Here is a 57,671-nt window from a genome sequence, read left to right as displayed (position 1 = left end):
TGTTGACGGGCGTTATATCCCCATAGCCGATCGTGGTGAGCGTGGTGGTCACCCAGTAGAGAGCCCGGACGTAGTTTCGGAGATTGTCCGTCGGAGCGTAGTCGGTGTTCGTATTGACGGCGTTTCCCGAGCCGAAGTAGATCCAGAGGCAGGCCACGAAGTGGGACGTCATCAGGATCCAAAACACGAGATAAAACATTCGAAGAATGGCGGGGTTGATCGAACTCCCCCGGCCCCATTTGCTTAGAAAGGCCGCCAGCCGTGTCAGCCGAAGCAGACGGGTGATGCGGAGGAGACGCAGGATTCGATTGGAACCCGCGGCCGCGACACCGGAAAACAGAAGGTCGAATGGTACGGCAGAAAGGAAATCAACCACAAACCACCCGCGCAGGTAGCGCCCGGCGATCACCTTGGGATCGGAAATGAGTTTCTTCTTGTCGTACTGCTGAGTCAGAAAGTTGACAACGACGTCTGCCAAGAAGATGAGCGTGACGACGTAGTCGTAGGGAACCAACCAGCCCTTGAGGGGATAGTTCAGCGTGATCCGCAAGGGGATTTCAACCGAGGAGACGACGGTGGCGACAATCACGACGAAGTCCCACCGCTGCCTGAATTTTCCGTCGGGGTGTATCAGCGCCATCGGTGTGGGACTCCCATGCCGGACCGATTCTAGCCGAGTGGCCAAGCGCTGCAAGGGATTTGTGATATCCTGCCACCCAGTCATGGGCACCCCCTTCGGCCGCTCCCTCCGGCCCCGGTTGCACCGTGTCATTCTCGCCACCGGCTGGGTGAGTCTTTTCACGGACCTGGGCAGCGAAATGATCTACCCCATCCTTCCTCTGTTCATCACGGTCCATCTCGGCGCCGGAAAACTCGTGGTGGGGATCATCGAAGGGCTGGCCGAGGGCATTCCGCTCATGGTCCGCTATTTCGCCGGCCACCTCTCGGATCGCGTTCGCAGCCGCGTCCCCATCATCCTCGGTGGCTATGGCGTTTCCTCGGTTGCCAAGCCGCTGATCGGTCTGGCTGCGACCGTGCCCCAGGTGCTGGGACTCCGACTGATCGACAAAATCGGAAAGGGATTTCGGGGGGCGCCTCGGGATGCACTGGTGTCCGATCTGGCGGACGCGGATTCCCGCGGGCGGGCCTTCGGCTACACGCGGGCCATGGACCACTTGGGCGCCGTGGGTGGCGGTCTTCTGGCCTTTCTGCTGTTGAGCATTCTGAAAATGGACGTGGCCGGTGTGATCAAGGCGTCCGCGATCCCCGGAGTGCTCGCGCTGTTTATCATCCTGCTATTTGTCCGGGAAAATTCGGACCGCCTGCGCAGGGGCGACGCATCCGTAGAGCACCCCCCATCCCTACCTTCCCCCTCAAGCGGGGAAGGGAAAGGAGAATCGCACCGTCTCCCTGTATTCCCCCCAGGCCGTCCTCGGCCAGGGGGCGCGGGTGGGGGTGAGAAAGCGGCTTGGCGATTCCCCGATCCTCTGAAGTGGTACGTTCCATGCCTTTTCTTCTTCGCGCTCGCGGGATCGACCGATGCCTTCCTGCTGCTTCGCGCCCGAGAGCTGGGTTTCAAGGATGCGCACCTTCCGCTCCTCTGGGCGGGCCTGCACCTTGTCAAGGCCGCCACGAACCTTTGGGGCGGCCGTCTGTCCGACCGATGGGGCCGTCGCCGACTTCTCGTGGTGGGGTGGTTCCTCTACGGATCCGTGTACGCGGGGTTCGCCGTGGCGGATGGTCCCGGTGCTGTACTGGGTCTTCTTGTGCTGTACGGTTTCTTCTTCGGACTGACGGAAGGAGCGAGCCGTGCCGTTGTGGCGGATTGGGTCCCGCCGAACCATCGGGGCCGTGCCTTCGGCTGGATCGGCGCCGTGGAGGGAGCGGGTCTGATCCTGGCGAGTCTTCTTGGGGGGTACCTTTGGGACACGACTCAAACTGCCCGTTGGACTTTTGCCGTCGGTTCCTTTTTCAGCCTGGTGGCGGCGCTCGGCTGGGTGGCCACACTGCGAATCAAGGGGAGGCCGACCTGATTCCCGTGGAGCGGATGTTTCTGTGGTTTTCCGGCCTCACGGCGATGGTCGGGATCACGGCGGGGGCCCTCGCGCTCCTCGGCTGGATCCTCGATTCCGAAATTCTCAAGAGCGTCGTCCCCGGATTCGTGGCCATGAATCCGATGACGGCGGTGGCCTTCGGACTTGTCGGGACTGCGCTTCTCCTTGCCGGCGCGGAATCTTGCACCGGCCGCCGGCGGAGCTTCGTCGCCATCCTTGCCGGCGGAACGATTCTAATCGCGGTCATGAAGGTCATGAATCTCCTGGGGATGGATTTTGGGATCGATCAGGTTCTGTTCACGGACAAACTGGCGGCCTACACCCTGCCGAACCGGATGGCTCCGAACACCGCCATGAACTTCCTTCTCCAGGGGATGGCCTTGCTCTTCATCGACATTGAAACGCGGCGCGGCCGGAGGCCGGCCCAGGCGCTGCCTCTGCTCTCCGGGCTTGTTTCCACTCTGGCCGTGGTGGGATACGCATACGGCGTTCGTGGGATGTACGGGATTACTTCCTACATTCCGATGGCCCTGAACACGGCGGTGGCCTTTCTGCTCTTGGATGCGGGAATCCTATGCGCCAGGCCGAATCGCGGGATCATGAGAAGAATTTCGAGCTCCTCCGAGGAGGGGGTGATGGCCCGACGTCTCCTTATCGGGTCCTTTCTCGTTCCCCTCCTTCTGGGACGGGCGGTTCGGACCGGCGCGAGGGCCGGCTGGTACGACTGGCATTTCGGACTCGGTCTGGTGGTGGTGGCGAGTGTCATTGTGCTTGGGGCGTTAGTGTGGTGGACAGCCGGTACGGTCAGGCGTCTCCGATTGGAGCGCGAGAAAGTCGCGGAGGACCTGATCCGGAAATCGCGCGAGTTGGAGGCGGTGAACGCCGAACTGGAGAGTTTCAGCTACTCCGTTTCCCACGACCTCCAAGCGCCGCTACGTCACGTGCGGGAATTCGTAAGCCTCCTGCAGGAGGCATTGCCCGAAGAATCGACGCCCGACACCCGGCGGTATATGAGGGTCATTGCCGAAGGGGCCGATCGCATGAAGCAGCTCATTGCCGACCTGCTTGAGTTCTCCCGGATGGGACGAACGGAGATGAGGAGGGCAGGTGTTCGGCTGGATGCGCTTGCACGAGAGGTCATCGGTGAATTGAGCGCCGGCGCCCTGAATCGCTCGATCGAATGGAAGGTGGATGCCGTGCCGATGGTGGAGGCGGATGCTGAAATGATTCGGGTGGTCCTGACGAACTTGCTGGGGAACGCCGTGAAATTCACCGCCGCGAAGGAGCGTGCCGTCGTAGAGTTGGGATGTCGGGCAGGGCAAGCTGAGCTTGTCTTCCATGTGCGCGACAACGGCGCCGGCTTCGACATGAAGTACGCGGACCGACTTTTCGGGGTGTTTCAGAGACTCCACAAGGTGGAGGAATTTCCCGGGTTGGGGATCGGATTGGCGCTTGTGCGAAGAATCATCCATCGGCATGGCGGGCGGGTGTGGACTGAGGGAACGGTGGGTGAGGGGGCGACGTTCTACTTCACGCTGCCGCGGAGGCCCGATCACGCGGACGCAGGCATAAAGCCTGCGCCTACCGGGGATTCACGTTCTTGGTAGCCGCGGGCCATGTTACATGCCGCACCATCCGTGGTGCGGCGACATATCATGGTCCCATACCCTCCGTGGCATGGGGCTTCAGCCCGCGTCCCTACATCCGATCTCCCCTACTCCGTGTCCGTCGCGATCGCGTACTTCTTCATCTTGTTGTGGAGGCTCTTGCGCGAGATGCCGAGTTCGTCCGCTGTGCGGGTGCGGCTCCAGCGGTTGCGTTCCAGGGCCTGAAGGATCATCTCTTTCTCAGCGTCCCCGGTGATGCCGTCCAATTTCTCGAACAGCGTTCGCCCCTCCGGTTTCTTCTCCGAGGGCGGGGCGAGGAAAGGCTGGACGTCTCTCGGCTGAATTTCGTTTCGATCCGTCAACACCACGAGCTTCTGGATCACATTCTCGAGTTCGCGGACATTCCCCGGCCATAGGTGGGCGAGGAGCAGGTCCATCGCCGACGGTGTGATCCTCTCGATGGACTCGCGCGCGAGCCGGACCCTGTAGAGGGACAGGAAGTGATTGACGATGTCCGGGATGTCCTCCGTGCGATCCCGGAGGGGCGGAAGATGAATGGCAATGACGTTCAGGCGCCAGTAGAGGTCATCGCGGAATTCGCCCTCTTGGACCCGTTTTCGAAGATCCTGATTGGTGGCGGCGACGACACGGACGTCCGCCCGGATGGGGTCGACGCCGCCGATCCGTTCGAACTCCCGTTCCTGCAGGAAACGGAGGAGCTTGGCCTGCATGGCCGGGCCCATGTCTCCGATTTCGTCGAGGAACAGCGTGCCTCCAGAGGCATGTTCAATCTTTCCTTTTTTCTGTTGTAACGCGCCGGTGAACGAGCCTTTTTCATGACCGAAGAGCTCTTCCTCCAGAAGATTCTCGGGGATGGCGGCGCAGTTGACGGCTGCGAAGGGGCGCGACCGCCGGAGTCCGGATTCGTGGATGATCCGCGCGACCAGCTCCTTCCCCGTGCCGGACTCCCCGGTGACGAGCACGGTCACGTCGTTGTCGCTCACGCGCTTGACGAGATCCATGACGTCCCGCACCTTCGGGCTCGTCCCAATCAGCCGCGTCTGCCCCTTGAAGGCTTCCACTTCCTTCTTGTACAGCTCCATGTCCTTTCGAAGCCGGATCCGCTCCGCGGCCCGTCCCACCACGATCCGCATCTCGTTGAGGTCGAAGGGTTTGGTGAAATAGTCGTAGGCCCCGCGCCGGATGGACTCCATGGCGATGTCCCGCGAATCGTAAGCGGTCATCAGGATGACGACGAGTTCAGGATCGATCTCCTTCGCCTTCTTGAGTACGTCGAGCCCGCTGATCTGCGGCATTCGGACGTCCAACAGCGCGATGCCGAATCCGCCGTTCCCGCTCAGCTTGCGGAGAGCCTCCTCGCCGTTCACCGCCACGTCGTAGGGATATCCATCCTTCGACAGCGCCTCGGCGATAAAGAACCGCATGCTCTCGTCATCGTCGATGACCAGAATTCTGGGCCGGTCCGTTTCCGAGCGCTCAACCATGAGTGTCCATCCTGGTGTGTCCGCCTTCTTGTCTAACTCTTTGAGGCCGGAAGCTCAACGACAAAACCGGTCTCCCGGTTCTCACTATAGGCCCGGAGGCTCCCGCGGTTCTCTTGAATGATGTGGTGGGTGACGGACAGGCCGAGTCCCGTACCGTTCTCCTTGGTGGTGAAGAACGGGTCGAAAATGTGTTCGAGCTGATCGGGAGAGATATGGGAATTGGTGTTGACGATGCTCACCCGGACGAATTCTCCATTGCCGCGGCCGGGTTCGGGGGTCAGCGTGGTGACGCGGATTTCACCCTCTCCCTCGATGGCTTGGCATGCATTGAGAAGAATGTTGAGGAACGCCTGGACCAGGCGGTCGGAATCGACGGAAACCGGCGGTAGGTCGGCGGCCAGGTCCTCGACCATGCGGATATTTTTCTTGAGACGCTCGAATTCGCACAGTTGAAGGGCGCGTCGAAGCAGGGTGTTGACATCCACGTCCGTCCGGAGGGAATCCGAGGGCCGCGCAAAACTCAGGAGGCTTTCCACCACGCGGTTCAAGCGGTCCGTTTCCTGGGCGATGACTTCCGCGTACCGTTTTTGCGAGGAGCCCTCGAGACTCTCGCGGAGAAGCTGGGCCAGCCCACGAATGGACCCCAAGGGATTCCGGATCTCATGCGCCACGCCCGCGGCCAGGGTACCGAGCGACGCGAGCTTCTCCGTCCGCCGGAGGTGTTCATGGAAGTCGCGGATCTCCGAGAGGTTCTTGATCGCGGCCATCACACCGATCTGGATGCCGTTTTGGTCGCGGAGAAGAGAGGTGGAAAGGTTCAGCGTGACCTGGCGCCCGTCCGGCCTGGCGACGATGACCTCCTGCTCTCCATGGGGCGTTTTGGACTGGATGGCCCCGCGGATGACTTTGACCAGTTCGCGATAGTTCCCGAGCGGCCGAAAGGCCTCCTCGATGGCATGGCCGACGAGATCCTCCGCCTTCATGCCGAGGATGATTTCCATGGCCGGGTTGGAGGTGGTGACCACGCCTTCGCTGTTCACCACGAACACGCCGCCCCGGCTGCTTTCGAGAATGTAGCGGTTGAGGGAGAGGATCATCCGGTCGAAACTGGCCCCGAGTCCGCCCAACTCGTCGGACCGGTCCATACCGGCCTCGACCGTGAGATCGCCCAGCGCCACCTTCCGCAGATTCTCCATCATCCGGCGTATGGGTTTCACGACATAGAAGGCCAGCAGGGGAATGGAAATCAGGGCCACGACGGCGCCGGAGAGCATGAGGAATCGGAGCATCTTGAGAAGTTCCACGATCTGATCCACGCGCGGGGCGGAGTAGATCTCGTCCACCCGGGTGGGGATGAAACTGACCAACCAGTTATAGACGATGATCGTGGGAGCCACGGTCACGAGAGCCAGGAAAATGGGCGCAAAGACCAGAAGGCTGAGCTGCACCTTACGGGTGGAGAACTCCCGGATGAACCGAAACGTTTCGGCGGCGCGGGTCACCATCTTGTGTACTCCTCGGTAGTGGTATAAAGCCGGCCCGATTCCGGATCAAAAACGTAGGGGTTTCCGAAGGGGTCGAGGATATTCCCCGCCTCGTCAATTCCCATTTCCTGAATCACGTCGAGGGAAATGAGGCTTCTCAGCCTCAGTCGGGCCGGCTCGGCCGTGACGGCGCCCAGCCGCACATCCCGCCGGAACGGCTCGACAAATCCTCTTTCATGAACCTCTCGGAGAGACAACGGAACCCGGCTGTTCATGAAAGAAAAAAGAGAGATGGCGGCCCTCAGGTTGCGCAGTTCCCATTTCAAGGCCGTTTCACGAACCCGCCGGTCGACCCGCTGGATCTCGAATCCCGTGCCGCCCATCAGAAGGCTGATGAGGGTGACGACCAGCAGGCTTTCGAAGATCGTCCGACCGGACGTGGAGCCCAACGTCACGCTCATGGCCCTCTTCTCGGATCGCGGTCTTCGTGACCGCCGTCAAATGTCGTGAGGGCCGTTCGCTTCACGCTCACGGCCCTTTCCGCCCATCGCGGTCTTCGTGACCGCCGTCAAATGTCGTGAGGGCCGTTCGCTTCACGCTCACGGCCCTTTCCGCCCATCGCGGTCTTCGTGACCGCCGCAAAATGTCGAAAGGGCCATTCGCATCACGCTCATGGAACACCCGGCGCTCCTCCGCCCGTATTCACAAACGATATCATCTGCCACATGGGAAGGAACATGGCCAGGGCCAGGAATCCGACGATGGCGAAGAGTCCGAGCAGGAGAGCGGGCTCCAAAAGCGTCGTCAGCGTTCGGATCGAATGGTCGATCTCGCTGTCGTAGTAGTCCGCGGCCTTCTGAAGCATTCGGTCCAGGGTCCCGGCTTCCTCACCCACCCCGATCATCTGCTGGATCATCGGTGTGAACCCCTTGGCTCTTTCGATGGATTCCAGCAGCGTTTTCCCTTCGATGAGGGACTGCCGCGTATGGAGAACTTCTCGAGCGATGAAAGCGTTGCCCAACGCCCGTGATGAGATCTCCAGGGCCTGCAGGATCGGCATGCCGCTCCGGTAAAGACTGCCGAAGATCCGGCTGAATCGCGCCATGGCCACCCTTTCGAAAATCGATCCGAAGATCCAAACCTTCAACCGGAGTCGGTCCACGAGGTAACGCCCCGCCGGCAGCGTGAGAAGGATCCGCCAGGAAGCGTAGGCCGAACCCAACACCACGGCGGCGAGGTACCAGTAAGCAATGAAGGCGTCCGAGATTCCCACCAAGATGCGAGTGGGCAGGGGAAGGACCGCGTTCGCGCCTCCCAGTTGGCGGTACAGGGCCTGCAACTTGGGTATCAGGAAGTACACGACCACCCCGCCGCCGAGGATGGCCGCCACCAGAACCATCTTGGGGTAGAGCGTCGCCGAGCGAACCTTGCTGTCCAGATCGAGCTCCCGCTCGGCCATCTGGCCGATTCGGTCGAGCACTTCCTCCAGGACACCGCCGGCCTCACCGGCCGAGACCATGTTGATGACCACCTCGTTAAAGACGCCGGGGTGACGGGCGAGAGCGTTGGCGAAGCTCATGCCCTCCTGAATGTCTTTCCCGACCTGGACCAGGACCTTCTGGAGTCGGGGATTCTCTGTTTGCTTCTTCGCGGTCTCCAACATGCGTGTGAACGAGACCCCGGCGCCATACATGGCGGCCAGCTGGCGGTAGAGAACGATCCGGTCCCGGGGTTTGATGCGCTTGAAGACCCGATCCAGAAACGCGTCCAGTTTCTTCGGCCTTCGCTCCTCGATGCGAACGGGAATGAGGTTGTCTCTGGCCAGTCGGGCCTCGACTTGATCCTGGGTGTCGGCCTCGAGCGTACCGATAATGAGCTCGCCGACGCGGCTGCGTGCCCGATACGCATAGGTGGACACCCTCAGATCTCCACGTCCCGGGTCACGCGGACGATTTCTTCCAACGTGGTCCTGCCCGCCACCACGAGCTCCAGACCGTTCTGGCGCAGGGATCGGAAGCCTTCCGTCTGGGCGGCGGCGGCAATTTGTTCAAGGTCTTCTCGATGCAAAATGCTCTTCCGAACGGCGGGCCCCATACGCATCAATTCAAATACGGCCAACCGGCCGCGATAGCCCGTTCCACGGCAATTGGAGCAACCGGCGCCGCGGAAGAAGTGCGATGCGTTCTCGGGCATCCATTCGAAATTCGCCAGAACCGCCGGCTCCGGCGCATGCGGCTGCTTGCAGTCCGGGCAGACCTGGCGCACAAGCCTTTGGCCTAGAACGCCGAGGAGGGAGGATGAAATCAGGTACGGCTCGACGCCCATTTCGACGAGGCGGCTGACCGCGCCGGGGGCGGAATTGGTGTGGAGCGTGGTGAGGACCAAGTGCCCCGTAAGAGCCGCCTGGATGGAAATCTCCGCCGTTTCACGGTCGCGGATCTCGCCGACCATGATGACATCCGGATCCTGCCGGAGAATGGAGCGCAGTGCAGTGGCGAACGTCAGATTCGCGCGAGGATTGATGGGGATTTGGTTGACGTTCGGGAGCTGATACTCCACGGGATCTTCCACCGTCACGATGTTCTTTTCCGCGGCGTTCATGCAGTTGAGCACGGCGTACAAGGTGGTGGTTTTTCCGGAGCCCGTCGGGCCCGAAACGACGAACAGGCCGTAGGGGTTCTGAATGGCTTTCTCAACCTGGGCGCGCGTGTCGCCTTCCATGGGAAGGTCTTCGAGCTGTATCCTCCGCCGGCTTTTCTCCAGAATCCTCAGTTCGGCCTTCTCCCCGTGCAGGAGGGGAATGGAAGAGACACGCACGTCGATCTGGTGATCCCCGATCTTCGCCTCGAACCGCCCGTCCTGGGGAACGCGTTTTTCGGCGATGTCCATCCCGCCCATGATCTTGATGCGCGAGACCACACCCATATGGACCTTGAGGGGAAGCTGGTACAGCTTGTAGAGAACTCCATCGATTCGCATCCGAACGAGGAAGGCTTCGGATTGCGGTTCCAGATGGATGTCGCTCGCCCGCTGCTGGACGGCGACGTATAGGATCGTATTGACCAGTTTGACAATGGAAGTGTCCGAAGCCACCTTTTCCAACGTGGCCGGGCTCTCCGATTCCTGGGCGAGAAGTTCCAGACCGGCCAGGTCGATCTCGTCCAGGACGCTCTTCACCGACTGCTCGGCGGCGTATACCCGGTCCAACACCCGCAGGATCTCCGCCTTGGAACAGACGACCGGCTGCACCTTGTGGCGGGTGATCATCTTGACCTGGTCCAGGGCAAAGATGTTCAGGGGATCGGCCATTCCGAGCATCAGGTCCTGCGGGCCGCTCTCGACGGGCACGATCGTGTGTCGGCGAGCCACGGCTTCGGGAATGAGTTTGACCGTTTCCGAAGCGATGTCTTTGCCTTCCAGCCGGACGTACGTCATGGTGAATTGCCGGGCGAGGGCTTGCGCGATCTGTTCCTCGCTGACCAGCCCCTTTCGGAGGAGGATTTCTCCCACGCGGACGTTCTGCTTCCGACTCTCCTCGAGCGCATGATCGAGATCCCTTCTGGACACGAGGCCCATGTCCACGATGATGTCGCTCAAGAGTTGCCGGGAGGGACGGCGCGTCGTGGTGGGCGGCATGGCGATGCTTCTATTATACGTTTGCGCCGATGAACGCGTCAATTTCACGAAACGCCCTATGGAGGCTAAACCTCGATAGCGGCTATCGAGGTTTAGCCTCGGGACCTGCGTGTTGAGTTGCACAACGGGTGCCGCTAAGATCGTCCCCCATGGGAATTTCCATTTTGCGGAAGGTGGTGGCCGACGGGCTCCGGCTCGTGAAGAAGGAGAAGGGCCTGGTTGCCGGAGAAGTGTTTGCCTCGGAAAATCTCGCCCACACGGCCCGGCTGCACTACGCCTCGCACCTCCCGTGCAATGGCGTGGAGGAGCCCAAGACGTACGAGTTCCGCGGGTTGGCGGTAAGGATCCTTTTCGAAGAGGGGGGCGTCCGCAAGATCGGCTTCGGCTCCGAGGCGTCCGATTTCACTCAGCGCGGGGTGAAGAGGGCTTTGGAAAAAGCCCGGCGCAATGCCGTAGCCGATCCGGCCTTCCACGGATTTCCAGCGTGGGCGAAGAAAAGGTCTGCGAAGGCCCGCTACCACGACCCGGCACTGTCGCGCCTATCGGACAAGACCCTCGTCGACCTCGGCTGGAAGGTGGTGCGAGGCGGGATCGAGGGGTTCTCCCGTTCCGAGGCGCTGAAAGCCCGGTCCGGCGTGATGCCGGCCGCACTTTCGACCGGTTCGGAGGACAGGCCATGGTCCATGCCGTGCCGTCCATGGCACGGCGACATATCATGGCCCCATACCGTCCTCGGCAAGGGGACGTCCGCGATCGTGGGGAAAGTGCGAGCCGGGAGTATCCGGGACGTGCGGGATCTGGGGCTGATCCTCAGTGGAGATGTTTCGGCGGTGACCGAGCGGATGGCGTTGGCCCGCACCGACGCGACGGGGATTCTCTCCGATGAAACCACGTTGCTCATGGCCTACGTGACCGCCATGGTCGAATCGGACAACGCGAAAGGCACGTGCACCTTTGCCGGCCCGGAGCTGCGCGGATTCTCCGGCCGTGTTGGATTTCAAGCCGCGGAGAACGCCATCCGGTGCATGGGGGGGGAGCGGATTTCGTCGGGGGAGTACCGCGTGATCTTGGGCCCGCAGGCGATGGCGGACATGCTCAACAATCTGGTGGTGCCGGCGGTGACCGCAGGGACGTTCTTTGCAGGAAGCTCCCCCTTCCAAGGGCGGATGGACCAGAGGGTCGCCTCGGAACTTCTCACGTTGGTGGACGATGGCTCTCGTATGGGACACATGGGAACCAAGGCGCTCACGTGCGAGGGCATATCCACGGGGAAGACGGAACTCATCGTTCGCGGGGTCCTCCGGGGAATTCTGGGGTCGCACCACGAGGGCACCAAGCTGTTGAAGGACCCGGAGGTGAAGTCCAAGCTCGGCGTTCCCGCTGAAACGCTCGCTTCACGGCAGTTGTTCAGAAACGGGTTCCGGTACGGCAACAGCCCCGGACGGCATTTCGCACAGGCGCCGCACACGGCCGCCACCAATGTGCTCGTCGAAGAGGGGGAAAAGGACTTGCCGTCACTGATTCGGGATGTCGATTCCGGCGTCTACATCGGGCGGATCTGGTACACGTATCCGATCAACGGATTGCAGCGGGGCGATTTCACGTCCACCGTCGTGGGCGATTCGTTTCTGATCCGAAACGGCCGGGCGGAGAAACCGCTCCGAGCGAACTGCGTCCGGATCAACGACAATGTCTCGAGTGTTTTGAACGGCATCCGGGCCGTGGGGCGTCCTTCCGAACCGGTGATCATTTGGGCCTCCGACGAAGTCGTCTACTCGCCCCCCGTGCATATCGAGAAACTCCACCTGGAAGAAATCGCCCCGGGGGAATAGCCGCCTTTTCCCTCCGGCTGGAAAGGTCTACACTTTGTTTGTGGGCCTTTCACCGGAGGCTTCGAGAGAACTCTTGCGCCTCTCACGGAGCACGCTGGATCGCTTTGTCCGAACGGGGGAGAAGCCCACTCTTGAGTCGGGCGCACCGGATGTGCCGGGATCGGGTCTCTTTGTCACTCTGCGCCGTTCGGGAGAGTTGAGAGGATGTATCGGATCGCTGGCGCCTCGAAAATCGTTCGTCGAGATGCTTCAGGATCTGACGGTGGCCGCGGCCTCCGAAGATCCCCGGTTTCTGCCCGTCGAGGCGAAGGAATTGGGTGAGATCGAAATCGAGCTTTCCATCTTGACGCCGCTCAGATCGATCAAGGATCTGTCCGAAATTGATATCGGCCGACACGGTCTCTGCGTGATGAAACAGCACAAGCGGGGAGTGCTCCTCCCCCAAGTGCCGGTGGAAAATGGGTGGGACCGCGACACGTTCCTATCGGAAACGTGCCGCAAGGCCGGCCTCCCGTCGGATGCGTGGAAAAAGCCGGGAATGGAGTTCTTCGTTTTCGAATCCGAGAAGATATCCGAAGGGGTGGGCTGAGCACTACACGGTAGGCGCAGGCTTCAGCCTGCGTCCGAAGACGCACCCGTGAAGGGTGCGGCTACCGAGCGCGCATTTGAAGCCTCTATATTTCCAGGACGACCTTGCCGATGACCTCGCGTTCCTCGAGGATTCGGTGCGCCTCGCGGGCCTGTTCGAGTGGAAGGGTCTTGTAAATCACGGGCTTGATCCGCCCCCGCCCGACGTAATCCACGAGTTGCCGGAATTCGGTCGACGACCCCATGGTGGATCCGAGGATCGAGAGCCGCCGGAAAAAAACGTGGCGCAGATCGGTCTTCCCTTCGTGGCCGCTCGATGCGCCGCAAATGACCAGCCGCCCGCCTTTGGCAAGGATGGGAATGTAGTCTTCCCATTTCGACTGGCCGACGTGGTCTAGGATGACATCCACCCCGCGGCGATTCGTAATCTTCTTCACCTCCCGAGACCATTCCGGCTTGGAGTAGTCCACGAGAACATCGGCGCCGAGTTCCCTGGCTTTCGCGAGTTTCTCCTTGGAGGAGGCCGCGGCAATGACCTGCGCTCCGAAGATTTTGGCGATCTGGATCGCGCCCGTGCTGACGCCGCTCGCGGCCGCCGTCACCAGTACCCACTCGTCCGGCTGCACGCGTGCCCGGTTCACCACCATGTGCCACGCTGTGAGATACGCAACGGGAATACAGGCGGCCTGGACGAAACTCAGCGTGTCCGGAATCGCCACCAGATTGCGCACGGGCACCTTGATCTTTTCGGTGTATCCACCCGATACGTGCTCTCCGAAAAGCTTGAACTCCCGGCACATGTCGTCCTGACCGGAAATACACGGGGGGCAATAACCACAAGTCAACCCTGGAAAAAGAACGACGCGTGTCCCCGCGGCGATCCCCGGCGGCGGAGAGACCTGACCCTTCCATTCGCCGTCCTTGGAGCCTTGCGGAAAGGGCGGCGGAGAGCCTTTGATGTCATCCACGATTCCCGCGATGTCCGACCCCAGCACGTGAGGGTAATCGAGCTTCAGGTTCGGCAGGCCCTTTCGCACCCACACGTCCAGATGATTCAGGCCGCACGCTTTTACGCGGACCACCGCCTCTCCGGCCTCCGCCCTCGGTTCCGGCAAGGTGCCCATCTCCAGCGCATCGAGCCCGCCGTGGCGATTGAGAAGTACGGCCTTCACTTTCGACCTCCGATCTTGAATGCTGCAAACACCATGTGTCCCAACCTTGCATGAGTACCGAAGGGTTGGCAAATGCTCTTGGGATTCTGATTTGCTCGCTGTCAGACCGTTCGGGATGCACTATAATGCAGCAACGTGGGTACCTGTGAACCTTCTGCGATTCTGGATAACATCCAGGATGCCGTGCTCGTGGCGGATTCCGGAGGGCATCTCCACTACACGAATCCCGCCGCACAGGAGCTTCTAACGATGATCGGTCGCGAGCGAGCACTGGATGCTCTGAAAGGGATGGCTGCGGAAATCTCCACGCTGCGTTCGGGCCGAAGCGTTCGCGGAATGTGGTGGAACTTCGCTCCCTACACGTTTCTCCTGGACCTTTTTCCGGTGGCGGGACCGGGGGACATTTTCGTGATTCTCATGAGGAACATCACCCGCTTCCGAGCCATGGAAGATGAGTCCCGCCGCGAGGAGACGCTGGTCCTTCTGGCCAAAGTCGCGAGCGAGATCCTGCACGAAATGAAAGGCCCCCTCACGGGAGTAAAAGGGGCGGCCCAGCTCCTGAAAGAAGGGTTCGACCCCGAGCTCGTTCGGATTCTCGAAACGGAAACGAGGCGCCTCGAGGCCATGGTGCTGGAGATGGTGGAATTGTCGAAACCGACGTCGTTCGAATTCAGGGAAACGAACATTCATGAAATGCTCGATGACGCCCTCGGTCTGTTCAGGGGCATGATGAAGGAAAAAGGGATCGACGTAGAACGCCGATTCGATCCCAGCCTGCCCCCGATTCCGGTCGATGCCGAAAAGCTCAAGCGCGCCGTGTCCAACCTCGTGAAGAATGCCATCGAGGCCATGCGCGAACGGGGGAAGATCACACTGTCCACGCGCCTCTCCATGGACTCGGTGTACACGCCGGGACGGAACATGGTTTCGATTCTTATTCAGGACACGGGCCCGGGTCTTCCCGACGGTTTCGAAAACTGGCTCTTCGCCCCCTATCGGTCCTCGAAGGACAAGGGGTTGGGACTGGGACTCGCGATTTCCTATCGGATCATCAAAGAACATCGGGGCCTCCTCCACTATCCGGAGCGAGGCATGTTCGAGATTCTGCTTCCGCTGAGGAGGGCCTGATGGCCTCACCCCCTCTTGGATCTCAAATCTCAAATCTCAAATCTCAAATTGGGGCTGCGGAGTGAGCGCCCGGCTCCTGGTGGTGGACGACGATCCCTCGGCGCGATCGATCATTCGCAAGGCGCTCGCCTCCGAAGGTCTGGACGTTCATGAAGCGACCGGGGCGGACGAGGCGCTTCCTGAGATCCGTAGGCTCAAGCCGGGCGTGGTCCTCCTGGACCTCTTTCTTCCGGAACCGAAGGGGATAGACCTGCTTCGTGAGATCTCGGTCCTTCCGGATCCGCCCTACGTGATTGTGATTACGGGTCACGCGGAGCACACGTTCGTCATGGAAGCGATGCGTTGGGGAGCATACGACTACGTCGTGAAGCCGTTCGACATCGATCGTCTTCGTTCCGTGGTCAAGGATGCCGTGGCGTCCAGCGTCCAGAGGCCGACGGCAAGCGCGGGACGTGGAAGAGAAGCCGTGCCGAAACCGGGGCTTGAGCAGGAATCGGTCATTGGTGTCAGTCCCGCCATGCAGGATGTGTTCAAACTGGCCGGTCGAGCGGCGTCCTCCGAGGAAACGGTCCTCCTCTCGGGTGAAAGCGGAGTCGGCAAGGAGGTGGTGGCCCGCCTGATCCACACACACAGTCACCGAAAGGACGGCCCATTCTTGAGCGTGAATTGCGCCGCGATCCCCGCGGGGCTGGTGGAAGCCGAATTGTTCGGCTACGAGCGCGGAGCGTTTACGGGGGCCGACCGCAGCAAGTCGGGAAAATTTGCGATGGCCCATCGGGGAACGTTGTTCCTGGATGAGGTGGGCGAACTTCCGCTGGATGCGCAAGCCAAGCTCTTGAGGGTGCTCCAAGACAAGGAAGTCACTCCGCTGGGAACCTCCAGAAGCATGAAGGTCGATGCGCGGGTTCTTTGCGCATCGAATACGGACCTGCAGGAGCGCGTTCGGCAGGGCCGCTTCCGCGAGGATTTGTACTATCGGCTTGCCGTGATCGAGATCTCCATCCCGCCGTTGCGTCAGAGACGGCCCGATATTCCCCCCCTCGTCCGAATGTTTACAGAGGAGGCCTTGCGGGAAAACCGTCTCCGAGGCGGCGGTCCGACCGCCGAGGCGATCGATGCCCTTGCCCGCTATGAGTTCCCGGGGAATGTCCGCGAGCTGAAGAACCTGATCAAGAAACTCGTGGCCATTCATCGGGAGCGGCCTATCACGCCGGATTTGCTGCCGGACCAGGTGCAATCGGGCGTTGGAAGACCGGGAGGGGATTGGAGGGTGGGGCTGTCGAGAGAGGTCCAAGAGCGCCTGAAGGCCGGCGAGAGCGGTTTGGCCGATCGATTCAGGGCTGAGCTGGACGACATGCTGATTCGAGAGACGCTGGAGCATACGCGGGGGAACCAGATGAAGGCCGCGGAAATCCTGGGCATCCATCGAAACACGCTGAGAAGGAAACGGACATGAAGAAATCGGCTCAGACTCTTCGGGTGGCCTTGGCGCAGATCAACCCGACCGTGGGCGATCTTGAAGGGAATGCGCGCAAGGTGCGGGACGCCATTCGAAGGGCCGAATCCATGGGGGCCGATGTTCTCCTGACCCCGGAGCTGGTGATGACCGGATATCCCCCGGAGGACTTGCTCTTCAAGAAGAAGTTCGTCGAGTCGAGCCTTGCCGCCGTTTGGAAGGCAGCGCGGGAGACCCGCCGCACGATCGTCCTCATCGGGTGCGTACATCTTCAGGGGCAGAAGCGGTACAACGCGGCGGCCGTGTGTCGTGCCGGAAGCGTCCACGCGGTCTACCACAAGATCCTCCTTCCCAACTATGGGGTGTTCGACGAGAAGCGGTATTTTTCCGAGGGGTCGCAGCCGCTCGTCCTCTCGCTCAACGGGATCCGAGCCGGTGTGACCATTTGTGAGGACCTGTGGAGCCCGGAAGGGCCGTGCAGGGCTCTTTGTGAGAAGGGAAAGGTCGAGCTGCTGCTCAATCTCTCCTCCTCCCCGTACCATGCCGGGAAAGTGCACGAGCGTCTCAAGCTTTTGAAGGGATGGGCGAAGGCGGGGCGCGCCTGGGTACTGTACTGCAATTGCGTGGGCGGCCAGGATGAGCTCGTGTTCGATGGGCACAGTCTGGTGGTGAATCCCTTTGGCCGCGTTGTGGCGCGGGGCCTCCAGTTCGAGGAAGATTTCGTGGTGGTGGATATGGAGTTCGAGTCAAAGCGTCCGTACGGGAGGCCCGGAAGGCTCCGATGCGCCAACTTCAGGCTGGGTGCGCCGATATCCCGCCCGGCTTTGGCGCCGGCCCGGCTCGACGCGCTCGAGGAGGAGGCGGAGATCTACAAAGCGCTGGTGATGGGGACCGGAGACTATGTGCGCAAGAATGGTTTCACCAAGGTCCTCATCGGCCTGAGCGGCGGGATTGATTCGGCTCTGACGGCCGCGATCGCCGCCGATGCGCTCGGTTCCGAAAACGTGGTCGGATTTGCGCTTCCCTCGCGGTTCACTTCGGAGGAGAGTGTGGTGGATGCGAAAGAACTGGCCGATCGGCTCCGGATCGATTTCCGGATCGTTCCCATCGAACCGCCTTTCAAGGCCATGCTGGAAGTGCTCAGCCGGGATTTCGCCGGGCTCCCGCCGTCGGAGGCGGAGGAAAACCTCCAGGCTCGTATCCGGGGAACGCTTTTGATGACCCTCTCGAACAAATTCGGCCGGCTCGTCCTCACCACGGGCAACAAGAGTGAAATCAGCACGGGATACTGCACCTTGTACGGGGACACCGCCGGGGGGTTCGCCGTGATCAAGGACATCCCAAAGACCCTCGTGTACAGGTTGTCACGTTACCGGAATACGATCGGACCGGTGACCCCACCACCCGAAACAGGCCCGACGGGCCGAAAACTCACCGCCGCCTCCGGCGGCGTTTCGGGTAGTGGGGTGATTCCCGATCGGGTGTTGGAAAAGGCGCCCACGGCTGAGCTTCGGGCGAATCAAAAGGATACGGACTCCCTTCCACCCTACGAAGTGCTCGACCCCATTCTGAAGCAATATGTGGAGGAGGATCGGAGCGTGGATGAGATCGCCCGCTCGGGGCAGGACCGAAAGCTGGTTGAGCGGGTGGCCGGGCTGGTGGAGCGGAGCGAGTACAAGAGGCGCCAGGCCGCTCCCGGGGTGAAAATCACGCCGAAGGCGTTCGGGCGGGACCGTCGAATGCCGCTGACGAACCGTTTCCGCGGATGAGGGTCTTTGGGACCCGTCTTGGCTGGGATTGCTTCGGGCCGGGCCAGGACCCCCGACCCTCGCAATGACACCCACGCCAGGTCATTGCGAGCGAAGCCCCGCTGAACGGGGCGAAGCGAAGCAATCTCCCTTCGGGATATCGCTTCACGGCGTTTCCGGAAAACCACAATGACATTGGAGAATAGCGTTACGCCCAGGTGGAGAGGCTTCTTCCTCGATCAGTGCGCCCTGGCGGCCCTTGCGGCGGCCTGCGAACTGTGGAGGTTGAACCTGGTCGCCGTCCCAGGCTATGGCCGGAATGTGATCGAGACCATGGTCTTCGAGGGACTCATGGCCGTTGCGATCAACCGGAGCGTCGCGAGAGCCTTGGGACTCGGCGCGGGGATCTCCATCGCGGTGAGCTACCTCGCGGCCACGGCCATCGATGCCGATCACATCATCGTGGCGGGATCTTTCGACTTCATGAAGGTCATGAATACGGAAACGCCGGTGACGCACAGTCTGGTCTTCGCGGCCGGGTTGGGCCTGGTCGGGTGGGTCGTGACGGGGCGGGCGTCATGGGGATGGATCCTTTTCACAGCCGTCGCCACCCACGTGTTCTGGGACGCCACCGATGCTCCGGAGCCGCGCCTGCCGCTCTGGTGGCCGTTCAGTTGGTATCAGATGCCCCGCGCCTTCGGCTACGTGGGCGTGGAGATGCTTCTCCTGCTTAACGCCGGTTTCGTTCTAAGATCGACTTTTGCCATTTTTTGAAAGGTTTATGTTGGTCATGATGCGTAGGGGGGGGTCTTCAGACCCTCCCGACAAGAGGGAGCAAGTAGGGGGGGGTCTTCAGACCCTCCCGACAAGGGGGAGCAAGTAGGGGGGGGTCTTCAGACCCTCCCGACAAGAGGGAGCAAGTAGGGGAGGGTCTTCAGACCCTCCCGACAAGGGGGAGCATCTGAAGATGCTCCCCTACGAATCGGCATTTGCCATTCTTGAACGGTGTCTGAAGATACCTTCCCATCCGAGCGAGATTCTGAGCGATGAATTTTGAAACGAGACCGGAAAACGGCTCCTGTCTCAAAATTCACGGCGTAGAAATGGCCTTCCCTCGTGAAGTGAGGTTCACACAGCATGGAGAAATGGCAAAAGTCGAGCTCAGAGCCTGTCCCAAAACGTATCGCGGACCCTGACACGTCTTCGAGTGCGGCCGCGGCCCCGAACGAGTTCGGAGCCGGGCGGCAGCGAGGGCCCGCTACGGAGAAGCTGTTTTTCGCCTGTAGCGGAGCCTTTAGGCTCCGCGAAACCCGCTCCGCTTCCGCCGGGTTTTGGGATAGGCTCTAATCCGGCGGCGTGAGCAGATGCCAGAAGGCGCGGTCGAGCGACGCGATCACGCCCGAGGCGGCGAAAATCAGGAGTAGGCTCGCCGGGATCACGATGATCCCAAGGAAAAATCCTCTGAAGGCCCGATCGTCCGACAGTCCATACACCTGTCCATACGCCCGCGTGAAGACCGCGATGTTCCAGGCGAGACACATGGCGAGGGCGGCGTGCGAAGCCGACATCGCCGTCTGCGCGTCGCCGGGCAGCAGCGCGATGAGCGCGGTGAAGACGAAGTAGATGTCGAGTACGCCCATCAGGACGCAGTAACACCTGAACCACCTCCCCAGGCCCCCCTCCTTCGCGTTCAGCCGGTGGACGGCGAGCCGGTGCGAGATCAGGATGAGCGCAAGATCGCAGCAGACCTTGAAGACAAGCAGCAGAAGGAACTCCGCTCCGGCTGAAAGTCGTAGATGCTCATGCGGAGAGATGAACTCTCCAATCCAAAGAACCTTGAGTGAATTGCCGTCGTGGCGCAGGCCGGCCCACATCCACGTGAGGACCTCCACGGCGCTCCAACCGACCAGGAGGAGCCAGGCGACGGGGGTGGACACGTAGTCCTGAGCCTTGAGTTTTCCCAGAGTTTGGAATGGTCGCCAGAGTAAGCCGCTTACGATTGCAGCGGGGCGCAGGTGCGGGGGGGGTGCTTCCATGGGAATCAGTTCAGAAACCGATCCAGCATCCGGTACTGGAGCGTTTCGCTGATATGCGTTCCCCGGATGTGTTCGGCGCCCTCGAGGTCCGCAATCGTCCGGGCCACCTTCAGAATGCGGGTGTAACCGCGGGCGGAGAGATTGAACTTTTCCATGGCCGCTTCGAGGACCCCTTGCGCATCGGCATCCGTTTCGCAGAACCTCTTGATCATCCGGCTGTTCATTTGGGCGTTCGAGTAGATCCTTTTCCCTTTGAAGCGTTCCTTCTGCACGGTACGCGCCTTTTCCACGCGCTCGCGAATGGCGGCCGATGGCTCGCCAGGAGAAAGTCCGCTCAGATCCTTGAAGGCCACCCCAGGGACTTCGATGTGCAGGTCGATGCGATCCATCAGAGGGCCGGACAGCTTCGACCGGTACTTGTGCACCTGGGTGGGCGAACATGTGCACGCCCGGTGCGGATCCAGGAGGAAGCCACAAGGGCAGGGGTTGGAGGCGGCCACGAGCATGAACCTCGAAGGATACGCAACGGACGCGGTGGCGCGCGAAATAACCACGCGATGATCTTCCATCGGCTGTCGGAGGACTTCAAGCACATTCCGCCGGAATTCGGGAAGCTCATCCAGAAAGAGCACGCCGTTGTGGGCAAGGGAGACCTCGCCCGGCTTGGGATTTTGACCGCCGCCCACAAGCCCCGCATCAGAAATCGTGTGGTGGGGGGATCGGAAGGGACGGCGCGTGACGATCGCTTCGCCGTTTTGGAGGAGGCCCATCACGCTGTACACTTTCGTCGTTTCCAAGGCCTCCTCGAATCCCATCTGGGGAAGGATGGTGGGCAGGCGCATCGCGAGCATCGTCTTCCCCGTTCCCGGTGGACCCATCATGAGGACGTTGTGGCCTCCGGCAGCGGCGATTTCGAGGGCTCGCTTGGAGTGGTGCTGTCCGCGGACCTCGTTGAAATCGACCGAATAGTCGGTGGGGGCTTCGGCGAGGGAGGCCGCGCCATGGGGAAGGGGCTGGATCGGCTTCAGCCCGGCGAGAAACTCGACGACTTCAGGGAGGGACCGCGCGGGGATCACATCGATGCCTTTCACGACGGCGGCCTCGGGGCCGTTCTCCACCGGTACGATGACGCCTTTGAAACCTTTCTCGCCCGCCGTGATGGCCATCGGAAGACAGCCCTGAACACGACGCAGCGCGCCATCGAGCGAGAGCTCGCCGATGAGCATGTATTGGGAAAGACCATCGCCTTGGATGGCATCCTGCGCCACGAGCAATCCTAGCGCGATCGGCAGATCGAAGTGCGAGCCTTCCTTCTTCACATCGGCGGGCGCGAGATTGACGGTGATCTTTCGATTGGGGTACTCGTACCCCGAGTTCTTGATGGCCGCTTTCACGCGGTCCTTGCTTTCGCGAACGGCCCCTTCGGCGAGACCGACCGTCGCGAAGTTGGGCAGTCCCAGGGCGAGATCGACTTCAACTTCCACGACAAAGGCATCGATTCCCACTACGGACGCAGAGAGAACCTTGGCCAGCATGCGGTCCCTACCCCTGAAGGCCGTGAGGCGGCAAACCCGGCGAGATCCCCCGTATGGACATGTCGATGCCTGGATTCTAGGCCGCAACGCTTCCAAGTCAAGCGCGTTAGTGGGCTGCTTGACCACATGACCCCATGTCCACATGATTACATTCCTGTGTGGGGTTTCGACTCACGACCTAGTGCGTCTAACGGAATGCCGATTCGTAGGGGAGCATCTTCAGATGCTCCCTCTTGTCGGGAGGGTCTGAAGACCCTCCCCTACGCATTTTGGTAGACGCACTTACAATTCACGAAAGTGTGCCGGCCACGGATGGCCACGCGACATGCACCGCATCCTGCGGTGTCTCCTATCGTGGCACCTGCCGTCCTCGGCGATGGGGTGCGGCACTCGCCCATGAAACGCTGGCCAGGACGGCCGGCGCCTGAGGGGTGTTAATCGCATGGCATGGCGGGGGCTGATGGAACGTCGAATGTTGCACGTGAACGCCGGAGAGAGAAATGTCTTTCGAGTCTTGCGTCACGTGTCACTCTTCTTATGGCCATGAGCCTAAGCGCGGTGTTTCACCTGTCTCCTTCCGGGTGTGGGGGGAAGGACTCTCCTCCGGGCGAAGGTTCGAAGCGGATCGGAGGGGATCAACTCGTGGGTGAATCGGCCCTTGATCCCATGGGGACGAAGGGGATCGATCCCTCCGGCACACTGTTGGCTGGCGTTCCGGCTTGTCCCACTTCCACGCATTACTCCCTTTCTCCTCTTCGATTGAGGGTTCGTGCGGGGGATTTCCTTCGGGTGATGGGTCTGCCGATTGAGAAGTTGGAGGAGGTGTTTACCCTCTGGCAGTCGGATGCCGGTCAGCCGCCGGTGGAGACGGTGCCGGTGGGGGTGGAGGGGTCGGTGACGGCCCACGCGGTCCCCGTTGGACCGGGGAACTATCTGGTGACGCTGGGAGCGCTGACGAAGGAGGGCTGCTCCGTTCGATCGGTTCCTCTTGTGGTTCGGGTGGTCCCGGCCGAGCCTCAGCCTGCTCAGGCGCCGGTGCGGGTTCCGGGAGGTGCGGAGGGTCCCTTCATGCCGACGTCGTTCCACTGCGACCATCGGTTTGAGGTGCATACCCGCGGGGACACGCCCGCGTACCCGGACCCGGTTGGTGGGGGCTGCGTGCCGGGAGAGCCTCGGGTGGTGGACGAAGTGATTCACGTGACGGCGGACCTTGAATCGGATGGGACGCAACGGGGCTGCTTGGAGTGGTCCTTCCATGACAACGCCATGCCGGGGACCGACTACACGTTTTCCGACTGCGCGGATGCGATCAAATATGCCTGTGACGCCGGGGCGGTTGAGGAGACGTCCGTGCATCTTCAGTGGGACGCCTTTGGGGGATTCTGTCACCCGGACGTTGGGACCGGCTATGACTGGTGGTATCACAATGACGTGATTTTGAAGGCTCGCGCTTCATCCGATTTTGCCCCTCCGGGGGGGTGTCCGGGGATGGCGCCGTCCCGGTTGGTTTCCGGGAGGGGGCCTTGGAGAGATCCGGCGGAGGCGGTTTCGGCGTTGATGGTGGTGGCCTATCCTCCGATCGACGTGGAGACGGCGATGTCCTTCACGCCCGCGGTGGAGGAGCAAGGGGTGAGGCTCAACGGGGTGTACCCGACCACTGGGGGAGCGCTGGTGTGCGTGCCGGGAGCGGAGGTGGTTGATCCTCAAAAGGAGGACAGTCCCTATGTTTGTCACGCCGGGGGATCGATGGAATGGGAGTTGCCTCCTGTGGCCGTTGAATTGGAGGTGGAGCGGATGCCGGAGGGGAGGGAGAGTTTGGAGATGGCGGGATTGAGATGGACGAGGGTGGCGTCGGAGGCGAGGCTGAGCAGTATTCAGGGGTACTTGAAGCTGGGACCTCCGACCCTCGCGCCGGAGCGGCCCGAATGGGAGCACGACCTCTTGGCCCCAAGGCGGGCATTCTCCTGTGAAGCCGACAACCCGTGCCAAGCCGATCAGTCCCAATGCGAAAACCGCGTGGCGTGCCTCCAGAAGACGTGGAAGACAGACCCGCCGCAGAAGAATGGGCAGGATTGCCTCCACGGAAATCTGGCGGAATGCGTCAAGAGATTGTCGGGGGATCCGTCGAGCGGCGGGGCCAAGATTGCCTGCCATGATAATTCCGACCCGGAGTGCCCGGGTTTCAGCGGCTGGTCGGGGGGTAATCAGGCCGTTGTATGCAAGGAGCAGGCGGGCAAAAACCGTTGGGAACCCACCTTGCTGCATGAACTGATCCATCTCTGCGTTGAAGAACAGAAGTCGAAGGTGCCAGTCACCGAGATTGGTTCCGAGACGATGGCTGAGACATGCCAAAACGCGTGCTTCGATCCGTGCCCGAACAACGATCCCTCCCAAGCCACCGGGCCTTGCGCTACATACTACACTTGCAGGGAGGACCAGGTACCTCCCGACGAGTGCGATCCGACAAAGTTTCCAAGGTGCGAGCTATGAACCTATCGGCAGTCCTTGTCGTTGCCGCTTCTGCGCTCGTCGGAGAGATAAGTGCAGTTGCACCAACGCTTTCAATTCCCGGCCAGGTGGTCAGAACGGGTGCCCCGTGGGCTCTCACTTTCTCCGTGTTCAATGGGATGGATCGCGAGCTGAACGTCTATGCGCCGCACAATTCATTGTACATGCAAGGATCCAAGAAGTTCGAACTCCATGATTCATTGGGACGTCCACTTGTTTCCAGGTTTAGCGGAGAAATTGCCGAGCCCCGGCAGGCTGCGTTTTGGTACCCGCTTGTCAAGCAGGGCGAGACGTTTAGCCGAACCTATCCCAACGTGGATCGGTTCTTTGGGACCGCTCCCATCTATGATTCCAGCTGCGAGTTTCTCGCAGAGTGCCCCACGATTCCCTCTTTTCCTGCCATGACCTACCGGGCCAGGTGGCTCCTTCGAAACAAGACAATCAATCCCGACATTGTTCCCCCTCTGGGTGATCCGTCGAGGATCTGGATCGGCGAGGTGTGGTCGAACACGCTCATCATTCAGACGACGGAGAAGGAGCCGGTGAAGGTGGAGTTGGATGTGGATCCGGACACGCTGAACTTCAAGAGCGAAGGGAAATGGATTACTGCCTATCTCTCCGCGCCGCAGAATGCCGGCCTGCTTGCGACGACGACGAAATTCCAGGGGACCGTTGCGGCGGACCGTGTGAACTGGGAGGAGGGAGGCGGGAGGTGGGAAGCGAAGTTTCCAAGATCGCTCGTGATTGACCTCCTGAAAGACATCCGCGGCTGGGAACTGGACGGCCTCATGAAAGTCTTCGTCTCGTCCGAGTCCGGCGACCCCGCTGAAACGGGGCAGGGCAAGATGTACTGGGGCGACGACAAGATCCGCATTCTCGAAGATCCCGGAAACGCGCCGCCATCCCCGTCTCCGGGCGGCAAGCTCCCCACCCCTCCTGGATCGCAGAAGAAGGCTCCCCGCAAGTAGCTTTATCACCGGCATTGCGGGGCCGGCATAGTGGTCTTCGGTGTGTGCAAGGTTGAATGGCTTCAATAGGGAAGGTAGACTGTGGATGTGAAACGGCGGAAGTCCAACGGTCAGCGGGGGAACGGAGAAGCCCGCACTCACGTCTTGCTGGAACAGATTGTGAGCGAGCTCTCGTCCGTGAGGCGGGAGATGGCCGCCATGCGGGAGGATCTCAGCTCCCGCATCGAGCAGACCAACTCCCGCATCGAGCAGACCAACTCCCGGATCGAACACCTGATAGAGATCTTGGCCCCAAAGCTCAAGGATCACGAGGAGAGAATCACCAAGCTGGAGACCAAAAAGGCTGCATAGCCCCGCCCCCGTCCGCCCGGCTGATCTCTCGGCCCTCCGATCCCCGCAAAAACAAGAATCTACATCGTTGACACACCGATAGGCGACGGATATCGTTCGGATATGTTCGAGACCGTCATCGGGCTGGAGGTTCATGCCCAACTCAAAACCCGCACGAAACTCTTTTGCGGCTGCTCCACCCGGTTCGGCGATTCTCCGAATTCAAACGTCTGTCCCGTGTGCCTCGGCATGCCGGGGGTGCTTCCGGTGATCAACCGGGAAGCGGTGCGTCTCGCGATGAAGGCGGCAACGGCGGCAGGCTGCCGCGTCCATCCGGAAAGCATCATGGCGCGGAAGAACTATTTCTACCCCGATCTGCCGAAGGCTTACCAGATTTCGCAGTATGAGAGTCCGCTGGCCACCGGCGGCCACGTGGATGTGCGTGAGAAAGCAGGCATGAAGAAAGTCGGCTTGGTGCGGATGCACATGGAGGAAGATGCCGGCAAATTGGTGCACGAACGAAACGCCAGTCTCGTCGACTTCAACCGGTGCGGAGTGCCGCTGGTCGAAATCGTCAGCGAACCGGAGATGCGGTCGTCCGAAGAGGCCGCCGAGTACCTCAAGAATCTGAGAAACATCCTGCGGTACACCGGTGTGTGCGACGGCAACATGGAGGAGGGAAGTCTGCGCTGCGATGCGAACATCTCCATACGCCGAGAGGGCGACTCCAAGCTGGGGACCAAGGTGGAGATCAAGAATATGAATTCGTTCCGCAATGTCCAACTGGCGTTGGAGTACGAGCGGCAAAGACAGGCGAAGGCCTTGGAACAGGGGGAGCGGATTGTTCAGGAAACCCGCCTTTGGGACGCGGAAGCGGCAGAGACCCGTCCGATGCGGAGCAAGGAGGAGGCTCACGACTACCGGTACTTTCCCGATCCGGATTTGCTCCCCATCCGGATTCCGGAGGCATGGTTGGGCGAGGTACGATCTCAGATTCCCGAATTGCCCCTGGAAAAACTTCGAAGATATGTCGAGACGCTGGGGCTACCGGCCGCCGATGCCGAGACGCTCATTGATGATCTCGATCTCGTGGAGTTTTTTGAGAAAGCAGTGGCCGTCCATCCCCAGGCCAAAACGGTCAGCAACTGGCTGAGCGTGGAATTGGTCGGCATGCTTCGGAAACACAATCGTCCGATCGTGGGTGGGCCTGTGACGCCGGCCTCTCTTTCGGAACTGCTGAAAGCCATCGAATCGGGTACAGTCAGCGGCAAGATGGGCAAGGAGATTTTGGAGGAGATGGTCGTATCCGGCCAGAGAGCGCCCACGATCATCGAGAAAAGGGGCCTCAAGCAGATCACGAACGAAGGCGATATCGAGACGGTGGTTGCGGCCGTCGTGGCGAAGTTTCCGAAAGAGGCGGAGCGGGTTCGATCCGGCGAAACGAAGCTCCTCCAATTTTTTGTAGGGCAGGCGATGAAAGAGACGAAGGGCAAAGCGAATCCGGCTTTACTTCAGAGAATTGTGGCGCGGAAGTTCAGTGAAGGCTGATCGACGATGGCGACCATAGCCGTCGACGCCATGGGAGGGGATCACGCCCCGGACGAAATCGTCCGCGGGGCCGTGCTGGCCTCGCAGGAATCTGACAACAAGATCCTCCTCGTCGGTGATCGCGCTCGGATCGAGACCCTCCTGAGCGGCCTTTCCTACGATCCCAAACAGATTGAGGTGGAGCACGCTCGCGAGGTCATTGGGATGGATGAGGAACCCAGGGAGGCGGTGGAACGGAAACCCCTGGCCTCGATGAACGTGGTGGCGAGGGTGGTGAAGGAAGGGCGCGCCGAGGTGATGGTGACGGCCGGCAACACAGGCGCGGCCATCATGGCCTGTGCCAAGCATTTCAACCGTGCCCCGGGCGTGACCCGCGCGGCGCTCGCGGCGGTGTATCCGACCGAAATTCGTCGCGGCGAGAAGGAGGATCCCTTCTCCTTGATCCTTGACGTAGGAGCCACCGTGACGGCTGCGCCGAGAGATCTGGTGTCGTTTGCCGTGATGGGAAGCGTGTACGCCTCGATCATCAGCCGCAATGCGAGGCCGAAGGTGGCGCTGCTCTCGAACGGGACGGAGGAGATGAAAGGACTGCCGGAGATCAAGGAGGCGCACCAGCTTCTGAAAACCGGCAGGCAGATTCAGTTCATCGGAAATGTGGAAGGGGTGGACATCCCCAAAGGAACTGCCGATGTGGTGGTCTGCGCCGGTTTCTACGGAAATGTCGTGGTCAAAATGCTTGAGGGGGTCAGCGAAACGGCCATGCGGCTGGCCCACTACGCCTTCAAAGAAAAGTTCCTCTGGAAATTCGGACTTCTGGCCCTCCGCAGCGGCATTAGGCAGCTCAAGCAGGTCACCGACTGGGAACAGTACGGCGGAGCACCGCTGATCGGATTCGACCGACTCATGATCAAGGCGCACGGTCGGTCGAGGGCGTTGGCCGTGAAGAATGCCATCAAGGTTGCGGCCAAGACCGTCCGGGGAAATCTACTCCCGAAGATCATCGAAGGGATGCGGGAATTCGGCTGAGGCCGGGTCGTGACCCCGTGAATCGTGATCCCGTGATCCAGTCACTCTCGGGCTCGTCTCCCTCCGGCGGCTTCACGGCTTCACGGCTTCACGGGTTCCGGCATACAGCGGTCTCTGCATTCATTCTACTGGCGACTTACCACTCACGACTCACGAGCGCCGCGGATGCCAGCGACTTCATCACCTCCAAACCGGCCGGCCTGGCGAATTCCATGGTCGCGGCGGCGGACGACAACAGCGCCATCACCTCCAACCCGGCCGGCATGAGTCAGTGGGAACGTTACGCGCTTGCTTTCGCTTTCAACACCGTTCCCGGGCGGGAGAGGGAATTTGTCGGCAGCATCGTCGACTCGGAAACGCAGCCGGTGGCCGCCGGAGTGGCGTACGTGCGGCACTACGAGCCCGAGGGAAGCGGCAGCTCAGGCCGGGGGCTTCACCGCGGACACCTGGCCTTGTCCTACGATCTCCTTGAGGGTGTGTACCTCGGCGGAGGGGTGAAGTACCTTCGGATGACCCGTGACATCTACGATTTCATCGGAGACAAGATCGTGGAGAAGCACGAGGGCTTCACCGGCGACGCGGGTTTTCTGTGGGCGCCGTTCGAATACGGCGCGCTCGGCTTGGCGGCGTACAATGTGGTGGAGGTGAAGAGCATTTTTCCGGAAGGGCGGCGCGAGATCTCCGGAGGGATTTCAGCGAAATATCCACCGTACGTTCTGGCCACCGGCCACGTGAAGGAAGTTCCTTTCGAGAAATCGGTCACGCAGTGGGGAGCGGCCCTCCAATTGACCCTGGAGGAGCAGGTGGATTTCCGGGGAGGATATCTGGTTGAGAAACCGCCCGATCAGCCCGAGGCACAGAACAGCATCACCTTCGGAGCCGCGTGGAATGCTCCGAAGGCGACCTTGGGCGCCGGGGTGCAACGGGAACTGAAAGGAGAAAAGAACATCCGTTTCTCAGTGATGGTGGATGTTCATTTCTAGGAATGTGATCATGTATCCATGTGGCCATGTAATCACGTGGTCATGTGATCACGTGGTCTTTGGGAACGCGGCTCTTCCACTTGATTACATGAATACATGGTTACATGGCTACATCATGCCATGATCACATTCCGAGGAGTTTCGGAACGATCTCTCCGGCTTTGCGGAGGAACGAATAATTTGAAATCTGGGTGTAGGGAGTTTCCTCGTTGTTCACTTCGACGATCAAGGCTCCGCTTCGCGCGGCCATTTGCGGGATCAAGGCCGCAGGATAGACCACCCCTGAGGTTCCGACGATGAGGAGCGCATCGCACTTCGCGGCCTCCTCCTGAGCGGCGGCCAGCACTGTTTCGGGAAGCGATTCGCCGAAGAAGACGACGTCCGGCCGGGTATGTCCCTCGCACGATGGACATCGGGGCAGGATCTCCCACAGTTTCCTGAGCAGGGCGAGCCGCCCGACGCGCATCTGATCCAGTTGGTTGAGGATGGCCTGGACGGATGAGCGATCAAACTTCGCCCGCCCGTCGCATCGAAGGCAACGGAGGGTGTAGAGGTCGCCATGAAGTTTGTACAGAGTTCGCGAGCCGCCCCTTTCGTGGAGATCGTCGATGTTCTGCGTCACAATCGCCCGGACGCTCCCTTTCCTTTCGGCCTCCCCGATGGCGAGATGGGCGGGATTGGGGGCGGCTCGCAGGAAGGTTTGCATCGCTTCGACGATGAATTCCAACAACCGCTGGGGTTGGGTGAGCCAGACCATGCCGAGTCCCGGCAGGGTTCCGAAGGATTCAGGTTCGTATTTTTCCCAGATCCCGCCCTGACCGCGAAACGTGGGGATGCCGCTCTCCGCGGAAATGCCGGCGCCCGTGAAAACGAGCATCCGGTGGCATTCCTGGAGGCGCCCGGCTGCCTCAAACAGTGAACGGGTGGCCAACTAGTGGCGGAAGTGGCGGCGACCGGTGAACATCATGGCCATGCCGTGCTCGTCGGCGGCGGCGATGACTTCGGAGTCGCGAATCGACCCTCCAGGTTGGACAATGGCCGTCACGCCCATCTTGGCCGCCTCGTCGATGCCGTCCCTGAAGGGGAAGAAAGCATCCGACCCCATGGCCAGAGGCCGGCCTTCCAGCTTGAATTCCCGCATCTTCGTGCCTGCGATCTTGACGGAGTCCACCCGCGACATCTGCCCCGCGCCCACGCCGAGCGTGCGATCCGTGGTCGTGAAGACGATGGCGTTGGATTTCACAAAACGGCAGACACGCCAGCCGAAAACGAGGGCCTGAACTTCTTTGTCGGAGGGAGGCCTCTTCGTGACGGTTTTCCAGTGGGAGGGGTCGTCCGGCTCCACGTCCAGGTCCTGAACCAGCGCGCCACCACCGATCGTCCGCACGTCAAGCGGGACATGCGAGAGGGCGTGTTCAGATCTCCACTCGAGAATTCTGAGATCCTTTTTTGTTTTTAGGGCCTCCAACGCGGCCGGAGCGTATCCGGGCGCGACGACCACCTCCGTGAAGGTCTTGGTCATTTCCTGGGCTGTAGCGGGGTCGAGATCCGTGTTGAAGGCGGCGACGCCTCCGAAGGCGGACACCGGATCGGTGTCGCGCGCTTTCACATAGGCTTCCTTGAGGGAGGCGGGATGCGTTCCCACACCGGAGGGATTGTTGTGCTTGATCACGACGGCGGCGCAGCCGGGAAACTGCCTGACGATAAGTGCGGCCACTTCCGCATCCACGAGATTGTTGTACGAAAGTTCCTTGCCCTGGAGTTGGCGGCTGTCCAGGATGCCGAGGGATGTATGGCCCAGCAATCGATAGGAACCGCCGCGTTGATGCGGGTTCTCGCCGTACCGCAAATGTTGGATTTTCTTCAGTTGAACCGTCAGAGTCTCCGGCAGATCGGTTCCCGCGCGTCGCTCGGCAAAGTAATTGGAAATGGCCGCGTCGTAGGCGGCGGTCCTCGAAAACACCCTGCCGGCCAGGGCCAGGCGGAATTCGCGGTCCAGAGTATTCTTCTTGAGCCGGTCCAGCACGGCGGGGTAATCCGCGGGATCGATCACCACGCAGACGTGTTCGAAGTTCTTCGCGGCGGCCCGGACCAGGGTGGGCCCCCCGATGTCGATTTCTTCAATCGCCTCGTCCAGCGGTGTGTGGCCTCCATGCACTTTCTCCTCAAAGGGATAGAGGTTGACGGCCACGAGATCGATGGTGGGAATATCGTTCCGCTTCAGAGCGGCCAGATCGTCAGGATGATTGCGGCGGGCCAGAATTCCTGCGTGTATCCGGGGATGCAGTGTTTTTACACGGCCGTCGAGCATTTCTGGAAAACCGGTGTAGGTGCCGACGTCCGTCACTTCGATGCCGGTTTCCTTGAGTACGCGTGCCGTGCCGCCGGTGGAGAGCAGATGGAATCCGAGCGACGTCAGGCCCCGGGCGAATTCGACCAGCCCCGTCTTGTCCGAGACGCTGAGGAGTGCCTTCCGCATCGGAAGGGAACATAGCACATCGAAGGAATGGAGTCATGGAATCATGTAATCATGGAGCCATCGAGCGGACTTCCCGCCCCCCCCATGGCCCCATCACCACATGACCCCATTAGAAGAATGGAATCATCGGATCATGTAGTCATGGAATCAAGTGGCTGTGGGGGGCGGTTGGGATCCAGCCGGCGAGACTCTCCGGCGATGACTCCATCATCACATGGCTCGATGATTCGATTCTTTCAGGCGGCTTTCTTCTGCCGGCGGGAAGATCGCGTGGGGGTGGTCTCCGCGGCATGATAGTACCGGCCGTAGCGATACCCGACGCCAACGGAGATTTCCCGGAACTCGACGTCATTGACGATGACGCCCAGTATCTTCCCGCCGGCGGCTTCCAGATTCTTCTTGGCGCGTTGGACGAGGTCTCTAGGCGTGCGCCCCATGCGATAGACGAGTAGAATCCGATCGGCGAAGCGGGCCAGCGTGGCGGAGTCCGTGACCGGCACCACGGGAGGCGCGTCGAAAATGACCGCGTCGTAGGCCTTGCGCCACTCGTCGGCCAGTTTGAAATTGTCGAACCCGTCTTCGATCAGTTCGGACGGATGATGGATGCTTCCTCCGGATGGAATGAAATCCAACCGGTCCAACCCCGACCCCTCCGCCAGATCAAGCGTCCATGATGAGAGCAGGAGGTCCGGGAGTGTGCGAACCGCCTCGTGCCAGTCGATCGCTCCCTGGAGGACTTGAATGAGGCCGGGGGAGGACTTGAAACCGATGACTTTGTCCAAGGTGGGACGGCGCATGTTGGCCTCAACGAGGAGCGTTTTCAGTCCGATCTGGGCCATGGCCAGGGAAAGGTTGAGGGAGAGGAGAGATTTTCCCTCCTGGGGGCTGGCGCTGGTCACGAGGTACACTTCATGGCCGGGCTCGATCCGGCGGACGGTGGTGCGAAGCGTTCGGAAACTTTCCGAGACCGGCGATCGGGGGAAGCTCAACAGGGGGACCCGTTCGACGATCGAGGGGGCGTAGGGTTTCGGCGAGGTTTCCGCGAGAGTTCCTCGGCCCGGCGTGTGGCGGGGGATCAGACCGAGGACGCTCAGTTTGAGCAGTTCCTCGATCTCTTCGATCTGCCGAAGGGAGAAGTCGAAGGCCTCGCGAACGAAGGCGAGGAAGAGCCCCATCACGAATCCCAGGAGCAGTCCCGCCGTGACAAACGTCGGCCACTGCTTTCGGAATCCACGCTCGGGCGTGACGGCAGGCTGAATGATCTGGGCGCGCTCGCCGCTGTAGATGGTCTTGAGGCCCACCTCCTGGAGTTCCTGGTCGAGCCCTTCGAGGCTTTTCCGCACCATGTCCACGTGCGCCTCCAGCTGGAGGAGCTCCGTTTCCTCCTTCAGGAGCGCGGCGTGCCGAGTTTCCCACCCGCGCAGCTGAATGTGCACCTGATCCAGATCCTCGTGGATCTTGTCCTTCAGCCGCTTGAAACCGTTGAAGACGCGGCGGTCGATTTGGATGATCTCCGGGTGCTCGGGGGTCAGATCCTGGATCAGGACATCCCGCGCGGTGACATCTTGGAGGAGCGATTCGAAGAGTGCGCCGACGTCCACCCCGGCCGTTTTCAGTCCCAAGGACAGGATGTCATCTCGGTGGGTATTGCGGTCGTCCGAGAAGCGGACGGCCATTTCATCCAGCTTTTCCTCTTTGCCTTGCAGCGATTCGAGAGTGGACGTCAGGTCCACCCTCTCCTGGATGGCTCGCTGGCGTTCGGGAGCGATGTCCACGATGCCCCGCTGGGTCTTGAATCGGAGCAGGTCTTCCTGTGCTTCTGCGAGCTGGCCGGAGAGGAGCGTCTTCTGCTGGTCGAGGTACTCGCGAGCTTCGGACTCCACCTTGACCACGTTGTCGCGGTGATAGGAGATGAACACCCGCCCTGCGGTATTCGCGACATCCCGTGCTTCTTCGGGTTCTCCGGAATGGGCGGTGATCTCGACGAACGGCGTCGGCCCTTCACCCCGCCGCTGGTTGGCCGTAATCTTGGACCTGAGCGCCTTGATGACTCCGAGGTGAATGTCGGACTTGTTCACATCGTCCCAGGACATCTCACGGGGAATCTTCCCAAGTTCCTTGGCGACCCGCAGCAGAAAGGGAGTGGAGGTGATCACGAGCGAAGCCGTGTAGGCCTGGACGACGGAATGCTGGACGGTCTCGAAGTACCCGCCCTGACCGCTGGGCGGCGGAGACTTGACTTGGATGACGACGGTGGCCTCATAGGTCGGGGCTTTGGAACGGACTTGGAACATTCCCATGGCCACGCCGATGACGCAGGACAGGACCACGATGGCCTTCCGCCTGGCGATGATCTTGACAACCTGCGGGAAGGAAACGGTGGCCGGACGTTCCACCCCGCGCCTATCCTTTCAGTTCTTGGATCCAGACGTGAGGCAGATGCATCAAGTCCAGATCGATTCCCTCGTGCTTGCCGGGCCCGAAAGGCGTGACTACCGGACGCAGACAGCTCCCGGCATTGACGCGCTTGACGCGCGCCCGCACACCGGTGCTGAGGTGGACCACGCTGCCCGGAGGATAGGGGGTGATGCAGGTCAACATGGCCTTCAGCACGGGAGAAGCGTATTTCTCTTTTTCATCGAGGAGTTTCTGAATGGCCGCGCGGGGAGTGGAGATCGGCCGGTAAGGCCGTCGATGGGTCAGGCTCTCCAGGGCGTCGCAAGCTCCGACAATCTTTGAGAGAGGATGGATGGCATCGGTGGAGATTTTTTCCGGCGAGCCTGTCCCGTTCTCACGCTCCTGGCTTTGTCGCACGATCAGTTGGACGGTATCGAACCCCTTGTTGGCATCGGCAAACAGTCTTTCACCTTCGTAGGCGTGCAGGCTGATGAGACGGCGTTCCCGATCCGTGAGCCGGCGGTTCTGCTCCGTCAGTCGCTTCAACGGGGCGAGTCCGAGGTCGTGCACCAGCGCCCCACCGGCCAAATCTCTCAAGTCGTGCTCATCCAGTCTCAGATGCCGGCCGACCAGGATGCAGAGGATACCCACATTGATCGCGTGGTGTTCGAGCGGCCACTCGGGATCATCAGGACCCATTTCAAACACGTGAGCCAGAAATCCATCGGGGTCTTCAGGCACCATCTCCACCAATTCGTGAACATCGAGCCAAAAATCGTCCGGGAGGACCGCCGGTTCTTTCTGCCGCGCCCTGTGGAACAGGTCGGTCAGGCTCTGCTCGAACTTCTCCAGCGAACTGGCCCGCCGATGCGCGGGCACGCCTCCATGGATCTCAGGATGCGGCGATTCAACGGGAATGGGGAGATTCGGCGGGCGCTCTGAGCCGGGTGTGGGACGGGCTGTGGGTTCCGGTTCGGCCTGGACTTGAATCGGGACGGGGCGAGTCGTTTCCCGGGGGGGGGGAGCCTCGGGGCGAATCGTATCGATCATCCGCATTTTGCGTCCCGGAGCGGGAGGAGGCGCCTGTGGAGACTGCGCCGCGGGCGATCCGCCCACACTCCCTTTGAGCAGGTCCGTATTCTTCAAGCAAGCGTCCGGAAGTGGCAAAGTGCTTGGTAGCCGCAGGCCATGTTACATGCCGCGCCATCCTGAGCGCGGCAACATTGCATGGTCCCATGCCCTCCGTGGCAAGGGGCTTTAGCCTGCGCACGATAGAGCGGACGCAACCTGAAGGTTGCGGCTACCATGAAGGGTCCACTTGATTCCTTGTCCACTCCTTGAGGGTTATTCCAGCCTGTCCTCGCCCAGAACGATGATCAGATCGGCCCCGCTGGGCCAGTCCCTGGGGCGGAGGTCCGTATCCGGCCCGAGGCGGCCCGCGATGGAATGGGCCGTCTCCTCTTTGCCCTGCGCGTAGAACACGGTGGTGCGCGCCACCGGGTTGGTCAGCGGCTCGAGGGCTTGGACCTGCACGCCCATGTTCGACAGGGTTTCGGCCATGCCGAGGGCCACGTCCGTGAGTTCGGTGGGATGAAAAATCCGGGCGGTCGGGAGCGACGGGGCCACGGTGGGGGTCGCCGTTCGGACGGACTTCCGGCCGGGGATGCCATTCTTCCAGACATAGAATCCTCCTGCGAGGAAGACGAGAAGGAGGATCAACACGGCCGGGATCGTACGACTCCCATGGACCTGTTCTCCATGGGACAGGCCGGAGGTGGGGGCGACGGATTCCTGCTGGACCCGCGCGACGGCCTCCTTGAGATGGGCGTTCTCGGATTGGAGTTCGATCACCATCGACTCAAAACGTTCCATCTTCTTGATCATGCGTTCCTTGGCTGCGAGTTCGATGCGAAGTTGCCGCTCCCGCTCCTTGGTCGCGCTGATGTCCTTGCGCATGGTCAACATGTCGCCGGCTTCTTTTGGACTGACCGGGAGGGGCAGGGCGGGATCGGCCGGAATCGGCAGGGCACTGTGTGGGAAAGGTCTGACGCTGGCAACGACCTCCCTCAGGGAAGGAGCGTCGGCGGGTGGTAAGCGTTCACCCCCTCCCTGACCCTCCCCCGTCGAAAGGGAGGGGGAAAGAAGGTAAGGCGCACTCCTTCTTGTCCCTTCCCCCCTTGAGGGGGAAGGTGGGGGGGGGGGGGGGGGGGGGGGGGGGGGGGGGCGGGGGTGGGGGGGGCGGGGGGGGGGGTGGGAAAGGTCCCGGGCAAAGCGGATGCCCCGGCGAACATCGGGAAGTCGGACTTGAAGCGCTCCGTTCCAAGCGCATCGTTCACACAGTCGAGGAATTCCCGCTCTTCCGAGGGCAGGACCAGGTATTCGTACGCCCCGCCGTCAAAGGTGGACCATCGCCATTCCGCGTTCGCCCGGTCGGAAACGACAATGATCGGAATGGTCCGCCCACCGTGCCCGGTCATCTGAACGACCTGCGGGAACGAAACATCGGGAAGCCGGATATCGAAAACGAGGAGATCGAAATTGCGTTCCTGGAGGACCCGCTGGAGCATGGTGAGGTCCCAGACTTCGAGCACGGAGTAGCCTGCATCGAAGAGGGTGGTTCGCGCCTTGTGATACGCGGGCTCGGTGGCGCGCCACGCGCAGAGAATTCGCGGCAGGCCGGAGCGCAAGAGCGTACCGCCGGAAGGGTCAACCGTCTCCGAGCGTGGTCCTACCGTCTGCATGTGCCATCTCTGAAACCCTCGACTCTGGACCGGGTAACTTTCGACCCTATCCGCCGGGGGAAGCCGTTGGCTCTTGGTAGGCGCATCCTTTAGGGTGCCTCCTCGGACGCAGGCATGAAGCCTGCGGCTACCGGGGAAGCCACTCGAAAGGCGGAGGCACGGGCGACCTTTTCCACCAAATACCCTTCCACATACGTCCGGCGCTCGGTCCATCCTTCAAGCAGGGATGCATCGCACAAGGCATTGATCAGCCGGGGAACGCCCCCCGAGTGCCGTTGCACCGATTGGAGAGCCTCGTCCGTAAAGATGGCCCGAACGGCGCCGGCGCATCGGAGACGATGGAGTACATATCGAACCGTTTCGCGTGGAGTGAGGGGCGTGATCGAAACGCTGATGGCAAATCGCTGAAGGAGGGCGACATTCGGCGCGAGGGTGGGGCGGAGGCTGGGAAGTCCGGAAAGGATGAGCGTGACGGGACTTTGTGCATCCAGTTGGTAGTTGGCCAGGACGCGAAGCTGCTCGAGTGATTCCGGCGGCAGAAGTTGGGCTTCATCGATGAGAAGTAGGGTGTGGATGCCTCGAAGATGGTCGCTGATGATCCGGTCGGAGAGCTCGCGGAGCTGTTCCTGCGGCCCCCCGTTCGAGATCGGAACGTCGAGTTGGTACATCAGCTCGGGAAGGAGCTGATCGGTGCCGAGCGGAGGATTGAACAGGAGGCCCACATTGTATTTCTCCGGCGGCAGCGTGTGGATGAGGAGACGCAGCATAAAGGTCTTGCCCGCTCCGTGCGGCCCCGTGACGAGAATGCCGGGGCTGCACGTCTGCATCCCGTAGTACAATTTCGAAAGGGCGGACTGATGGGAAGAGCCCAGGAAAAAAAAACGGGGGTCGGGGGCCATCGGGAACGGTGCCGCCACGAGGCCCCAATAGCCGAGGTACATAAGAATAGTAGAGTAAATACAAGTGCTTAATTTGTCAAGCCGGACTTGTCAGGAAAAAACTGCGGTTCGTTTTCGCCTTGACACCCTGCGAGGGTCATGGTTTACTCTTCGCCCAAGAGGCAAGGGTGGCGGAAACAACTGCGCGGACCGGAAGGGAATCCGGAGATCAAAGCCGGAAGCTCCCTTATCAAACACCGAAGATCGAATCCCAGGCCGTGTTCGAAGTGAGCGCGCTCGTATCCTGCGGCAAGACCACCGCGGAGGCCAACAATCCATTCCATCCTCTCAGTCAACAGTGCTCCACCAGCCTGAGCGGTTCATAGCGCTCGCGACCCTGCTGGCCGCGGGTTGCATCGAGCAACCGGTCGCCGAAAAAAACATCCGTGTGAATCGGGGTACGATCCAGGGAATCGTGCGGGATGCGGAGGGCGGCGAACGGCTCTCCCGGATCCAGGTCTCGGCCTTCTTCGACAAGAAGTGGAATACGACGCTGACGCTGGACGACGACCCCCAGACCCGTTTCAGCGAGGCGGGGTCGTATGCCATCGGAAATGTTCCGGTGGAGGCGGCGATTCCCGTTTCCTTCGCGGGCAGCGCCATGGTGCAGGGCGAGGAGCGGGTGTACTCGGAATGGTCGACCCAGGTGACCATCGTGGGATTGATTACGGGCGCGGCCGCGCAGACCCAACCGGTCTCCTCCGAGGATCCCATCGCCACGCAGAACGCCTCCCTCGTACAGCGTAACGCCATCCTGCGGGGCCGCATCTTTTCGACGGATGGCGGAGGGGAGTTTCGAGATCGGGGCGTCAACTTCGTCGTGGATTTTCTGGCCCAGGGATTTCAGGATGTCCCCCGCGTTTGGGGAGTGAACACGGACGGTGAGGGGCGTTTTGCCATCGGGACCGAGGAGGCCAAACTCCCTCGCGCCGTGCTCGCGGCCGGCAACTTGTACGTCCTTCCACTCGACATCGACGGGAATGGAGTGCCCGAATACGGGACGTGGGTCAGTTCCACCGCGATCAATCTGACCCAGTTCGGGCGCAACGCCGAGGGGAGCGAAGACGTGTTGATCAATCTTCGGAGTTCGGCGGCCTGTAATCCGCTGAACCTCTCTCCGCCGCCTGAAAGCCTGTGCTCCGATCCCGGCCGACCCGTTCCGTCCGTGGTGTGGTCCACCGTGGAGCCGGGCGCGCTCTTCCGCGCCATTCCATACACCACGAGCCAGAATCCGATCGCGATCGTGTTCAACATCCCGATGGACGCTTCTCTGGAAGCCAATATCGATGCGGGGTCCGCAACGGATCCACCCTCGCCGCTGGTCACGCTGCGCGGAAACGCCGGCCAGGGAGATCCGGTGGCCGTGAACCTCAAGCTGGAAAACGGCGTAAAGTTATTGGTGACCACGTCCCTGGACCTGGCGCCCGGAGGGCGCTACGTGCTAGCGATTTCGGCGAATGCGCGGAGCACCCTCGGGACCACGCTGGGAGGCACGGGCTTCACGCTCAACCTCCGGCCGGTCAAGAGCAATCAGCCGGACGCCCCGGCCGTGACCGGCGTGACGCTGGACTCGGACGTGGGCAGTCCCACCCGCACGGAATCGGATGTCGATTGGAACTCGGCCACCGTGCAGATCCTGTGGAAGAGTCTCGCCGATGTCTCCGGCTATGCCGTGTTCGCCCGGGATACGAAGAGAAACGCCGACTGGACGGACATCACGCCGTCTGCGAACAACGTGCGATCGCGCGGCGAATTCGTGGTGGCCACCCTCTCCCTGGCGGCCTTCGATGTGACGCCCAATGATGACGCCGACCTCGACGGAACGGTGGGCGAGGCCGTGGATGACGCCACGCCCTTCTCCGAGGGAAACCAGATCTTCGTGTCGGTGGTGGGCCGGAATCGGGACGGACTCCCCTCGGCGCCCAATCCGGACACGGCACGCAAGTTCATCGACAAGAAACCGCCCACGTGCAGCCTGTGCGCCCTCTCCGGATCGCCGGCCGCATGCAGCGCGGACCTGGATTCCGCATCGGGGAATCAGCCGGCGATCAATGCCGCCGGGCAAAATGACAGCGGCCAGAACACGACCGCCACCGACAAGAAAATCTATCTTCGCGTTCGTTGCAGCGAGTTCATGGATACGAAGGTTTCCCCCACGCTCACGCTGACCGATGAAGGACAAACAGGCTGCTCCGATATCGGAACGGCCGCTTCGAATACCACGGTGCCGGGACAGAGTACGTTCGTTTGGGTCAATGGCCGCGAAGGCCATTTCGAACTCACCGTCGCGGGTTCGGCCAATGAATCCGGAGATTGCTTTCAGATCGCCTGGGATGGGGTGAAGGACTCTTCGGGGAATCTGGAGAACACCGGTTCTCCACAGGACCAGCTGACCGGCGATTTGCGATAGCGCCCCGCGCAAGAAAACTACTCACACTTGAATTTGTGATCTGCGTCACACGGTGACGCCCCGCAAGGCCACGGGATGACTATCTGAATTGCACTCGACCAGTCCGTCATGAAGTTCTCACTCCAGGTGAGCTTTTTCGATGCAAGTATCCGGGTCGTGCAAAGCCATCGGAAAAACGGGCCTTCCAAGTGGACATTCCTTTGAAATAATATACAATTCCGCACATCCGATGGGAGGGTGGACCGTCTCTTGCGTGCCAGACATCCTAATAATGGAGTGTAGGTTTGTCCTCACAGCGGCAATTCGCAAAGCCGTGCTGCCCATATGGGCCATCGCCCTTCTGCCTTTCTCGGTCCTCAACGCTTCAGCAAAGGATTGGCCGCAATTCGGATTCGACGCGGCGAATTCCCGATCCTCACAGGAAGTCATTGTTGGAAATCTCACTCCGGCCTGGACCTATGCCGCAGGCGCCGCCATAACGGCCTCTCCGGTCGCCGCCGCGGGCCGTCTCTTTGTGGCCGACTTGGCCGGCCAACTGCACGGCTTGGACTTGGCGTCCGGGGCCACCATTTGGAAAAAGAGGATCGGCGTGGCAATCGAGTCCACCCCTGTCCTGGTTCAAGGGCGGTTGGTCGTGGCGACGAAGGAAGGGACCGTGGTCGCGCTCGATCCTTCATCGGGCGATTCTCTGTGGACCGCCGACCTCCAAAGCACCGTCGTTTCATCGCTCGGAACGGACGGACAGAGAATCTTCGTGACGACCGGGTTTCCCTCGGGCCGAATCCACGCGCTGAACCCATCCAGTGGCGCGACGCTTTGGAGCTACGCCGCGGGCCAGGTCACTTTTTCCTCGCCCGCGGTCGCCGGGGGGAAGGTTTACTTCGGCGCCAACAACGGGAAGTTCACTGCCGTTGATGCGGCAACGGGTACTTTTCTGTTCGCGTTCTCAACCGGGGGCGGAGTCTACCGATCCTCGCCGGCCGCCGCGCAGGGATATTTCTTCGCCGTACCGGGGAACGTCGATCGGAATCTGTATCGAATCGACGCCTCCAGCGGACTCGGCCTCGGAACGGTGGATCTCAATACTCCTGCGGGACATTCGGCCCCCTCGCGGAGGCCGGCACCCCTGGAAGAATCCCCGCCGGACGAGCGTGACAATCCGTTCCAGATGGACTATGCCGAGAAACTGAGGACGGGGCAGTGGGTCGAATCTGGACCCTCGCGTGCGCCGCGGCGCGCGCCGGCCGCCGCCGCCTCGGATTCCAACTTCGTGTCCTCTCCGGCTACCGATGGCGCTAGGGCGTTCGCCGTGGCCGGCTCCGGCACCCAACACCTCTTCGGGGTGGGCGTGGCCACGTCGGCCGTCTTGTGGGCCGTCGATTTCGGCGCCCCCGGATCGGGCGGCTACAGCCCAACGCCGGCGGTGTTCGGCACGGAGGTCCTGGCGGTCACGGCTGCAGGGGGTATCCGCCGGCTGCAATCCAGCGATGGAAGCCTTCTCCAGCAAATCGATCTCGGCAAGTCCGCCTCGGCCTCTCCGGCCTTTTCCAACGGGGTGGCCGTTGTCGCGGCATCCGATGGAACCGTGCACGGCTACCGGACGGACAACACGCCGCCTGCGCTTCCCCCGGCGTCTTCTCGTTCACCCGCCAATCTCTCCGGCCTGGCGCCGACCCAGAAATGCGCGGCGACACGTTGCCGTTCTGTCACGCTGACATGGGGTGACGGTTCCGATTCGTTGACCTCCGCGTCCCAACTGAAATACCTCATCGAGGTGGACGACGATGCCGATCTGGAGTCGCAGGACGCCGGGTATGCCCTTCATACGGTAGCCGGCACGGGATCGTTCACCCTTCCTTCGCCGCTGAACGCCGGGACGACGCTGTACTGGAGGCTCCGGGTGGAGGATGCTCACGGAGCGCAGTCGCAGTGGTCCGCCGTTCAGAGTTTCAGCGTTCTCACCTTGGGAGTGCCTTCGATGGTCAAGGACCTCGCGGCGGTGCCGGGGGAGGAGAAGATTACGGTGAGCTGGTCGGCTGGACCGGGAACGGCGCCGACCGGATACTGGATTCAGGTGGGGGATCAAAAGGCTCAGGACATCGGGCCTCTCGCGGCGTACACGTTCCCGCTGCTTACGGCGGGCGTAACGTACACCATTTGCGTGACGCCGTATAACGAAGACAACGAGCAGGGCCCCAAGGCGTGCGCCAGCGCCACACCGCTCGCGCGGAACGTGGCCCTTCCGCCTCCACCTGCGGCGGGCACGTCGCCTTCTCCGTCGGGAGAAACTTTGATTCAGTCGGAGATTTCGGCCTCGACGTCCGTTGCCCTCACCCGGGAACTCGGCCCGGGTGTTGTGGAAGGTCCCATCCGGGTGCCGGAAGGCGGATCGCTTACCGGCGTGGGTCCCGCCGCCACGATCGTGCACGTTTCGGGTTCGTCGGAAGCCGGTGTCATCGTTGGCGCGCGAGGCTTCGTCTCGAACCTGACCGTCAGCGGCGGCCGCGCCGGCATCCTGGTCGAGGGAAACGCGCAGCTCCGGAATGTGGTCGTGACGGACAGCGATAATGGAATTCTGGTTCGGCCTGCCTCGCCGGTCCGGGTCGACCTGGCCCTCATCAATGTCACCGTCTCACGAAACCGCGCGGATGCCTTGAATCTGGCGACGCCGTCCTCCGCCGCGGTGCTGATCAAGAACTCGGTTTTCTCGAACAATGCGGGGCACGGCGCCCGGTGTGTGGCGGGGCAGATCCGCATCTCGTACTCGAATGTGTTCGAGAACGCGGGCGGCATGGCGCAGGGGTGCTCGGTGTCGGCGGGCGCCACCGGCTCGCTCCCCGGCCTTTCGCTCACCGAAGAGCAGGCCGCGAGGGCCATGGGTGAATTGGGACTGCTGAGCCTGAATCCGATCTTCACCGATCCCGATGCGTTCAATTTCAAACTGGCGCCGGGGTCGCCTTTGATCGACGCGGGCGATCCGGACGATGAGTTCTTAATGGAGCCGGAGCCGAACGGGGGTCGCATCAATCAGGGGGCGTTCGGGGGAACCCCCGAGGCCGAGCCTACGAGCAACGAGCAACGAGCAGCGAGCAACGGGGGAGGCGGCTGCGGCTGCGCCCACATCGGCGGCCACCTGCCCCTGGACGTGGGCGGCACAGTTCCCGTGCTGATCCTTGCCGGCTTTTTCTTCTTGCGCCTTCGCCGTGCTCGAAGGCTCGTAACCGTTCAGCACCCCCCATCCTCCCCTTCCCCCTCAAGGGGGGAAGGGATGGAAAGGGGCACGGGCAGCCCTCTCTTCCCCTCCCCCTCGACGGGGGAGGGTGCGGGTGGGGGTGAAGGCTTGCGTTGGTTCTCTTTCGTTTTCCTGCTGCTTGCGGTTCACGGTTTACTGCTTGCGCGCGCCTCCGGCGCACGCGCCGATCAGTTTGAAATTCTGTTCAACGAAATCTTGGCGGACCCGACGGGGAACGACGCGACCCACGAAAGAATAGAACTCAAGAACACCGGGGCCTTCGGACAGGCGTTGGACGGCATGTGCCTGTGCACGGCCTCCGCTTGCGGATCGTCCGCGTGGTGCTTTCCCCCCGGAACGTTCGTCGACGCGGGGGGGCTGCTGACGGTGCACGTGAATGAAGCGGGGACGAAAACGACTTCTGACGTTTTCACCGGGCCGTGGACGGACCTGGGGAATTCAAAAGATACCCTCTCTCTGTTCCTGGACAACAGTGATTTTACCCTCGACGACAACCTGGTGGATTTTTTGCAGTGGGGCGATGGGGGCCAGGCCCGGGAGGACGTGGCCGACTCCGCCGCCATCTGGACGGTGGGCCAATTCATCCCTGCGTTCGCGGAAGGCCATTCGATGGAGGCGCAGGGACCCGCGAACAGTCCATCGGGTTGGTTTGACCAGTGGACCCCAACCTTGGGTGCGGCCAATCTCCTCAATAACAGGCCGGTTGCGAGCGTGGGGGAGGGGTACACCGTTTTCGAGGGAATGTCGGTCACCCTCGACGGCTCCAAGAGCTTCGATCCCGACGGCAAGACCATCACCTACAGTTGGTCCCAGACGGCCGGCCCTGCGGCCGTGCTCTCCAGCCCCACGGCGAAGTCCGCAACTTTCACCGCCCCGGACATTGAAGGACAGCCGGTGCTTGCCTTTCGCCTCACGGTGTCGGATGGAGCCTTGACCAGCCTGCCCGCGGATGTGCAAGTCATCGTCAAGGATACCGGTTCCCTGATCCTGGCCAAGACGGCCGCCAGCCCGGGCGAATCCAACGAGAAAAAAGGACTCCGCAACCTGGCTCTTCTCCAATTCTCCCTGACGGCGGGGCCGACGGAAGAAATCCGAGTCACATCGCTCACGGTCCAAGCTTCGGGTACGGGGGACGACGCGAAAGGAATCCGCGCCGTGCGCGGCGTGGTGGACCGGAACGGCAACGGCTCGGTCGAAGAAGGCGAAACGGAAATTCTCAGTGACCGGTCTTTGAGTTCGGACAACGGCGCCATCTCCTGGACGGGTTTGGACCTCCGGCTGCCCGCGGGTTCGACGCAGACCTGGATCGTGGCATGCGACCTGACGAATCAGCCGGTCTTCGGACAGACCTTCGCCCTGACGATCCCGGTGGACGGCATCTTGGGCAAAGGCATGGGTTCGGGAAAACCGTTCAAGGTGGCGGCGTTGCCGTTGGCCGGCCCCGCCAAGCGGATCTCCGACAAGACTTCGCTGACCGTTTCCCTCGATCCCGCGAAGGCTGCGCCGCTGAAGGTCGGCCCGAATGCAGTCGGCGTCCCCGTGCTTTCCCTGCGATTGTCGGCTGGAAGCGTGGAGGACGTGCGCGTGCGGTCGCTGACCGTATCGGACAGGGGATCGGGAGACGAGGTCCGGAGCGTTCGGGAGATTCGTCTCATCGAGGACTCCAATGCCAACGGATCGGCGGATCCGGGAGAAACCCTTCTGGGCTCGCCGCAACGTTTCGCGCGCGCGGAGGAGACGGAGAACGCCGTCGCCCGTTTCGAGCCTCTCGCGTTAGTCGTGCCGGTGGGCGCGGCCCTTCCGCTTCTGATTGTTTATGACTTTACCGACGCCCTCCGGCATGGCGAAGATTTCCCGGCGGGGATCGACGCGGGAAGCGGGATCGTGGCCGAGGGCGCCGTTTCAAACGCCGCGATTGAGGTGATGGGGCTGCCTCTGTCCGGTCCGAAGGTGACGGTGGAGAACGTGGGCCGGCTGACGGCGTCGGCCCTCATGCCGGCCCAGGATGAAATACGTCTTGATTTCCCGGACAGCGTGACCGCCGTGGGATGGAAACTGGATGCGTCAAAGGCCGAGGACCTGCTCGTCACGACGATTTCGGTCCGCGGGTTGTCCGATCTTCCCGACGGTGTCCTCTCGGGAGTGGATCTCTACGAGGACACGAACGCGGATCTGAAGCTAAGCCGGAGCGACTCGAAAGTGGGCACCGCCATCCTGAATCTTGATGAGGGCGAGGCGCGGTTCGAAGCGCTGCGCGTTCTCGTGCCCGCGGGGCAATCCAGGCGGTTGATCGCTTCGCTCCGGTTCGGCGTCGATGACGCGATCGCCGGCGGTTTCCATCGGTTACTTCCAGGACTGCTCGCGGGAGGCGGAATCCTCATCGTCCTCCTGATCACGGTTCGCAGGGGGCGGGCCGGCCGGCGACTGTCCCTCCTCGCAGCCGGTCCTGTCGTTCTGGGAGTGGTCATGGCCCGGTGTGGAGGCGGCGTGTCGGAACCCTCAGCCACCATCGGGTCGCCTCCTCCGGAAGTGTCCGTGGTGGTTCATTGGGATGGGCCGGCCGACCTGACGGCCGTGGGGCAGAGTTCGCAACAAATCGTGCCCGTGGATGCGCAGCCGATCCAAGGCCCGGTCATACGATTGAAGACATCGTGAAGGGTGATGAGTGATGGGTAACGTGAAACACCACCGGAGCGCGGGTCGTCTGCTTCTTTGTCTCATCACACTTCACGCATTACTCATCACGGCGGCTTTGCCGCGCGCGGCCCACGCCTGCACCTCCAACCCAGGCGACGGCATCTGGTGCTGGGAAGGTGACGTGTCCGGTATCTGGAGGAATTCGGGCAACTGGGATGAAGGCAGCATCCCGGCCAACGGCAGCGACGTCGAGATTCCCTCCACCAAATGCGGGACCTGTTCGTGGCCCACGGCAGACAACTCCGGCAACGCCACGATGCGTGACTTGACCTTGCAATCCGGCTCGCAGCTCACCTTCAACCTGGTGACGAGGAACTTCTCCATTCGACGCGCGTTCAACAACCAGGGCGCAACGATCACCCATCAGAGCGGGGATGTGATTTTCAGCGGGGCATCCGGACCCTGCGCGGTATCGGGCAACACCACAGGGGCGAATAAATTCACGGACGTGGAAATCACCGCGACCGGGGCGAATTCATGTGTGATGCAGAACGCGGCCAAACTGGAAGTCGGCGGCACCTTCCGGCTGAGCACCGGCACCTTGAACATGGGGAACAATGCCACCCAGGCGGAATTGATCATGGACGCCTCGGCCGCCCTCACGTGGACCGGCACCTTCTCCGAGGGCAACGGAATCGTCACCATCAAGGGGAACACGGACGTGCCGATCGACCGGTTTTACGATCTCGTCATCGCGGGGACCAGCTCGATCACGGCGGCGATGACGACCGCCACCGGCCGCGACGTAGCCAACAATCTCACGATCAATTCCGGCGCCACGCTCAGCGCCAACGGCTTTGCCCTGGACGTCGGCGGGAGCTGGACAAACAACGGCACGTTCAACGCCAGCTCGGGCATGGCCGTTCGCTTCGTGGAAACGGGCGTGGCCGGGGCGCATTCGGTCGGCGGCAGCACGACGTTCACCGACGTCACCTTCGGCGATGGGACGGCTGGGAGCACGACGTTTGCCTCCGGGGCGGCAATTACGGTGATGGGCGCCGCATCGATTGCCGCCAACCATACCCTGACATCGGGAGGCACGTTCACCTTCAATTCAGGATCCACGTGGACGGATAACGGAACGTTCGCCCCCGGCACAGGGACTTTCGTCTGGAAAAACGCGGCGGCGCTTCCGAGAGCGGGCGGCGGGGCGGGGGCGAATGAAACCCACTACAATCTGAATGTCCAGCTTCCCAACGCGACCGATCTGGCCGACGTGGCGACGACCCCGCTGACGGTTTCCAACAACCTCCTGATTGCCTCCGGCAATCTGAACGACGGGGTGGGGGCCGCAACGATCAACGTGGGTGGGACGTGGACGAACAGTGTGGCCGGCATTGATTGCGCCTCAGGGGACGACGGATTCCGGCAGGACAATACGACCGTCGTCATGACCGGCGCCGCCTCGCAGATGGCCACCGATGAATGCTTCAACAACCTGACGATTGGCGACGCGTCCGGAGATGCCACCGCCGTGAGCACCGGGAAGGACATCCGTCTGACCAATACCGGCATCTTCACCATCACGGCCGGGGCGACCTACAGCGCGGGGAACGGCACGTTCTTCCGCGCCAACTCGTTGTCATCCACCGGGACGTTCACCCCCCAGCAATCCACCGTGGAGTGGCGCGGCGGAGCGGTGACGACGAACGTGACCAATTTCTACAATCTCACGGTGAACTCCGCCACAGCCTCGATTGGAGCCGCGACAACGGTTTCCAACAAGTTCCAGATCCTTTCCAGCGGGGCGCTGGATACCGCCGGCTTCAATCTCCTGGTTGGGCAGGATTTCGACATTCAGGGAACGCTGTCCGATACCTCGGGGAGCAAGGCGACCCTCGTCGAATTCAACGGCGGCGGGTCCCAAACCGTGACGGGCGCGGCCACCATCAACGTCAGCAAGCTCCGCCTCAACAAGTCCGGCGGAACACTCCTCCTGAATCAGTCCGTCACCACGAGTTCCACCGCCGGCAGCGGCACGGTGACGGTGGACGCGGGCACGCTCGATTTGGGCAACGCGACGCTCACGGCCAATGGCAGCGTGACGGTGAACGGGGGCACGCTCAAACTCCTGGGCACGCCGACGCTCGCCCTCGCCGGGGGGAAGACGTTGACGATTGCGTCCGGCGGCGCGCTCAGCACCGGCGGCTCAGGCCCCACGATCACTCATTCGGTCGCCGGAACGTACACGTTCACCGTCAACGGCACGGTCGACATCTCCAGGCTGAACGTCGGCTTCGCCGATGCATCCGGCATGAAGATCAACATGAACGGGTCCAACTCCAACGTGGTCAATCTTGACAATGTGTCCTTTTCGGACACACCGGATCTCTGCGGCTCCGATCCTTGCGCGGGCGCGCCGGCCGTGAATTTTTCCTGCGCGCTGTGGGTGAACGTGTCGTCTGGAACTCTCACCGCCACGGGCGCCGACTCTCTCAACGGCCACTCGTTTCCCTCGACCGTGAACGACATGAACGTCTGCTTCCAATCGTCCGGTTCCGGCGCGTCCCGGATCGATATGGACGCCCCCGCCGGTTCGAATGCGGGCGAGACTCGATCGTTCGATGACGAGGACGCCGCGCTGCCGGATGCGAACGTCGTGTGGAACAGCATCACCCAGTGGGACGCGGGGGGGGGGACGGCGAATTGGCACACGGCGGCGAATTGGAATCCGGACCAAGTGCCGGGCGGCACGGACTCCGCCGAGGTGCCGGCCGCGTGCTCTCCCACCTGTCCCGTCATTTCGGATGCCGCCGGGGCGTCGATCAAGAACCTGACGCTCAAATGCAGTGGCGCAAGCGGCGCGACGCTCACCCTCAACTCCGGCCTCACCTTGACCGTGAACAATACGCTCACGGTCGAGACAGGTTGCGCGGGATCCGCCGATTTCGTCCCGCTGTCCGATTCCACCGTCGTTTTCAACTCCACTCCGAATACCGTGATCCCGACCGGTCCGGGAGACGATTTCTGGCACCTCTCGCTCCAGCCCACCGGTGCCGCGGCGAGCGCCACGGGTACCCTCGACGTCGCGGGGAATCTGATCATCGCGTCGGGCGCCACGTTCAACGGCGGCGCCTCCACGATCAAACTGAAGGGCGATTGGATCAACGGCGGGGCGTTCAACGCCCAATCGTCGACGGTCGAGTTCATCGGCACGGGCGCCCAATCGGGCTCGGCGAGCGATTATTTCCATGTGACGATCACAAATACGTCGGCCTCGGGAGTCCTCATCGACGGGAATTGGAACGTGGACGGCAATCTGGTCCTCACGGCGGGCGCGAAGCTCGATGGAAACGTCAACACCGCGGTCACCCTTAACCTGGCGGGCACCTTCTGCCTGGGCCAGGCGGCAGCCGACACGGCGACCTTTACCCCCGGACTTTCCACGGTGGTTCTGGATGGAGGACCGGGAGTCACCCAGTGGCTCATCGCCAACGCCAACGCCAACATGCCGCTCAATCATCTGAACGTGTCGAGCGTGTCCTCCGCGCCCATCGGAGAGAACTGCACGACTCCGGCGGCAAGCTCCGAAACGCTCGACGTGAACGGCAACCTGACGATCGGCGCCGCAGGCACCCTCGATGCGGCGAATGACACGATCCTGCTCGCGGGCAATTTCACGCGCAACGGAACCTTCACCAACACGGGATCCACCGTCACCTTCGACGGATCCGGATCGCAAACCATCGCGGCGGCGACCGCATTCAACCTTCTGACCGTCAACAAGTCCGGGGGGGCGCTCACGGCCAATGGGAATGTGACGACAATCGGGGCGGTGACGCTCACGGCGGGCGTATTCGGCCTCTCCACGGGAACCCACTCCTTTGGGGGTAACCTGAGCGTCAACGGCGGCGTTTTCGACGCGCAGACGGCGTCTCTCACGGTGGCCGGCAATGTTACGGTGGCCGCCGGCTCGTCCTACCAAATGACGGGAACGGATGCGGCGCGCGGAATCCTGACCTTTGACAACTCGGCCTCCGCGCGGTCGATGACGGTCGGCGGGACCTTCCGCACCACACAGAGCGGCTCGGCGCCCCTCAAGGCCAGGCTCACGACCTCCGGAATCGGCGCCAACTTCACCTCCTTTACCATCAACTCCGGCGCGACGCTGGACGTCACGGGCCTCGAATTTACGCGATCCAACACCACCGGCATGGCTCTCGGCACGGCGGCGGCGGGCGAAAGCATCACGGCCACGAAGTTTACGGAGGTGGCGTTCGGCCCGCTGTGCACGGGCGCCGCGAATTGCTCCACGCAGGCGATCTGGTTCCACATGGAAAACGGAACCGGCCCGACCTGCACAAACTGTACGTTTGACGCCTCCATGACCAACAACGTGAACGCGAACAGTCTGAACGGCGCGTTCGGCCTGACGTTCGTGAGCTTCTCCGGTGACCGCGGAGGCTCCGGATTCGAGATCAATGACGCCAACGGGAAAATCTCGTGGGTGCGCACCCGGAACTGGACCGGAGCCTCCAGCGCGCTCTTCAGCGCCGCCGCCAACTGGAGCCCGACCGGGCAGGGCGCCCCCGTCCCCGATGATCGCTGCATCGTCGGCTCGGCAACGTTGCAACCCAACATCGATGTGGTCGCCGAGCAAATCCGCATGCTGGAGATCAACGACGGCGGCCAACTGAGCCTCTCGACGGCCGGGAACGACCTCACCGTGAATGCGGACGTGACACTCTACGATGGCGCGGGAGGGGGCGGCGCCATCCTCATGACGGGCGTGGGAAGCGATCTCCTTGTCGGAGGGATCTGGACGGACAACGTGACGACGCCGGAGTGCGACGGCAGCGGCGACGACGACGGACTTTGCCAGAACGCCGGCGCGGGCCGCGTGTACTTTACCGGGACGGCGACCATCGGGGCGGAACCCAATTTCAGAGCCGTCACCATCCGCAACGGCGCCACGGTCTCCTTCGCCGCCGGCGCGGGCGTGACTTTTCTCTCGGGAGCGGGTGCCGGCGCGCTCACCATCGGCGAAGGCGCTTCGGGAACGCTGAACGGCAGCAACGCGACGCTGACCCTCGATGACGTCGGCCCGGTTGTGGCGTCCGGCGGCGCGTGGAACCCGCAGACGGGCACGGTGAGGCTCCGAGGCACGTCCACCGGGGCGTGCACCCTCTCCGGCTCCGTCACGACAGTGAACCATCTCGAGATTGTGAGCGGCAACGTAAAACAATGCGGGAACCTGGCGGTCAACGGCAACCTCACCGTCAAATCCGGCGCCACGCTGGACCAGGGCGGATCGGCTTTGACCGTGGCGGGAAGCGCAACGATTGAATCGTCCGCGACCCTCGCGGTGGGGACATCATCCTTGACCCTGCTTGGAAATCTGACCAACGACGGCGCGCTCAGTGCAGGTTCCGGCACGCTCTCCATGAGCCCATCCTCGGCGGCCTCGCAAACCATCGGCGGGTCCGGATCGTTCACGATCAACCATCTCACCATCGGGTCCAACAGCATTACGCTGCCGTCCGTGAACCTGACCGCGGCCGGAACGACCACGATCGGCGGGACGCTGAACCTCGGCTCCACAACCTATGCGGGGTCCGGAAGCGTCGTGCTCAGTTCAGGCTCGGTGCTGAATCTGGGAACCGGAACTTTCCAGACGTCTGGAGCCGTGACCGACAATCAGCCTGCTGCCGCAAACGTCACCGGCACCGGAACCTTCCACTTCAATGGAACCAGTCAGACGATTCCCTGCGAACCTTACTACAACCTGAAATTCAGCTCCGCGGCGACCTACTCCCTCGGATGCCACCAGACCGGCTCCAATGCGGTCGGAAACAACGTCGAGATCGCCTCCGGCGCCACGCTCGATGCGTCGGCCTCCTCGTACAATCTTGAAGTCAAGGGGCATTGGACGCGCACCGGAAGTTTCACCGAACGGACCGGCACGGTGACCTTCGGCGGCACGGCGCCTCAGAATGTCGCCACCCCATCCAATTTCTACAATCTCACCGTCAACAACGGCGTAGGAGGAAGCGTTACCGCCTTGGGCGCGCTGACGGTCTCGGGCGGACTCACCGTCCAGGCCGGCACGCTGAACCTGGACGGAGGGTCGGTGCTTTCGCACTCCGTGTCCGGCTCCATGACCCTGAATGGAGGCATGGTCGATTTGAAAACGTCGTCCCTCACCGCCGGGTCCCTGAGCTTGGGCACCGGGGGGACCGCGGCCAGCTTCCTCATCGTCTCGAATGGTCCGGCCGATCCGGACGTATCCGTGAGCGGAACGGTGACGATCGGCGCCAACGGCACGCTCGACGCCGGCGCGACCGGAGCCCCGACCCTCAGCGTCTCGGGCAACTGGTCCGATTCCGGCAATTTTGTCATCGGCAACACCACCGTCGCCTTGGCAGGTGGCGCCGCGACCGTGACGTCCTCCGGCTCGGGCGATTTCTACAATCTGACCGTGGACGCGTCGGGCGCCAAGTCGGCGGGGTCCAATCTCGGCATCTCGAACAACCTGAAACTGGCCGCGGGGACGTTTGCGATCGGCGGCTACACGGTGGCCGTGGCCAAGGACGTGGTGAACGACGCGTCTCAAAACGGCGCGGCCACGATCAGCACGGGCGCGCTGGATGTGGATCGCCACGTGACACCGGGCTCCGGCTCCACGCTGGGGATCGAATGGTCCGGAACGGGTCTCCTCAAGGTGGGCGACACGCTCTCCGCCGCGGGGCTTCAACTGCGTGACGCGGCCGCTCCGCTCAACACCGGCACGATCCAGTTCGACGGGTCCACCGCCCAGAACATCCCCGCGCTGACGGATGCGACATGGAACCAGTACAACTCGATGACTCTTTCCGGCTCGACGAAGACCGTCACCGGCAACCTGACTCTGAATGGAAATCTGACCGTCACGTCGGGCACGCTTAATCTGGACGACGCCTCCGCGCGAAACATGACCGTAGGCGGGACTCTGACGAACAACGCGACGGTCACGATGGATCTCTCCGGTACTCTTCTCACCGCGAACGGCCTCTTCGACAACAATGCCACGCTGAACGTAGGGCCCGGCACCGTGGACCAGAACGGGGCTTTCGATGGGACGGGCGGCACTCTCAATCTCAACACGGGTCGCCTCCGGTACGGCAGCGGCGCGACGCCCGTGTGGGGAACGCTGAACGAAGCGAGCGGAACGGTCGAATTCGACGGCGCTTCCAGCGCAACCGTTCCGGCGGACACGTATTTCGACCTTGCGGTGTCCAAGAGTGGAGGTTCGGTCACGGCCGGCGGCGGGCTGGATATCAACGGGAACTTCACGCTGACGTCCGGCACATTCGAGCCCTCCACGTTCTCCCATACGCTTTACGGAAACTGGAGCTCCACCGCGGGCGGAACGTTCGCTCCGGCGGCGGGAACCGTCACGCTGGATGGAACGTCTCAAGCGATCGCCCTGGCGGCGGGCCAAACCTTCTACCATCTTGCGGTCGCCGGCACGGGGACGGTGACGGCGTCCACCGGCATTGGCGTGAGCGGCAATCTGGCTGTAACCACAGGCGTGTTCACTCTTGGAAGCTCGCTCATCCATTCGGTTGCCGGAACGACGAGCGTGTCGGGCACGCTGAACCTCCTCAGTTCGACACTGACGGTCGGCGACAACCTGACCGTAAACGCCGGAGGGACGCTGAAGATGGAGGACAGCAGCGTCCTCAAGATGGGTAGCGCGAAGTCGGTGACGATCAACGGCGCGAACGGGAAATTCGCCACCTCGTGGACGGGCGGGACCGCCGTCAAGCCGAGGATGACCACGTCCGGCGCCGTCGGCACGAACTTCTATTCATTGACGGCAAACTCCGGGTCGAAAGTGGACGTCCACGGCTTCGTGTTCGAATCGGCGGATGCCAACGGCTTCCGTCTGAATTCCGGCACGGACATTCTCTACATCGGGAACATGGAGTTCCGCTCGCTGAGCAACAACGGCGGATCCGGAGGGATTGCGCTCAACATGCAGTTGACCGCCGGAATTGCGACCCCGACCACCTTCCAGTTCCCGAACCTCTTCTGTGACACGTCCTACCAGGGCTCCGGAACGCCGGGCGCCGCAACCGGAAACGTCGTCACCGCGGATGCGGGCGCGGCCGTAACCATTCTCATCTCGAATGCGACGGGGGCCGGCTGCGCCCCCGTCGCCACGGGGGAGGCGTATGACTGGGATGCGTCGAACGTAACGGTGAGTTGGATCGACGCGGCCAAGTGGACGGCGGGGGGAGGCACGAACCAGTGGAGCCTCGGCGCCAACTGGTCCACCGGCGCTCCCCCCACATCGAGCCAGGACGTGGTCATTCAGAACTTTACTCCCTATCCGGTTCTGGATGTCAATGCCGCGGTGATCACCATGACCATCAATCAAGGGGCGCAAATCAGCCTGTCCAACAAGGATCTCTCCGTCTCGGGCGATTTCCAGAACGACGGCACGTTGAACGCGGACACGGGCACACTCAAGTTCGAAGGGGAGATTTCCAAATCGGTCCAATCCAGCGGCGGCTCTCTGTACCGCATCGTCGTGAACAAAGGATCGGGCGGGCTCGACATCAACATCTTGCTCACATCCACCTCCACGCTGACGATCCAGAACGAGCTGCTGATCCAGAGCGGGAGTTTCCAGCTCCAAAGCGGAAGCGTCGTGGTCCAAGGACCGATCCGGATCTCCAGCAATCAGGCCGCGCTCAAGCTGAAGACCGGGACCACCGTCACGGCCGAAGGAAACGTGGATCTGACCGGCGGCGGGATCGTCGATTTCCTGGGTGAATCGGGCGTCTTGAAGATCGGCGGAGCGCTGACCGTCGCCACGGGAACCGTGACCGCGCCGAACGGAACGATCGAATGGAACGGCGCGGGAGCCCAAACGATTCCCACCCTTACGTACTACAACCTCAAAATCAACAAGTCGGGAGGAAGCGCGGCCACGGCCGGAGGGACACTCGACATCAACGGCAATCTTGCGCTTCTGGCGGGGACATTCGATCCCTCCACGTTCGCGCACAACGAAGCCGGAAACTGGGATTCGAGCGCAGGCGGATCGTTCGCGCCGGCGGCCGGAACGTTCATTTTTGACGGCGCCGCAAGCCAATCCGTCAAGATCACCTCGGGACAGAATTTCTACAATGTGACGTATGCGCCGACGGCGGCCGTGACGCTGACCGCGCTCTCGAATCTTTCCATCAACGGCGCGGTGACCGTGAGCGGAGGCACGCTCGACCTGGGATCCGGTCTTTCTCACAGCGCCGGCGGGGCGTGGACGAACAACGCCACCACGAACCTGTCGAGCAGCACGTTGACGGTCGGCGGGTTGTTCGACAACAACGCGATCCTGAACTTGAACTCCGGCATCCTCGACCAGAACGGCGCGTTCGATGGAACAGGGGGCACGCTCAACGGCAATTCGGGGACGCTGCGCTACGGCAACGGCGCCAACATCATTTGGGGCACATTCAACCGGGGGACGGGAACCATTGACTTCGATTCGACCGGCGCAGGACAAACCATCGTCGATCCCGGTCCGAGCCCCGAATTCTACGATCTGAAAGTGAGCAAGGGAGCACAAACGGCCACCTTGGGCGCGTCCTTCACCCTGGACAACAATCTTACCGTGACGTCGGGTACGGTGGACCTCGGGGCCGGACTGTCGCACACGGTCTCGGGCGGTGTGACCAACAACGGAACGATCAATCTTTCCTCCAGCACCCTCGTTGTGGCGGGACTGTTCGACAACAATGCGACGATCAACGTGAATACGGGGACCCTCGACCAGAATGGGGCGCTCGACGGCACGGGTGGGTCTCTCAACGGAAACACCGGGACCGTCTTCTACGGCAGCGCCACGACGCCGATCTGGGGAACCCTCAGTGCCGGAACGGGGACTTTCAATTTCGATACGGCCGTGGGCGTGGTGATCCCGGGGGCCACCTACTACCATCTCACGATCACCAAATCGACGGCGATGGCCACCGCGGGCGCCACGCTGGACATCAACGGGAACTTCACCCTCGCTTCCGGAACGTTCGGCGCCGGCACAGCCCTGACTCACACGGTGGCCGGGAACTGGACCGACGCGGCGGGCGCCTTCGCGCCGACCACGGGTACGATCATCTTCGACGGCTCCTCGCAGACCCTCTCGCACGCGGCCGCGAACAACTTCTTCAACCTGACCGTGAGCGGAAGCGGCACAGCGACCGCAAACGCATGTCTCCACGTGAACGGAGCGCTTTCCGTGGGCGCCGGGACGTTCAACCTCGGCACGGCATGCACCCCTTCTCCCGGACACGAGATTGCCGGAACCACGACCGTATCGGGAACTCTGAACATGGGAACGTCTGTCCTCACGGCATCGGGCGACGTCACGGTGAACTCGGCGGGCACGCTCAAAATGGATGGGACCTCCTCCGCCAAGCCCATCCTGCGGATGGCGAATGGGAAGACGATTACGGTCAACGGAACGCTTGCCACAACCATCGTCAGCGCGTCCCAGAAGCCGCGGATCACCTCGACCAGCGATACCGGACCACCGTCTTCGGCCTGCGGGGCGACCTTCGGTTTCGCGGCCGGAAGCACGGGTGGGACGCTGGACGTGGACGGCCTGGATTTCCGGTGTGCCAACGCGAGCGGATTGACCCTGGGCGCCAACCTGGCCACGTTTACGCGAATGAACAGGGCGGACTTCAAATTCGTCAACGGGACCGACCCGCGCCACCTGCGCGTGCTGAAACCTACGGCCAACTACGCGTTCGACAGCAACACGTTCGATTGCTCATTCAAGGGATATCCGATTCCGGGAACGTGCCCGACGACGGGGAGCGGGTACAACGTGTCCACGGTTGTCGGTGCGGCGCTCACCTTCTCGAACTATGGTGGGGCGGGGGGAGGGGAGACCTGGGACGAAGATTCAGTGGGCACGATCAATTGGTCTTCCAATGCGCAGTGGACCGGCAGCGTCTCCTGCAACTGGTCCGACGCGGGTAATTGGGACACAGGCGCTGTGCCGGAGGCGCTGACCAACGTGACCATTCCGGATATTGGGGCCACGGCATGCGGCGGAGGCGGTCCCTACGATCCTGACGTGAACGCTTCGGCCTCCGCGAACAACATCGTGATCAACAGCGGCGGACTGCTCGAACAACTCACGGCGACGACGCTCGATGCGGCGGGGAATGTCACCATCAACACGGGGGGCGCCTACACGCTCAACCACGCGAGCGGCCGACTGAAGGTCGGGGGCGTGTGGTCCAGGTCCGGCGCGTTCAATCAGACGGCGGGAACCGTCGAATTCACCGGCTCTGCGCTTCTAAACACGGAAACGTTCAGCCTTCCTGTAGTCGTGACCGGTTCCTCCGTGGCGCTCGCGCCCGCGGCCACCGTCACGGTGAACAATACCTCCTCCGCCAACGATCTCGACGTCCAGGCCGCCGGGAGCTTCAATCTGGGGAACAATGGAACCTTGAAACTGGCCGGAGGGGCGAAGGCGAACGTGGCGGGGACTTTCCGCGCAACGTCCGCCACGGCAAAGGTTACCAGCGTCACGTCCGGCTGCCCGGCCCTCGGAGATCGCTTCGATTTCCAGGTGAGCGGGACGGTGAACGTCACGGGTCTGACCTTCGAATGCG

Annotated in this window: 34 protein-coding genes (2 of these 34 cut by a window edge); 18 read left to right on the top strand and 16 right to left on the bottom strand. The window is 62.0% G+C overall.

All coding sequences use genetic code 11. The annotated features are described in order from the left end of the window. Positions 1-640, bottom strand: the 5' portion of a protein-coding gene (locus HYT87_10850; protein ID MBI2060257.1) for an ion transporter. Its footprint begins 704 nt before the window's first position; the window shows 640 of its 1,344 coding nt (coding positions 1-640); its start codon is at positions 638-640; the stop codon falls past the left edge of the window. 82 nt (positions 641-722) lie between these two features. Here HYT87_10850 and HYT87_10845 point away from each other — a divergent pair, with 82 nt between their 5' ends. Further along, on the top strand, positions 723-2,033 hold the full coding sequence (locus HYT87_10845) for an MFS transporter (protein ID MBI2060256.1): 1,311 nt from the start codon (positions 723-725) through the stop codon (positions 2,031-2,033). Positions 2,034-2,038: 5 nt separating this feature from the next. Next, a complete protein-coding gene (locus HYT87_10840) occupies positions 2,039-3,661 on the top strand; it encodes a hypothetical protein (protein MBI2060255.1) in 1,623 nt (540 codons plus the stop codon). Between the two features lie 107 nt (positions 3,662-3,768). On the opposite strand, the gene HYT87_10835 is transcribed toward HYT87_10840, so the two are convergent. The 5 genes from HYT87_10835 to tadA all read right to left on the bottom strand — a co-directional run bounded on the left by HYT87_10835 (position 3,769) and on the right by tadA (position 10,286). Further along, entirely contained in the window at positions 3,769-5,166 is a 1,398-nt protein-coding gene (locus HYT87_10835) for a sigma-54-dependent Fis family transcriptional regulator (protein ID MBI2060254.1), read from the bottom strand. 32 nt (positions 5,167-5,198) lie between these two features. Beyond that, positions 5,199-6,671, bottom strand: coding sequence for a PAS domain S-box protein (locus tag HYT87_10830; protein ID MBI2060253.1), 1,473 nt, complete (start codon positions 6,669-6,671; stop codon positions 5,199-5,201). Then, complete coding sequence (locus HYT87_10825) at positions 6,665-7,111, bottom strand: hypothetical protein (protein ID MBI2060252.1); 447 nt, start codon at positions 7,109-7,111, stop codon at positions 6,665-6,667. Before HYT87_10825 ends, HYT87_10830 begins: the two co-directional genes overlap by 7 nt. 209 nt (positions 7,112-7,320) lie before the next feature. Further along, a complete protein-coding gene (locus tag HYT87_10820; protein MBI2060251.1) occupies positions 7,321-8,568 on the bottom strand; it encodes a type II secretion system F family protein in 1,248 nt (415 codons plus the stop codon). A 2-nt stretch (positions 8,569-8,570) separates the two neighbouring features. Next, on the bottom strand, positions 8,571-10,286 hold the full coding sequence (gene tadA, locus HYT87_10815; GenBank protein MBI2060250.1) for a Flp pilus assembly complex ATPase component TadA: 1,716 nt from the start codon (positions 10,284-10,286) through the stop codon (positions 8,571-8,573). A gap of 149 nt (positions 10,287-10,435) precedes the next feature. On the opposite strand from tadA, the gene HYT87_10810 reads away from it, so the two are divergent. Both HYT87_10810 and amrA read left to right on the top strand, forming a co-directional pair. Next, positions 10,436-12,118, top strand: a complete 1,683-nt coding sequence (locus tag HYT87_10810; GenBank protein ID MBI2060249.1) for a hypothetical protein — start codon at positions 10,436-10,438, stop codon at positions 12,116-12,118. 40 nt (positions 12,119-12,158) lie between these two features. Continuing rightward, entirely contained in the window at positions 12,159-12,707 is a 549-nt protein-coding gene (gene amrA, locus HYT87_10805; protein ID MBI2060248.1) for an AmmeMemoRadiSam system protein A, read from the top strand. Between the two features lie 85 nt (positions 12,708-12,792). Here amrA and HYT87_10800 read toward each other — a convergent pair whose 3' ends face one another. After that, positions 12,793-13,878, bottom strand: coding sequence for a zinc-binding dehydrogenase (locus HYT87_10800; protein ID MBI2060247.1), 1,086 nt, complete (start codon positions 13,876-13,878; stop codon positions 12,793-12,795). Positions 13,879-14,013: 135 nt separating this feature from the next. Between HYT87_10800 and HYT87_10795 the strand changes: the two genes are divergently transcribed. The 4 genes from HYT87_10795 (at position 14,014) to HYT87_10780 (ending at position 18,984) form a co-directional block, all read left to right on the top strand. Continuing rightward, complete coding sequence (locus HYT87_10795) at positions 14,014-15,006, top strand: hypothetical protein (GenBank protein ID MBI2060246.1); 993 nt, start codon at positions 14,014-14,016, stop codon at positions 15,004-15,006. Between the two features lie 61 nt (positions 15,007-15,067). After that, positions 15,068-16,462, top strand: coding sequence for a sigma-54-dependent Fis family transcriptional regulator (locus tag HYT87_10790; protein ID MBI2060245.1), 1,395 nt, complete (start codon positions 15,068-15,070; stop codon positions 16,460-16,462). Then, entirely contained in the window at positions 16,459-18,231 is a 1,773-nt protein-coding gene (locus HYT87_10785) for an NAD+ synthase (protein MBI2060244.1), read from the top strand. Before HYT87_10790 ends, HYT87_10785 begins: the two co-directional genes overlap by 4 nt. Before the next feature lie 168 nt (positions 18,232-18,399). After that, entirely contained in the window at positions 18,400-18,984 is a 585-nt protein-coding gene (locus HYT87_10780) for a metal-dependent hydrolase (protein ID MBI2060243.1), read from the top strand. A 569-nt stretch (positions 18,985-19,553) separates the two neighbouring features. On the opposite strand, the gene HYT87_10775 is transcribed toward HYT87_10780, so the two are convergent. Together HYT87_10775 and HYT87_10770 are read right to left on the bottom strand one after the other, a co-directional pair. Further along, entirely contained in the window at positions 19,554-20,246 is a 693-nt protein-coding gene (locus HYT87_10775; GenBank protein ID MBI2060242.1) for a hypothetical protein, read from the bottom strand. A 5-nt stretch (positions 20,247-20,251) separates the two neighbouring features. After that, a complete protein-coding gene (locus HYT87_10770; protein ID MBI2060241.1) occupies positions 20,252-21,781 on the bottom strand; it encodes a YifB family Mg chelatase-like AAA ATPase in 1,530 nt (509 codons plus the stop codon). A 642-nt stretch (positions 21,782-22,423) separates the two neighbouring features. Here HYT87_10770 and HYT87_10765 point away from each other — a divergent pair. The 6 genes from HYT87_10765 (at position 22,424) to HYT87_10740 (ending at position 29,144) form a co-directional block, all read left to right on the top strand. Beyond that, positions 22,424-24,271 (top strand): hypothetical protein, encoded by a 1,848-nt coding sequence (locus HYT87_10765; protein ID MBI2060240.1) that lies wholly within the window; start codon positions 22,424-22,426, stop codon positions 24,269-24,271. Continuing rightward, entirely contained in the window at positions 24,268-25,257 is a 990-nt protein-coding gene (locus HYT87_10760) for a hypothetical protein (protein ID MBI2060239.1), read from the top strand. Before HYT87_10765 ends, HYT87_10760 begins: the two co-directional genes overlap by 4 nt. A gap of 87 nt (positions 25,258-25,344) precedes the next feature. Continuing rightward, on the top strand, positions 25,345-25,608 hold the full coding sequence (locus tag HYT87_10755) for a hypothetical protein (protein ID MBI2060238.1): 264 nt from the start codon (positions 25,345-25,347) through the stop codon (positions 25,606-25,608). A gap of 102 nt (positions 25,609-25,710) precedes the next feature. After that, on the top strand, positions 25,711-27,135 hold the full coding sequence (gatB, locus tag HYT87_10750; protein ID MBI2060237.1) for an Asp-tRNA(Asn)/Glu-tRNA(Gln) amidotransferase subunit GatB: 1,425 nt from the start codon (positions 25,711-25,713) through the stop codon (positions 27,133-27,135). A 6-nt stretch (positions 27,136-27,141) separates the two neighbouring features. Next, on the top strand, positions 27,142-28,161 hold the full coding sequence (plsX, locus tag HYT87_10745) for a phosphate acyltransferase PlsX (GenBank protein ID MBI2060236.1): 1,020 nt from the start codon (positions 27,142-27,144) through the stop codon (positions 28,159-28,161). A 17-nt stretch (positions 28,162-28,178) separates the two neighbouring features. Next, complete coding sequence (locus tag HYT87_10740) at positions 28,179-29,144, top strand: hypothetical protein (protein ID MBI2060235.1); 966 nt, start codon at positions 28,179-28,181, stop codon at positions 29,142-29,144. 124 nt (positions 29,145-29,268) lie between these two features. On the opposite strand, the gene HYT87_10735 is transcribed toward HYT87_10740, so the two are convergent. The 7 genes from HYT87_10735 to HYT87_10705 all read right to left on the bottom strand — a co-directional run bounded on the left by HYT87_10735 (position 29,269) and on the right by HYT87_10705 (position 37,678). Further along, entirely contained in the window at positions 29,269-30,021 is a 753-nt protein-coding gene (locus HYT87_10735) for an NAD-dependent deacylase (GenBank protein ID MBI2060234.1), read from the bottom strand. 54 nt (positions 30,022-30,075) lie between these two features. After that, the gene (gene purH / locus HYT87_10730; GenBank protein ID MBI2060233.1) at positions 30,076-31,623 is read right to left on the bottom strand and encodes a bifunctional phosphoribosylaminoimidazolecarboxamide formyltransferase/IMP cyclohydrolase; all 1,548 of its coding nucleotides are present in this window, start codon (positions 31,621-31,623) and stop codon (positions 30,076-30,078) included. Between the two features lie 236 nt (positions 31,624-31,859). Next, positions 31,860-34,019, bottom strand: coding sequence for a polysaccharide biosynthesis tyrosine autokinase (locus HYT87_10725; protein MBI2060232.1), 2,160 nt, complete (start codon positions 34,017-34,019; stop codon positions 31,860-31,862). A 7-nt stretch (positions 34,020-34,026) separates the two neighbouring features. Next, entirely contained in the window at positions 34,027-34,899 is an 873-nt protein-coding gene (locus HYT87_10720; GenBank protein MBI2060231.1) for an HD domain-containing protein, read from the bottom strand. A gap of 465 nt (positions 34,900-35,364) precedes the next feature. After that, positions 35,365-35,985, bottom strand: a complete 621-nt coding sequence (locus HYT87_10715) for a LytR C-terminal domain-containing protein (GenBank protein ID MBI2060230.1) — start codon at positions 35,983-35,985, stop codon at positions 35,365-35,367. Between the two features lie 101 nt (positions 35,986-36,086). Next, a complete protein-coding gene (locus tag HYT87_10710; GenBank protein MBI2060229.1) occupies positions 36,087-36,761 on the bottom strand; it encodes a response regulator in 675 nt (224 codons plus the stop codon). Between the two features lie 89 nt (positions 36,762-36,850). After that, the gene (locus tag HYT87_10705) at positions 36,851-37,678 is read right to left on the bottom strand and encodes an AAA family ATPase (protein ID MBI2060228.1); all 828 of its coding nucleotides are present in this window, start codon (positions 37,676-37,678) and stop codon (positions 36,851-36,853) included. A gap of 149 nt (positions 37,679-37,827) precedes the next feature. Here HYT87_10705 and HYT87_10700 point away from each other — a divergent pair, with 149 nt between their 5' ends. The 4 genes from HYT87_10700 to HYT87_10685 all read left to right on the top strand — a co-directional run. After that, the gene (locus tag HYT87_10700) at positions 37,828-38,025 is read left to right on the top strand and encodes a hypothetical protein (protein MBI2060227.1); all 198 of its coding nucleotides are present in this window, start codon (positions 37,828-37,830) and stop codon (positions 38,023-38,025) included. Then, the gene (locus tag HYT87_10695; GenBank protein ID MBI2060226.1) at positions 37,998-40,109 is read left to right on the top strand and encodes a hypothetical protein; all 2,112 of its coding nucleotides are present in this window, start codon (positions 37,998-38,000) and stop codon (positions 40,107-40,109) included. The genes HYT87_10700 and HYT87_10695 overlap by 28 nt, the downstream gene beginning before the upstream one ends. 271 nt (positions 40,110-40,380) lie before the next feature. Further along, positions 40,381-46,017, top strand: coding sequence for a PQQ-binding-like beta-propeller repeat protein (locus HYT87_10690; GenBank protein MBI2060225.1), 5,637 nt, complete (start codon positions 40,381-40,383; stop codon positions 46,015-46,017). A gap of 13 nt (positions 46,018-46,030) precedes the next feature. After that, positions 46,031-57,671 carry the 5' portion of a hypothetical protein gene (locus tag HYT87_10685; protein MBI2060224.1) on the top strand. The gene runs 1,637 nt beyond the window's last position, so 11,641 of the gene's 13,278 nt are visible here — the first part of the coding sequence; the start codon lies at positions 46,031-46,033; its stop codon lies beyond the right edge, outside the window.

It is taken from the genome of Nitrospirota bacterium (assembly GCA_016180645.1).
In the GTDB taxonomy this organism is placed as follows: domain Bacteria; phylum JACPQY01; class JACPQY01; order JACPQY01; family JACPQY01; genus JACPAV01.
This window is presented reverse-complemented; position numbering and strand designations above follow the sequence as displayed.

Coding starts and splice junctions, on each gene's coding strand:
- HYT87_10835 (MBI2060254.1), bottom strand. CDS start 5,166: ATGGTTGAGCGCTCGGAAACGGACCGGCCCAGAATTCTGGTCATCGAC.
- HYT87_10785 (MBI2060244.1), top strand. CDS start 16,459: ATGAAGAAATCGGCTCAGACTCTTCGGGTGGCCTTGGCGCAGATCAAC.
- HYT87_10690 (MBI2060225.1), top strand. CDS start 40,381: ATGGAGTGTAGGTTTGTCCTCACAGCGGCAATTCGCAAAGCCGTGCTG.
- HYT87_10825 (MBI2060252.1), bottom strand. CDS start 7,111: ATGAGCGTGACGTTGGGCTCCACGTCCGGTCGGACGATCTTCGAAAGC.
- purH (MBI2060233.1), bottom strand. CDS start 31,623: ATGCGGAAGGCACTCCTCAGCGTCTCGGACAAGACGGGGCTGGTCGAA.
- HYT87_10845 (MBI2060256.1), top strand. CDS start 723: ATGGGCACCCCCTTCGGCCGCTCCCTCCGGCCCCGGTTGCACCGTGTC.
- HYT87_10770 (MBI2060241.1), bottom strand. CDS start 21,781: ATGCTGGCCAAGGTTCTCTCTGCGTCCGTAGTGGGAATCGATGCCTTT.
- HYT87_10735 (MBI2060234.1), bottom strand. CDS start 30,021: ATGCTCGTTTTCACGGGCGCCGGCATTTCCGCGGAGAGCGGCATCCCC.
- HYT87_10830 (MBI2060253.1), bottom strand. CDS start 6,671: ATGGTGACCCGCGCCGCCGAAACGTTTCGGTTCATCCGGGAGTTCTCC.
- HYT87_10710 (MBI2060229.1), bottom strand. CDS start 36,761: ATGCAGACGGTAGGACCACGCTCGGAGACGGTTGACCCTTCCGGCGGT.
- HYT87_10810 (MBI2060249.1), top strand. CDS start 10,436: ATGGGAATTTCCATTTTGCGGAAGGTGGTGGCCGACGGGCTCCGGCTC.
- gatB (MBI2060237.1), top strand. CDS start 25,711: ATGTTCGAGACCGTCATCGGGCTGGAGGTTCATGCCCAACTCAAAACC.
- HYT87_10715 (MBI2060230.1), bottom strand. CDS start 35,985: ATGTTGACCATGCGCAAGGACATCAGCGCGACCAAGGAGCGGGAGCGG.
- HYT87_10760 (MBI2060239.1), top strand. CDS start 24,268: ATGAACCTATCGGCAGTCCTTGTCGTTGCCGCTTCTGCGCTCGTCGGA.
- HYT87_10775 (MBI2060242.1), bottom strand. CDS start 20,246: ATGGAAGCACCCCCCCCGCACCTGCGCCCCGCTGCAATCGTAAGCGGC.
- HYT87_10780 (MBI2060243.1), top strand. CDS start 18,400: ATGACATTGGAGAATAGCGTTACGCCCAGGTGGAGAGGCTTCTTCCTC.
- plsX (MBI2060236.1), top strand. CDS start 27,142: ATGGCGACCATAGCCGTCGACGCCATGGGAGGGGATCACGCCCCGGAC.
- tadA (MBI2060250.1), bottom strand. CDS start 10,286: ATGCCGCCCACCACGACGCGCCGTCCCTCCCGGCAACTCTTGAGCGAC.